The 55510-nt window shown below is 65.4% G+C and carries 55 protein-coding genes, 1 tRNA gene and 1 other annotated feature (2 of these 57 running past the window's edge); of the genes, 29 read left to right on the top strand and 27 right to left on the bottom strand.

All coding sequences use genetic code 11. The features are described from left to right. Positions 1 to 847: the 5' portion of a 4-hydroxybenzoate 3-monooxygenase gene (pobA, locus tag AX767_RS20595; protein WP_068633120.1), read on the bottom strand. The gene continues 335 nt to the left of window position 1, outside the view; only the first 847 of its 1182 coding nucleotides appear in the window; its start codon is at positions 845 to 847; its stop codon lies beyond the left edge, outside the window. Positions 848 to 973: 126 nt separating this feature from the next. Between pobA and AX767_RS20590 the strand changes: the two genes are divergently transcribed. The 4 genes from AX767_RS20590 to AX767_RS20575 all read left to right on the top strand — a co-directional run bounded on the left by AX767_RS20590 (position 974) and on the right by AX767_RS20575 (position 5324). After that, positions 974 to 1744, top strand: coding sequence for an IclR family transcriptional regulator domain-containing protein (locus AX767_RS20590; RefSeq protein ID WP_068633118.1), 771 nt, complete (start codon positions 974 to 976; stop codon positions 1742 to 1744). Positions 1745 to 1759: 15 nt separating this feature from the next. After that, on the top strand, positions 1760 to 2419 hold the full coding sequence (locus AX767_RS20585) for a response regulator (protein ID WP_068633116.1): 660 nt from the start codon (positions 1760 to 1762) through the stop codon (positions 2417 to 2419). Further along, positions 2416 to 3777 carry an ATP-binding protein gene (locus AX767_RS20580; protein ID WP_068633114.1) on the top strand — a complete coding sequence of 454 codons (1362 nt, stop codon included), beginning with the start codon at positions 2416 to 2418 and terminating at the stop codon, positions 3775 to 3777. The genes AX767_RS20585 and AX767_RS20580 overlap by 4 nt, the downstream gene beginning before the upstream one ends. 71 nt (positions 3778 to 3848) lie before the next feature. Further along, positions 3849 to 5324 (top strand): DegQ family serine endoprotease, encoded by a 1476-nt coding sequence (locus AX767_RS20575; protein WP_068633113.1) that lies wholly within the window; start codon positions 3849 to 3851, stop codon positions 5322 to 5324. 27 nt (positions 5325 to 5351) lie between these two features. On the opposite strand, the gene prpR is transcribed toward AX767_RS20575, so the two are convergent. Beyond that, positions 5352 to 7319 carry a propionate catabolism operon regulatory protein PrpR gene (prpR, locus tag AX767_RS20570; RefSeq protein ID WP_237288509.1) on the bottom strand — a complete coding sequence of 656 codons (1968 nt, stop codon included), beginning with the start codon at positions 7317 to 7319 and terminating at the stop codon, positions 5352 to 5354. 164 nt (positions 7320 to 7483) lie between these two features. On the opposite strand from prpR, the gene AX767_RS20565 reads away from it, so the two are divergent. The 5 genes from AX767_RS20565 to AX767_RS20545 are packed head-to-tail and all read left to right on the top strand — an operon-like array spanning position 7484 to position 12512. Next, positions 7484 to 8683 (top strand): CaiB/BaiF CoA transferase family protein, encoded by a 1200-nt coding sequence (locus AX767_RS20565; RefSeq protein WP_068633110.1) that lies wholly within the window; start codon positions 7484 to 7486, stop codon positions 8681 to 8683. Beyond that, positions 8680 to 9630, top strand: coding sequence for a hydroxymethylglutaryl-CoA lyase (locus AX767_RS20560; protein ID WP_068633108.1), 951 nt, complete (start codon positions 8680 to 8682; stop codon positions 9628 to 9630). The genes AX767_RS20565 and AX767_RS20560 overlap by 4 nt, the downstream gene beginning before the upstream one ends. After that, positions 9627 to 10616, top strand: a complete 990-nt coding sequence (locus AX767_RS20555) for a tripartite tricarboxylate transporter substrate binding protein (protein ID WP_068633106.1) — start codon at positions 9627 to 9629, stop codon at positions 10614 to 10616. Before AX767_RS20560 ends, AX767_RS20555 begins: the two co-directional genes overlap by 4 nt. Before the next feature lie 7 nt (positions 10617 to 10623). Then, positions 10624 to 11487 carry an isocitrate lyase/PEP mutase family protein gene (locus AX767_RS20550; RefSeq protein ID WP_068633104.1) on the top strand — a complete coding sequence of 288 codons (864 nt, stop codon included), beginning with the start codon at positions 10624 to 10626 and terminating at the stop codon, positions 11485 to 11487. A 32-nt stretch (positions 11488 to 11519) separates the two neighbouring features. Continuing rightward, positions 11520 to 12512 (top strand): Bug family tripartite tricarboxylate transporter substrate binding protein, encoded by a 993-nt coding sequence (locus AX767_RS20545; protein ID WP_068633102.1) that lies wholly within the window; start codon positions 11520 to 11522, stop codon positions 12510 to 12512. Here the strand turns inward: AX767_RS20545 and AX767_RS20540 are convergent. Next, positions 12509 to 13426, bottom strand: coding sequence for a LysR substrate-binding domain-containing protein (locus tag AX767_RS20540; RefSeq protein WP_068633100.1), 918 nt, complete (start codon positions 13424 to 13426; stop codon positions 12509 to 12511). The two genes, AX767_RS20545 and AX767_RS20540, sit on opposite strands and share 4 nt — an antisense overlap. A 121-nt stretch (positions 13427 to 13547) precedes the next feature. Here AX767_RS20540 and AX767_RS20535 point away from each other — a divergent pair, with 121 nt between their 5' ends. The 6 genes from AX767_RS20535 (at position 13548) to AX767_RS20510 (ending at position 21224) form a co-directional block, all read left to right on the top strand. Beyond that, positions 13548 to 14516, top strand: a complete 969-nt coding sequence (locus AX767_RS20535; RefSeq protein WP_068633099.1) for a Bug family tripartite tricarboxylate transporter substrate binding protein — start codon at positions 13548 to 13550, stop codon at positions 14514 to 14516. Positions 14517 to 14581: 65 nt separating this feature from the next. Further along, positions 14582 to 15421, top strand: coding sequence for an N-formylglutamate amidohydrolase (locus tag AX767_RS20530; protein ID WP_237288508.1), 840 nt, complete (start codon positions 14582 to 14584; stop codon positions 15419 to 15421). A gap of 465 nt (positions 15422 to 15886) precedes the next feature. Next, complete coding sequence (locus tag AX767_RS20525; protein ID WP_237288507.1) at positions 15887 to 17428, top strand: glutamate decarboxylase; 1542 nt, start codon at positions 15887 to 15889, stop codon at positions 17426 to 17428. After that, a complete protein-coding gene (locus AX767_RS20520) occupies positions 17421 to 19223 on the top strand; it encodes an aspartate:alanine exchanger family transporter (RefSeq protein WP_082755103.1) in 1803 nt (600 codons plus the stop codon). The genes AX767_RS20525 and AX767_RS20520 overlap by 8 nt, the downstream gene beginning before the upstream one ends. A 291-nt stretch (positions 19224 to 19514) precedes the next feature. Beyond that, positions 19515 to 20231: a Crp/Fnr family transcriptional regulator gene (locus tag AX767_RS20515; RefSeq protein ID WP_068633091.1), complete on the top strand. Its 717-nt coding sequence runs from the start codon at positions 19515 to 19517 to the stop codon at positions 20229 to 20231. A 351-nt stretch (positions 20232 to 20582) separates the two neighbouring features. Then, positions 20583 to 21224, top strand: coding sequence for a Crp/Fnr family transcriptional regulator (locus tag AX767_RS20510; RefSeq protein ID WP_335338837.1), 642 nt, complete (start codon positions 20583 to 20585; stop codon positions 21222 to 21224). Positions 21225 to 21350: 126 nt separating this feature from the next. Here the strand turns inward: AX767_RS20510 and AX767_RS20505 are convergent, their stop codons facing one another. Continuing rightward, complete coding sequence (locus AX767_RS20505; RefSeq protein WP_156481097.1) at positions 21351 to 21611, bottom strand: hypothetical protein; 261 nt, start codon at positions 21609 to 21611, stop codon at positions 21351 to 21353. Positions 21612 to 21715: 104 nt separating this feature from the next. Between AX767_RS20505 and AX767_RS20500 the strand changes: the two genes are divergently transcribed. Then, positions 21716 to 22282, top strand: a complete 567-nt coding sequence (locus AX767_RS20500) for a BON domain-containing protein (RefSeq protein WP_068633087.1) — start codon at positions 21716 to 21718, stop codon at positions 22280 to 22282. A gap of 422 nt (positions 22283 to 22704) precedes the next feature. Here AX767_RS20500 and AX767_RS21135 read toward each other — a convergent pair whose 3' ends face one another. After that, the gene (locus AX767_RS21135) at positions 22705 to 23706 is read right to left on the bottom strand and encodes a hypothetical protein (protein ID WP_082755100.1); all 1002 of its coding nucleotides are present in this window, start codon (positions 23704 to 23706) and stop codon (positions 22705 to 22707) included. Between the two features lie 350 nt (positions 23707 to 24056). On the opposite strand from AX767_RS21135, the gene AX767_RS20495 reads away from it, so the two are divergent. From AX767_RS20495 to AX767_RS20480, 5 genes are read left to right on the top strand one after another with little or no spacing between them, the layout of a single operon-like run. Next, positions 24057 to 24413 carry a hypothetical protein gene (locus AX767_RS20495; RefSeq protein WP_168164845.1) on the top strand — a complete coding sequence of 119 codons (357 nt, stop codon included), beginning with the start codon at positions 24057 to 24059 and terminating at the stop codon, positions 24411 to 24413. Continuing rightward, positions 24410 to 25480, top strand: a complete 1071-nt coding sequence (locus AX767_RS20490) for a hypothetical protein (RefSeq protein WP_210392523.1) — start codon at positions 24410 to 24412, stop codon at positions 25478 to 25480. The genes AX767_RS20495 and AX767_RS20490 overlap by 4 nt, the downstream gene beginning before the upstream one ends. Beyond that, on the top strand, positions 25474 to 25707 hold the full coding sequence (locus AX767_RS20485) for a hypothetical protein (protein ID WP_068633081.1): 234 nt from the start codon (positions 25474 to 25476) through the stop codon (positions 25705 to 25707). The genes AX767_RS20490 and AX767_RS20485 overlap by 7 nt, the downstream gene beginning before the upstream one ends. Then, positions 25704 to 25847: a hypothetical protein gene (locus AX767_RS21465; RefSeq protein WP_156481095.1), complete on the top strand. Its 144-nt coding sequence runs from the start codon at positions 25704 to 25706 to the stop codon at positions 25845 to 25847. Before AX767_RS20485 ends, AX767_RS21465 begins: the two co-directional genes overlap by 4 nt. Positions 25848 to 25853: 6 nt before the next feature. Further along, positions 25854 to 26090 carry a recombinase family protein gene (locus AX767_RS20480; RefSeq protein WP_068633079.1) on the top strand — a complete coding sequence of 79 codons (237 nt, stop codon included), beginning with the start codon at positions 25854 to 25856 and terminating at the stop codon, positions 26088 to 26090. Positions 26091 to 26126: 36 nt separating this feature from the next. Here AX767_RS20480 and AX767_RS21130 read toward each other — a convergent pair. Beyond that, positions 26127 to 27355 (bottom strand): IS3 family transposase gene (locus AX767_RS21130; protein ID WP_156480933.1). Its coding sequence is split into 2 segments (ribosomal slippage): positions 26127 to 27067 and positions 27067 to 27355, totalling 1230 coding nucleotides; the frame shifts between segments, so codons are not numbered across the junction. Next, positions 26961 to 27077, bottom strand: a sequence feature (AL1L pseudoknot). Its footprint overlaps the gene before it by 117 nt. Here AX767_RS21130 and AX767_RS22295 point away from each other — a divergent pair. Next, positions 27331 to 28794, top strand: a complete 1464-nt coding sequence (locus AX767_RS22295) for a recombinase family protein (RefSeq protein ID WP_443082788.1) — start codon at positions 27331 to 27333, stop codon at positions 28792 to 28794. The two genes, AX767_RS21130 and AX767_RS22295, sit on opposite strands and share 25 nt — an antisense overlap. Here the strand turns inward: AX767_RS22295 and AX767_RS20460 are convergent. The 15 genes from AX767_RS20460 to AX767_RS20390 all read right to left on the bottom strand — a co-directional run bounded on the left by AX767_RS20460 (position 28753) and on the right by AX767_RS20390 (position 42318). Next, positions 28753 to 28828 (bottom strand) — tRNA-Asn (locus AX767_RS20460). The two genes, AX767_RS22295 and AX767_RS20460, sit on opposite strands and share 42 nt — an antisense overlap. A gap of 64 nt (positions 28829 to 28892) precedes the next feature. Further along, a complete protein-coding gene (locus AX767_RS20455; RefSeq protein WP_068633076.1) occupies positions 28893 to 31067 on the bottom strand; it encodes a TonB-dependent siderophore receptor in 2175 nt (724 codons plus the stop codon). 206 nt (positions 31068 to 31273) lie between these two features. Next, complete coding sequence (locus tag AX767_RS20450) at positions 31274 to 32299, bottom strand: NAD(P)/FAD-dependent oxidoreductase (RefSeq protein WP_068633075.1); 1026 nt, start codon at positions 32297 to 32299, stop codon at positions 31274 to 31276. Between the two features lie 106 nt (positions 32300 to 32405). Beyond that, complete coding sequence (gene fdxA, locus AX767_RS20445) at positions 32406 to 32735, bottom strand: ferredoxin FdxA (RefSeq protein ID WP_068633072.1); 330 nt, start codon at positions 32733 to 32735, stop codon at positions 32406 to 32408. 43 nt (positions 32736 to 32778) lie between these two features. Next, positions 32779 to 34113, bottom strand: a complete 1335-nt coding sequence (locus AX767_RS20440; RefSeq protein ID WP_068633070.1) for a sulfate adenylyltransferase subunit 1 — start codon at positions 34111 to 34113, stop codon at positions 32779 to 32781. Beyond that, entirely contained in the window at positions 34113 to 35066 is a 954-nt protein-coding gene (cysD, locus tag AX767_RS20435; RefSeq protein WP_068633068.1) for a sulfate adenylyltransferase subunit CysD, read from the bottom strand. The genes AX767_RS20440 and cysD overlap by 1 nt, the downstream gene beginning before the upstream one ends. 29 nt (positions 35067 to 35095) lie before the next feature. Beyond that, positions 35096 to 35716 carry a phosphoadenosine phosphosulfate reductase domain-containing protein gene (locus AX767_RS20430; protein WP_068633066.1) on the bottom strand — a complete coding sequence of 207 codons (621 nt, stop codon included), beginning with the start codon at positions 35714 to 35716 and terminating at the stop codon, positions 35096 to 35098. Next, on the bottom strand, positions 35713 to 36102 hold the full coding sequence (locus tag AX767_RS20425) for a DUF934 domain-containing protein (RefSeq protein ID WP_068633064.1): 390 nt from the start codon (positions 36100 to 36102) through the stop codon (positions 35713 to 35715). The genes AX767_RS20430 and AX767_RS20425 overlap by 4 nt, the downstream gene beginning before the upstream one ends. Next, on the bottom strand, positions 36099 to 37880 hold the full coding sequence (locus AX767_RS20420) for a nitrite/sulfite reductase (RefSeq protein ID WP_068633062.1): 1782 nt from the start codon (positions 37878 to 37880) through the stop codon (positions 36099 to 36101). The genes AX767_RS20425 and AX767_RS20420 overlap by 4 nt, the downstream gene beginning before the upstream one ends. Positions 37881 to 38112: 232 nt before the next feature. After that, entirely contained in the window at positions 38113 to 38376 is a 264-nt protein-coding gene (locus tag AX767_RS20415) for a hypothetical protein (protein ID WP_068633060.1), read from the bottom strand. Positions 38377 to 38492: 116 nt separating this feature from the next. Then, the gene (msrA, locus tag AX767_RS20410) at positions 38493 to 39197 is read right to left on the bottom strand and encodes a peptide-methionine (S)-S-oxide reductase MsrA (RefSeq protein ID WP_068633058.1); all 705 of its coding nucleotides are present in this window, start codon (positions 39195 to 39197) and stop codon (positions 38493 to 38495) included. After that, a complete protein-coding gene (locus AX767_RS20405) occupies positions 39194 to 40462 on the bottom strand; it encodes a cytochrome c biogenesis protein DipZ (RefSeq protein ID WP_068633056.1) in 1269 nt (422 codons plus the stop codon). The genes msrA and AX767_RS20405 overlap by 4 nt, the downstream gene beginning before the upstream one ends. Before the next feature lie 48 nt (positions 40463 to 40510). After that, positions 40511 to 40792, bottom strand: a complete 282-nt coding sequence (locus AX767_RS20400; protein WP_068633054.1) for a pentapeptide MXKDX repeat protein — start codon at positions 40790 to 40792, stop codon at positions 40511 to 40513. A gap of 87 nt (positions 40793 to 40879) precedes the next feature. After that, entirely contained in the window at positions 40880 to 41671 is a 792-nt protein-coding gene (locus AX767_RS20395) for a molybdopterin-dependent oxidoreductase (protein ID WP_068633052.1), read from the bottom strand. Further along, positions 41668 to 42318, bottom strand: coding sequence for a cytochrome b/b6 domain-containing protein (locus tag AX767_RS20390; protein ID WP_068633050.1), 651 nt, complete (start codon positions 42316 to 42318; stop codon positions 41668 to 41670). Before AX767_RS20390 ends, AX767_RS20395 begins: the two co-directional genes overlap by 4 nt. Positions 42319 to 42414: 96 nt before the next feature. Between AX767_RS20390 and AX767_RS20385 the strand changes: the two genes are divergently transcribed. Further along, positions 42415 to 43140 carry a response regulator transcription factor gene (locus tag AX767_RS20385; RefSeq protein ID WP_068633048.1) on the top strand — a complete coding sequence of 242 codons (726 nt, stop codon included), beginning with the start codon at positions 42415 to 42417 and terminating at the stop codon, positions 43138 to 43140. Continuing rightward, on the top strand, positions 43137 to 44615 hold the full coding sequence (locus AX767_RS20380) for a sensor histidine kinase (RefSeq protein WP_068633041.1): 1479 nt from the start codon (positions 43137 to 43139) through the stop codon (positions 44613 to 44615). Before AX767_RS20385 ends, AX767_RS20380 begins: the two co-directional genes overlap by 4 nt. A 13-nt stretch (positions 44616 to 44628) precedes the next feature. On the opposite strand, the gene AX767_RS20375 is transcribed toward AX767_RS20380, so the two are convergent. Beyond that, entirely contained in the window at positions 44629 to 45369 is a 741-nt protein-coding gene (locus tag AX767_RS20375; protein ID WP_068633039.1) for an extensin-like domain-containing protein, read from the bottom strand. Between the two features lie 87 nt (positions 45370 to 45456). Between AX767_RS20375 and AX767_RS20370 the strand changes: the two genes are divergently transcribed. Beyond that, positions 45457 to 45882 (top strand): DUF4174 domain-containing protein, encoded by a 426-nt coding sequence (locus AX767_RS20370; protein ID WP_068633958.1) that lies wholly within the window; start codon positions 45457 to 45459, stop codon positions 45880 to 45882. 9 nt (positions 45883 to 45891) lie between these two features. Here AX767_RS20370 and AX767_RS20365 read toward each other — a convergent pair whose 3' ends face one another. From AX767_RS20365 to AX767_RS20350, 4 genes are all read right to left on the bottom strand, one after another. Then, positions 45892 to 47445, bottom strand: a complete 1554-nt coding sequence (locus AX767_RS20365) for an alpha/beta hydrolase (protein WP_068633037.1) — start codon at positions 47443 to 47445, stop codon at positions 45892 to 45894. A gap of 127 nt (positions 47446 to 47572) precedes the next feature. Beyond that, on the bottom strand, positions 47573 to 48475 hold the full coding sequence (locus AX767_RS20360) for a transglutaminase family protein (protein WP_068633035.1): 903 nt from the start codon (positions 48473 to 48475) through the stop codon (positions 47573 to 47575). Positions 48476 to 48495: 20 nt separating this feature from the next. Further along, positions 48496 to 50304, bottom strand: a complete 1809-nt coding sequence (mnmD, locus tag AX767_RS20355) for a tRNA (5-methylaminomethyl-2-thiouridine)(34)-methyltransferase MnmD (protein ID WP_068633034.1) — start codon at positions 50302 to 50304, stop codon at positions 48496 to 48498. A gap of 106 nt (positions 50305 to 50410) precedes the next feature. Further along, positions 50411 to 50680, bottom strand: a complete 270-nt coding sequence (locus AX767_RS20350) for an oxidative damage protection protein (RefSeq protein ID WP_068633032.1) — start codon at positions 50678 to 50680, stop codon at positions 50411 to 50413. Positions 50681 to 50816: 136 nt separating this feature from the next. Here AX767_RS20350 and AX767_RS20345 point away from each other — a divergent pair, with 136 nt between their 5' ends. Then, a complete protein-coding gene (locus AX767_RS20345; protein WP_068633957.1) occupies positions 50817 to 51863 on the top strand; it encodes a sulfate ABC transporter substrate-binding protein in 1047 nt (348 codons plus the stop codon). A gap of 224 nt (positions 51864 to 52087) precedes the next feature. Here the strand turns inward: AX767_RS20345 and AX767_RS20340 are convergent, their stop codons facing one another. Next, the gene (locus AX767_RS20340) at positions 52088 to 52756 is read right to left on the bottom strand and encodes a glutathione S-transferase family protein (RefSeq protein ID WP_068633030.1); all 669 of its coding nucleotides are present in this window, start codon (positions 52754 to 52756) and stop codon (positions 52088 to 52090) included. Between the two features lie 119 nt (positions 52757 to 52875). Here AX767_RS20340 and AX767_RS20335 point away from each other — a divergent pair, with 119 nt between their 5' ends. The 3 genes from AX767_RS20335 to AX767_RS20325 all read left to right on the top strand — a co-directional run. Then, a complete protein-coding gene (locus tag AX767_RS20335) occupies positions 52876 to 54075 on the top strand; it encodes a cation:proton antiporter (RefSeq protein WP_068633028.1) in 1200 nt (399 codons plus the stop codon). Between the two features lie 73 nt (positions 54076 to 54148). Next, positions 54149 to 55054: a serine O-acetyltransferase EpsC gene (gene epsC, locus AX767_RS20330; protein ID WP_068633026.1), complete on the top strand. Its 906-nt coding sequence runs from the start codon at positions 54149 to 54151 to the stop codon at positions 55052 to 55054. Positions 55055 to 55082: 28 nt separating this feature from the next. Continuing rightward, a protein-coding gene (locus AX767_RS20325; RefSeq protein WP_068633956.1) for a DsbA family protein crosses the window boundary here: on the top strand, positions 55083 to 55510 show its 5' portion. 124 nt of this gene lie beyond the right edge of the window; only the first 428 of its 552 coding nucleotides appear in the window; the start codon lies at positions 55083 to 55085; the stop codon falls past the right edge of the window.

Raw genomic sequence — 55510 nt, 5'->3', positions numbered from 1 at the left:
GCAACAGCGCGCCGAAGCGCATCGGCTCGGCCACGAAGCTGCGCAGCGGCGCGATGCTCTTTTCGATCGACGGGCCGGTCACGAGGCGCTCGCGGGCTTCGGGGTCGAGGCGCGAGCGCAGCTCGTTCCAGAACGCGTCGTCGCTCCAGTTTTCGACCTTTTCTTCGGTCGGCACCTGCACGTAGTAGCGGCTGCGCGTCGCGCTGCGCATGCTGCACAGCGCAAAGCCGCGCGCGGTGTTGGCGTAGATGAGTTCGTGCGATACCGGCGGCACGTCGGCCAGCACGCCCAGCCAGCCGAAGGGATAGACCTTTTCGTAGGTGTGCAGAGCATCGGCCGGCACGCTGGCGCGGCTGACGCCGTGGTAGCCGTCACAGCCGGCGATGAAGTCGCATTCGATCTCGTGCGTGCGACCGTCTTTCTCGTAGAGCACGCGCGGCTGTGGTGTGTCGAAGTCGTGCAGGCTGACCGGGGAGGCGTTGTAAATCGTTGCAAGGCCCGCGGCCTCGCGGGCTTCCATCAGGTCGCGCGTCACTTCGGTCTGGCCGTACACGGTTACCTGCTTGCCGCCGGTCAGGCCGTGCAGGTCGATGCGGTGGCGCGCGCCCTTGAAGAGCAGCTCGATGCCGTCGTGCGGCAAGCCCTCGCTGCGCGCGCGCGCGTCGACGCCGGCCCGCGCGAGCAGGTCCATCGTCACCTGTTCGAGCACGCCGGCGCGGATGCGCCCGAGCACATAGTCGCCGCTCTGGCGCTCGACGATCACGTTGTCGATGCCGGCCTTGTGCAGCAGCTGCCCGAGCAGCAGGCCCGCGGGGCCGCCACCGATGATCGCGACTTGAGTGCGCATGGAAGTCTCCGTTGTGGTGACTTCGAGGTTAGGGTGGGCAGCCGCGCCGAGGAATGCTTGGCCGCAGGCTCTGTGCGATCATGCGAACCGCTGCGCGATCATCGCGCAACAACTCTTTTTCCTCCAATGACCATCGCCAAAGCCGACTTCATCGAAGGCATCGCCAAGGGCATGGCGGTGCTCGAGAGTTTCGACACCGAGCGCCAGCGGCTCAATGCCACGCTGGCCGCCGAGCGCGCGGGCCTCACCCGCGCTGCGGCACGGCGGCACCTGCTCACCCTCACGCACCTGGGCTACCTCGAGACCGACGGCAGCTACTTCTGGATGGCGCCCAAGGTGCTGCGCTTTTCGGGCAGCTACCTCGCGTCGTCGCGGCTGCCGCGCGCGCTGCAGCCCACACTGAACCGGCTCGCGGCGCAGACGGGCGAATCGTTTTCGGCCGTGGTGCTCGACGGCGAAGAGGTGGTCATCGTCGCGCGCAGCGGCAGCTACGGCGCCCCGAGCCGCGTGCTGGCTTATGGACTGCATCTCGGCGCGCGGCTGCCCGCGCACGCCACGTCGACCGGCCATGTGCTGCTGGCCGGACTGAACGCGGCGCAGCTCACGCAGTGGCTCAAGGGCCGCAGCCTGCCGCGGCTGACGCCGCACACCGTCACCCAGGCGCGCGCCCTGCGTTCCGTGCTGGCCCGCGTGCGCAAGGACGACTGTGGCTACGCCAGCGAGGAACACGAGCTCGGCGTGCAGGCGCTGGCGGTGCCGCTGCGCGACATGCAAGGCCACACGGTGGCCGCGCTCAATGTCGTGCTGTCGGGCGGCTCGCACACCCAGGTGACGCTGAGGCGCGACATGCTTCCCATCCTGTTCGAAGCGGCGCGCGAAGTGCGCTCGCTCCTTTGACCCAAGAAGAACACCATGCGATTGCTGTTGCTCGAAGACGACGTGATGATCGGCGAGGCCGTCCTCGACCTGCTGCGGGCCGAGCAGTACGCGGTCGACTGGGTGAAGGACGGCGATGCCGCCGAATTCGCACTCGGCGCCCAGCAGTACGACCTCGTGCTGCTCGACCTGGGCGTGCCCAGGCGCGACGGGCTCGAGGTGCTGCGCAACCTGCGCGCGCGCAAGCAACGCATGCCCGTGCTGATCGCCACAGCGCGCGATTCGGTGCAGCAGCGCATCGAAGGGCTCGACGCCGGCGCCGACGACTACGTGCTCAAGCCCTACGACCTCGACGAACTGCTGGCCCGCATCCGCGCCTTGCTGCGCCGCGCCTCGGGCCGCGCCGAGCCGGTGTACGAGCACCTGGGCGTCTCGATCAATCCGGCGACGCGCGAGGTCATGGTGGCCGGGCAGCCGGTCGTGCTCTCGGCGCGCGAATGGGCGGTGCTCGAGCCGCTGCTCGCGCGGCCCGGCATGGTGCTGTCGCGCGCGCAGCTCGAAGAAAAGCTGTACAGCTGGAAGGACGAGATCAGCAGCAATGCGGTCGAGGTGTACGTGCACGGCCTTCGCAAGAAACTCGGCGCGGAATTCATCCGTAACGTGCGCGGCGTCGGCTACATGGTCCCGAAGCTATGACGCGCGCTGGTTGGTCTTTCACGGGCTCGCTGCGGGCACGGCTTCTCTGGTTCTTGCTGGCTGCCATCGTGCTGGCGGCGGGCGTGCAGGCGCTGGTCGCCTACCGCACCGTGCTGAAAGAAGCCGACGAGATCTTCGATTACCACATGCAGCAGATGGCGCTGTCGTTGCGTGCCGGCCTGCCGCCGAGTGCGGCGGTCGGCGGCTTGGGAAGTCTTCGCGGTGGCGAGCAGAACTTCGATTTCGTCGTGCAGGTGTGGACCGCCGAAGGCGTGCGCATCTTCGAGTCAGCGGAAGACGCTGCGCTGCCGCAACTCGCAGTGCTCGGCTTCGCCGACGTGCGGGCGCGCGGCACGACGTACCGCGTGTTTTCGGTGCAGACGCGCGGCCTTGTGATCCAGGTCGCGCAAGACCTCGCGGTGCGCCAGCGAATGGCCGGCGCGCTCGCGCTGCGCACCGTCGGGCCGGTCGCGCTCATGGCGCCATTGCTGATGCTGATCGTCTGGTGGGTCGTGAGCCGCTCGCTCGCACCCGTGGCCCGCGTGCGCCAGCAGGTGGCGGCGCGCGAGGCCGACGAGCTCTCGCCGGTGAGCGAAGACGGCCTGCCCGACGAGGTGCGCCCGCTGGTGCAGGAACTCAACCTGCTGTTCGACCGAGTGCGCCACGCCTTCGATGCGCAGAAGCATTTCGTGGCCGATGCCGCGCACGAGCTGCGTTCGCCGCTCACCGCGCTCAAGCTGCAGGTGCAGGCGCTGCAACGTGCACCCGACGAAGCGGCACGCGAGCTCGCCACCGGTCGCCTCGCCGCCGGCATCGATCGCGCGACCCGGCTGGTCGAGCAAATGCTCGCGCTCGCGCGGCACGAGGCGAGCGTCGCGGGCGGCGCGAAGCCGGTGTTGGTGGAGCTCGGCGAAGTGGCGCGGCTCGCGGTGTCAGACGCCATCGCGCACGCGCAGGCGCGCCGCATCGACATCGGCATTGCGCGTGCCGACGACGGTGCCGTGGTCAGCGGGCAACCGGAGGCGCTGCGCATGCTGTTGCGCAACCTGCTCGACAACGCGGTGAAGTACACGCCCGAAGGCGGACGCGTCGACATCGGCATCTGCCATCGCAGCGATGGTGCGTGCGAACTGAGCGTCGATGACAACGGGCCCGGCCTGCCCGAAGCCGAGCGCACGCGCGTGCTCGATCGCTTCTATCGCCCCGACGATTCGCAGGCGAGCGACGTGGCCGGCAGCGGGCTCGGTCTCGCGATCGTGAAATCGATCGCTGATCTGCACGGCGCCACGGTGTCGCTGGCCGCTTCGCCGAGCCTCGGCGGCCTGCGCGTGCAAGTGGTCTTTCCGGCGCCCGTTTAAGCCGCGCCTAAGCTGGCGCAGCGACAGTCCTTTCATCGCGTTGTCGTCAACGTTTTTGAAAGGCCCCTGAAATGAACGCTTCCCGTCTCAGCTCGCCGCGCGCCCTCGTGCTCGCACTCGTCGCCGCCGGCGCCCTCGGCGCTGCCGCCGCCGGCGCCTACACCAGCGCCAACGCGGTCGGCGCGCCGGCACCGGCGGTCAGCACGGCCGCGGCGCCGCTGATCGCCGCCCCCGATTTTTCGACCATCACCCAGCGCGACGGCCCGGCCGTGGTGAACATCAGCGTCGTCGGCAGCAGCAAGGCCGCCGAAGGCGCGACCGCGATGGACCCGGACGATCCGATGTTCGAGTTCTTCAAGCGCTTCGGCGGCGGCCAGATGGGCCCGCGCGGCCGCCAGCAGCAGCCTGAACGCGAAACGCCGACCCGTGGCCAGGGCTCGGGCTTCATCGTCGATTCGAGCGGCATCATCATGACCAATGCGCACGTCGTGAAGGACGCGACGGAGGTCACCGTCAAGCTGACCGATCGCCGCGAATTCCGCGCCAAGGTGCTGGGCGCCGACCCCAAGACCGACGTCGCCGTGCTCAAGATCGACGCGAAAAACCTCCCCACGCTGCAGATGGGAAACATCAAGGACCTGAAGGTCGGCGAATGGGTGCTGGCCATCGGTTCGCCCTTCGGCTTCGAGAACACCGTGACGGCCGGCGTGGTGAGCGCCAAGGGCCGTTCGTTGCCTGACGACAGCTACGTGCCGTTCATCCAGACCGACGTCGCCATCAACCCCGGCAACTCCGGTGGCCCGCTCTTGAACGGGCGCGGCGAAGTGGTCGGCATCAACTCGCAGATCTACACGCGCAGCGGCGGCTACCAAGGCGTGTCGTTCGCGATCCCGATCGACGTGGCGTTGCAGGTGAAAGACCAGATCGTCGCGACCGGCAAGGCGAGCCACGCCAAGCTGGGCATCGCGGTGCAGGAAGTGAACCAGGCATTCGCCGATTCGTTCAAGCTCGACAAGCCCGAAGGCGCGCTGGTCTCGAACATCGAGAAGGGCGGCCCGGGCGACCAGGCCGGCCTGAAGGCGGGTGACGTGATCCGCAAGGTCGACGGCGTGGCGATCGTGTCGTCGGGCGATCTGCCCGCCGTGATCGGTCAGCAGATGCCGGGCAAGAACGTCACGCTCGAAGTGTGGCGCCAGGGCGAGCGCACCGAACTGAGCGCGAAGCTCGGCGATGCGAGCGACAAGGCGGCCAAGGTGGCCAAGAGCGACGAAGCCGTGGGAAAGGGCAAGCTCGGCCTCGCGCTGCGGCCGCTGGAGCCGGCGGAGAAACGCCAGGCTTCGGTCGAGAACGGTCTGCTGATCGAAGACGCGGCCGGCCCGGCAGCGAGCGCGGGCGTGCAGGCAGGCGATGTGCTGCTGGCGATCAACGGCACGCCGGTGAGGAGCATCGAGCAGGTGCGCGAAGTGGCGGCGAAGGCCGGCAAGTCGGTGGCGTTGCTGATCCAGCGCGGCGGCGACAAGATCTTCGTGCCGGTGAACGTGGGCTGAACGCTCGCCCGTGAGCCGAACGCGGCGTCAGGTGCCTGAAGCACCGGCGCCGCGTTCGCGCATCCAGCGCCACAGCGTCGAGCGGCTGATGCCGAGTTGCTTCGCGGCAGCCTGCCGGTTGCCCTTGCTGGCTTGCAGTGCGGCGGCGACGCGCGATTCGGTCAATGCGCCGTCGTGGTCCTCGGCCGCATCGCTCGCGGCATCGGCGAACAGTTCGGGCAGGTCGTGCCGCAGTTCGTCGTAGCGGATGTCTTCGAGCCGATCGAACTGCAGCAGGAACACGGCGATGCGCTCGCCCAGGTTCTCCAGCTCGCGCACGTTGCCGGGCCAGTCGTAGGCGACGAGTCGCGGCAGCAGCGGCGCCAGTGCGCGCACCGGGTCCAGCGCGGCGCCGAGCCGCTGCAGGCAGCGGCCGACCTGCATCTCGGCCAGCGGCGCGATGTCTTCGGGCCGTTCGCGCAACGGCGGCAGCGGCAGGCGCAGCGTGTTGAGGCGGTAGAAAAGGTCTTGCCGAAAACGCCGCTGCGCGATCATTTCGTCGAGCGGCTGGTGCGTGGCGGCGATCACGCGCACATCGACCGGAATGGCCGCGGTGGCGCCGAGTCGCGTGATCTCCCGCTCCTGCAGCACGCGCAAGAGGCGCGTCTGCAACTGCAGCGGCATGTCGCCGATCTCATCGAGGAAGAGCGTGCCCGTGTGCGCCGTCTCGAAGAGGCCGCGCTTGCCGCCGCGGCGCGACCCGGTGAAGGCGCCTTCCTCGTAGCCGAACAGCTCGCTTTCGAGCAACGACTCCGGGAACGCCGCGCAGTTGACCGCGACGAACGGCCGGCCCGCGCGCACGCTTTCGTTGTGGATCGATTGCGCAAAAAGCTCCTTGCCGACGCCGCTTTCGCCGGCGATCAGCACCGTGAGGTCGGTGCGCGCGAAGCGCCGCGCGGTCTGCACCGCGCGCAGGAACGCGGGGCTGTTGCCGATGAGGCTGGCGAAGCGATGGCGCGCCGCGCTCTGCCGGCGACCCTGCTGGATGCGCAGGCTGGTGTCGGCCTCCTGGATCGCGCGTGCGTCGTACAGCGTGAGCGCGGCGCCGACGATTTCGCCGTGCTCGCGGATCGGCGTTCGGTTCACCACCCAGTCGCGCTGCGCGAAGCGCTGCACCACGGCGCGTTCGACCTGGCCGCTGTCGAGCGTCGGCTGCAACGAGAGTTCGGGCTCGATTGCCTCCAGCGACTGCCCGAGGAGCCGCGCGTGCGGCGAGCCGAGCAGTTGCTGCATGGGCGGGTTGACGGCGATCACGCGGTTGTCTCGATTCACGGCCAGCACGGCTTCCTGCAGGTTGTGCAGCACGCCGTTGAGTTGCTCGTAGCGACCGGCTTCGAGGCGCGCCACGCGGGCCAGTTCGATCGCGTCTTCGAAGCCTTTGCGCACGCTCGCCAGCGAATACGCGAGCAGCCCTTGCAGACCCGCCTGCTCGGCCAGTTCCACCACCAGGCTGGAGCCGACGATGACCTCGAAGCCGTCGCGTCGCAGCAGTTCGAAACGCTGACGCGCGTCGTCGGGCGTCTGGTAGGCGTACTGCGTCACCTCGATGTTGAGCAGGTCCTTCACTTCGTCCAGTTCGGGAATGGTCTGGCCGTACATCACGACGCCGACGCGGCTGGACAGACGCCGCGCCTTGATGAGTGCCTGCAGCAGATCGAAGCCGCTCAGCAGGATGGTCGCGACCGGCGCCTGCAGGCCCGCGCGCAGGATGCTCGCGTTGGAGCCCGCGCTGACGAACGCGTCGACCTGGCCGCGCTCGATGCGATCGCGCGCGATGGCGAGCGCACCGCCGAAGGTGCCGTCGACCACCTCGATGTCAGCGCGGCCGGTGTATTCGGCGATCACCGGCATCGCGAACTCGCGGATCTGCCGGTAGCTCATGAAGCAGAGGCGTGGCAGGTCGCTGCGGCGGGCTGAAGACGGGAAGAGGACTGGCGCGGCGTGGTCGTTGGGCATGTCGCATTGAAACATGGCGATGTTTCACGAGTGTCGCACCGCGACGCGCTGTACCGTCCGACGCGCAGTCAATTCTTTAGAAATCAAGCACTTAGCGGAGCCAGTTGCCTTGGCACGCGCCCTGCAATAGCAGCCGCACCGCCAACATTTCGGAGACATAGAACGTGGCACTTGAACACATCACCGTGCTGGACCTGACGCACATGCTGTCGGGTCCCTACGGCACCATGCTGCTGGCCGACCTTGGCGCGCGCACCATCAAGGTCGAGCCGCCCGGCAGCGGCGAGGGCACCCGGCGCTTGCTGGAGAACGACCCGCATTACTCGCGCGACGGCATGGGCGCCTACTACCTCACGCTCAACCGCAACAAGGAAAGCGTGTGCGTCGACCTCAAGACGGCGACCGGCAAGGCCGTGTTTCTCGATCTCGTGCGCAAGGCCGACGTCGTGTTCGACAACTTCAGCGTCGGCGTGACCGAGCGACTGGGCATCGACCACGCATCGCTCGCCAAAGTGAACCCGCGCATCGTCACCTGCTCGGTCACCGGCTTCGGCCAGACCGGCCCGCATACGCAACGCCCGGCCTTCGACCAGGTGGTGCAGGCGATGGGTGGTGGCATGTCGATCACCGGCACGCCAGAGACCGGGCCGACGCGCAGCGGCATCCCGATCGGCGACCTGGGCGGCGGCATGTTCGGCGCGATGGGCGTGCTCGCCGCACTGGTCGAGCGCGACCGGACCGGCGTCGGCCAGCATGTCGACATCTCGATGCTCGACGCGCAGATCTCGCTGCTCAACTACATGGCGACGATGCATTTGCTGTCGGGCCACGTGCCCGAGGGCATCGGCAACGGGCACTTCGTGCACGTGCCCTACAACAGCTACCCGACCGCCGACGGCCACGTGATCATCGCGTGCATCGGCGACCCGTTCTTCGACCGCTTCGTCGAATTCATCGACCTGCCGGCGCTGCGCAAACCCGAGTACCGGCAGCAGCCGGTGCGCTTCGCGGCCAAGGCCGAGATCGATGCGCTGGTCGGCGAGGAAATGCAAAAGCAACCCACCGCCTACTGGCTCGAACGGCTGCGCGAGGCGCGCATCCCGTGCGGCCCGGTCAACAACTTCGAGCAGGCGCTGAACGACGCGCAGGTGCTGTCGCGCGACATGGTGGTCGAAGTGCCGCTCAAGACCGGCGAGCGCGTGCGCATGCCGGGCAACCCGATCAAGCTGTCGGCGGCCGACAAGGGCAGGGCGTTCACCTGCCCGCCGGCGCTCGGCGAAAACACGCGTGCCGTGCTCGGCGACCTGGTCGGGTACTCGCCTGAAAAACTCGAAGCGCTGCGCGCCGAAGGAGCCATCGCATGAGCGCGAAGGAAGCGATCCACATCACCGACGTCGCGCCGCGAGACGGTCTGCAGAACCAGGCAGTTCACGTCGGCACCGCGGGCAAGCTGCGGCTGATCGAGTTGCTGGTCGAGGCCGGCCTGAAGAGCATCGAGGCGACGAGTTTCGTCTCGCCGAAAGCCGTGCCGCAGATGGCCGACGCGGCCGACCTCGTGCCGCAGGTGCAGGTGCGCTTTCCTGCGCTGCGCACGTCGGTGCTGGTGCCCAACCTCAAGGGCCTGGAGCGCGCGCACACCGCCGGCGCCAAGGAGGTCGCGGTGGTGCTCTCGGCCACCGAAACCATGAACCGCCGCAACATCAACATGGGCTTGGCGCAGGCGACCGAGGTGAGCGAGCAGACCCTCGCGGCGGCCCGCGCGCTCGGCCTGCGCACGCGGGCCTACATCGCGGTGGCATTCGATTGTCCTTTCGAAGGCGAGACGCCGCTCGACGACGTGCTGCGCCTTGCGGCGCGCATGCACGCCGCGGCGGCCGACGAAATCGTCATCGCCGACACCATCGGCTCGGCTTCGCCGGCCCAGGTGAAAGAGCGCTTCGCGGCGCTGTGCGGCGTGGTGCCGATCGAGCGCGTCGCGGTGCACCTGCACGACACGCGCGGCATGGCCGTGGCCAACGCCTGGGCTGCGTTGGAAGCCGGCGTGCGCCGGTTCGATTCGAGCGTCGGCGGCATCGGCGGCTGCCCGTTCGCGCCCGGCGCCGCCGGCAATGTCGCCACCGAAGACCTCGTGCTCATGGCCGAGCGCAGCGGTTTCAGCACCGGCATTTCGCTCGACGGCTTGCTCGCAGCGGTGGATTTCGCACAGGAAGAACTGCAGCGGTCGCTCGGCGGCCGCGCCATCACCTGGCTGCGCCGCCAGCGCGACAAAAACACACAAGACAAACAAGACAACAACCGGAGACTTGCATGACCACGAACTTCCCCATTCATCCCAACCGGCGCCAGATGCTCGCCGGCCTCGCCTCGCTGGCGGCCGTCGGCGCCACGAGCCAAGCCACGGCCCAGGGTGGCAAATACCCGAGCAAGGCCGTCACGATCGTGGTGCCTTACTCGGCCGGCGGGGGCACCGACATCGTCGGGCGGCTGATGGCGCAGCGCCTGTCGGAACTGTGGGGCCAGTCGGTGGTGGTGGACAACCGCACCGGCGCCAACGGCGTGATCGGCTCGTCCTTCGTCGCGCGGGCGCAGCCCGATGGCCACACGCTGTTGCTGGTGGTCGGCTCGCACGCGGTGAACCCGGTGCTCATGAAGTCGATGCCCTACGACACCGACAAGGCCTTCACGCCGATCACCAACATCGCCACCTCGCCCTCGGTGCTCGTGGTGCAAGCCAACGGTCCGTACAAGTCGCTGGCCGACCTGCTGGGCGCCGCGCGCAAGGAAGAACTGGGCTGTGGCTACTCGGAAGGTCAGACACGCCTGACGGCCGAACTGATTCGCCAGGTCGGCAACCTCAAGCTCACCGGCGTGCCTTACAAGGGCGGCGCGCCCATCATGGTCGACATCATCGGCGGCCATCTGCCGATGGGCGTGACCAGCGTGCTGACCGCGCTGCCGCATGTGCGCTCGGGCGCACTGCGCGTGGTCGGCGTGGCCGACGCGAAACGCATGGCGTTGTTCCCCGATGCGATGACATTCAAGGAGGCGGGGTTGAACGGTGTCGAGTCGCTGAGCTGGTACGGCCTCTTCGGCCCGGCCGGACTGCCGGAGCCTCTCGTCGCGCAAATCAACCAGGACCTGAAGAAGGTCACGACCGAGCCGGCCGTGCAAAAGCAGATGCACGACCAGGGCGCGGACGTGACGCTCACGCCGCCGGCCGAGTTCCGGCGCTTTCTCGCGAGTGAAACCAAGAAGTGGTCGCTCGTCGCGCAGCGCGGCGGCATCGCGGCGGAGTAAAAAACACATGGCAAATCCCATCCTCCGGCAAAAGCTCGACCGCGGCGAATTCATCGTCGTGCCCGGCCTGCACGACATGATCGCGGCCACGGTGGCGAACAAGATCGGCTTCGACATCGTTTACGGCACGGGCTTTTGGCTCACTGCCTCGAACCTCGGCCTGCCCGACGCGGGCATCGCCACCTACACGCAGATGCTCGACCGCATGGCGACGCTGGTGCGCACGAGCCATGGCGCCGTCATCGCCGATGCCGACACCGGCTACGGCGGTCTGCTCAATGTGCACCACACGGTGCGCGGCTACGAGGCGGCGGGCGTCACGGCCATTCAGCTGGAAGACCAGGAGTTCCCGAAGAAGTGCGGCCACACGCCCAACAAGCGCTGCGTGCCGATGCAGGACATGGTCGAGAAGATCAAGGTGGCGGTCGAGGCGCGCGAGGACAAGGACAACTTCCTCATCATCGCGCGCACCGATGCACGCGCTTCGCTCGGCGTCGACGAAGCGATGCGCCGGCTGGAGGCCTATGCCGAAGCCGGCGCCGACATCCTGTTCTTCGAGGCGCCGCAGTCCGAAGAAGAGATGCGCCGCGCCTGCGCCGCGTTCGACAAGCCGATGCTGGCCAACATGGCCGATGGCGGCAAGACGCCGATCCTGCCCGCCACGGTGCTCGAAGAAATCGGCTTCGCGCTGGCCATCTACCCCTCGCTCACCAGCCTTGCGGCCGCCGCCGCGATGGAGAGCGCATTGAGCAACCTGAAGGCCACCGGGATCAGCCAGACGCCCGAGGTGCCGCTGTTCGATTTCAACGCGTTCTGCGGCCTCATCGGCTTTCAGGAAGTGTGGGATTTCGACAAGCGCTGGTCGCGCTGATCGCTTTCAATCAACAAAAACGGAGACAAGACATGACGAACACGACCCCATTTCCGCGACGCCGCCTGCTCGCGCTTGCATTCGCTGCCGCGAGCGCGGTCGCCTTTGGCCCGGCGCATGCGCAACAGGACTACCCCAACAAGCCGATCCGCCTGGTCGTGCCTTTCACGCCCGGCGGCGTGACCGACACCGGCGCACGCGTGGTGGCCGAGCGCCTCGGTGCGCGGCTCGGCCAGCAGGTGGTGGTGGACAACCGGCCCGGCGCCTCCGGCAACATCGGCACCCAGATGGTCGCGACCGCCGCGCCCGATGGCTACACGCTGGTGCTCGGCTTCGACGGCACGATGGTCATCAACCCGCACGTGTTCTCGAAGGTGCCGTTCGACACGGTGAAAGATTTCGTGCCCGTCAGCAAGATCGGCGACGCGGTCCTCATCATCGTCACGCACCCGTCGGTGCCCGCGAAGACCTTGGCCGAACTCGTTGCGTATTCGAAGAGCAATCCGGGCGGCCTCTCGTACGGCAGTTCGGGCACGGGAGGCACACCGCATGTGGCCGCCGAAATGCTGAAGGTGAAGACTGGCGCGAACTTCGTTCACATTCCCTACAAGGGCGGCGGCCAGGCCATGACCGACGTGGTCGGTGGCCAGTTGCCCATGCTCTACACCGCAGTGGCCGGCGCGCTGCCTTTCGTCGAGAAAGGGCAGGTGAAGGCGATCGCGATTTCCAGCGCGCAGCGCCTGCCGTCGCTGCCCAACGTGCCGACCGTCGCCGAGACCGTGCCGGGCTTCGAAGCCAGTTCGTGGATTGGCATCCTCGCACCGGCCAAGACGCCGAAGGCCATCGTCGACCGCGTGCAGAAGGAACTGCATGCCGTGGTGAACGAGCCGGACATCAAGGAGCGACTGGCCAAGCTCGGCATCACGTCGGTGGGCAACACGTCGGAAGAGTTCGGCAAGCAGATTCAGGCGGACCTGAAGAAGTACGCGGATGTGGTGAAGGCGGCGGGCATCAAGATCGACTAGTCGGCAGGGTCGGCGCCGAGGTCCTCTGTCTGCGGAAGCAGCCAGTCGCGGAAACGCACCAGCGGCGCGAGCCGCGCCCGGCCTTCCGGGTAGCAGAACCAGTAGCCCAGCTCGCTGCGGTAGCCACCATCGGCCAGCGGTTCGTGCACCGTACCGGCCACGATCTCGTCCTGCACCAGGCAGCGCGGCACCAGCGCCACGCCCATGCCGACCGTGACGGCGCGGATCATGGTCTGGAACTGGTCGAACTGCGGGCCGGCCAGCGGGTCGAGCTGGCTCACGCCGTGCTGCTCGCACCAGCGCAACCAAGCGTCCGGCACGGTGACGTGGCGCAGCAGGGTGCAATGCGCCAGGTCATCGACCGACCGGATGGCGACGTCCGAGGTGCCCGGCCGCGGCGCGATCAGTGCCACGTCACGGCCTGCGAGGTAGTGCGAGCGCGCGCCCGGCCAATGGCCGTCGCCGAACAGGATCGAGCAGTCCAGCTCGGGCCGCTGGAAGTCGTAGCCATGCACGAACGGAACGAAGTGCAATGTCACCTGCGGCTCGACCCGCTGGAACGCCGGCAGTCGCGGGATGAGCCATTTGGCGGCGAAGGTGGGCAGGGCCGACAGGTGCAGCGCGCCGCCTTCTCCGCCACTGGTGATGAGTTCCAGCGTGGCCGCTTCGAGTTGCGCCAGCAGAGCGCGCACCGCCTTTTCATAGCGCTCGCCGGCGGGCGTGAGCGCCAGTCGCTTGCGGCTTCGTTCGAACAGCACCACACCGATCCAGCGCTCGAGTTCCTGCACCTGCTTGCTGACCGCGCTTTGTGTCAGGTGCAGCGACTCGGCCGCCCGCGAAACACCGCCGAAACGGACCACGGTGGAGAAGGCGCGCAACAATTGCAGCGGCGGATTCAGTCGACGAAGCGTGATGGCGATCCCCTTCTGCAGCGGATGAGTTGATTCCGGATTGGAATGTTATCAGGACCAGGATTTGCTAGATGAAGTGGATCCCACCGGGTAATCTTTGTCCCAACACCTCTGAAAGCTACAAATGCACCGTCGTGACCTCGTTTCCGCACTGATTCTGGCCTCTGTCCTTCCTGGAATGTCCTGGGCGCAAGAGGGCAAGCCCATCCGCCTCATCGTTCCTTTCCCGCCGGGGGGTGCCACCGACATCTCCGGTCGCGTGCTGCAGGAGCCGCTGCAGCGCATCCTCAAGCAGCCGGTGGTCATCGACAACCGCGCCGGCGCCGGCGGCTCCATCGGCATGGCAGAGCTGGCACGCAGCGCGCCCGACGGCCTGACCCTGGCCGTGGCCACGCTCTCGACGCACGGGGTGAATCCAGCCGTGTTCGCCAAGCTGCCCTACGACCCGATCAAGGACACGGTCGGCGTGACGGAACTGGTCAAGGCGCCCGGCGTGGTGGTGATCAACCCCGAGCAGCTCCCCGGCGTCAACACCTTCGCCGAACTGGTGAAGTACCTCAAGGCGAATCCCGGCAAGGTGTCCTATGCCACGCCGGGCAACGGCACGATCGGCCACATGTGGGGCGAGCTGTTCAAGAGCGTGACCGGCACGTCGATGGTGCACATCCCCTACCGTGGCGCCGGCCCGGCCCTCAACGACGTGCTGGCCGGCCAGGTCGCGGTGTACTTCGACCAGGTCGCGTCGTCGCTTCCTTACGTGAAGAACGGCAAGCTCAAGGCGCTGGCCGTGTCGTGGAGCAGTCGCCTCGAATCGCTGCCGCAGGTGCCGACCTACGCCGAGCTCGGCTACGCCTCGATCAACGACCCGTCGTGGTTCGGTCTGGTGGCGCCCGCCGGCACGCCCGCACCCGTCGTGCTGCGCATCCAGCAGGCGGTGGCCCAGGCGCTCGCCGAGCCGGCCGTCGCGCAACGCCTGGCGGGCCAGGGGCTGTACCCGTCGGGAACCAGTCCGGATGCTTTCTCTGCGCAGATCGTTTCGGAGATCGCCAAGATGAAGAAGGTTGCCGCCTTCGCAAAGATCCAGCTGGACTGAGTGCCCCTCTTTCGCACCCCCTTCGCATGCATTCCGCTCCGCAACCGATTCATCACGACGCTGCCATGGTCGTCAGTCATCCAGGCACGACCGGGCTGGTGCTCGACTCGCCGCACAGCGGCACCGTCTACCCCGACGATTTCCGCTCGTGCTGCGAGCGGGCCACGCTGCGCCGCGCGGAAGACACGCACGTCGAGAAGCTCTATGCCTTCGCGCCGGCGCTGGGCGCGGCCTGGACCGAGGCGCTGTTTCCACGCAGCTATCTCGATGCCAACCGCGACCTGACCGAAGTCGACAGCACGCTGCTCGATGCCCCTTGGCCGCACCCGGTCGCCACCGATCCGGCGGTGCTGTCGAAGGTGCGTCTGGGCAAGGGCCTGGTCTGGAAATACACGGACGAAGGCTTGCCGATTTACGACCGGCTGCTGTCCGTGGCCGAGGTCGAGAGCCGCATCGAACGATGCTGGACGCCGTACCACGCAGCGGTCGGCGCGGCGATCGACGCGGCCCACGCCCGCCATGGGCGCAGCGTGCATCTGAACTGCCACTCGATGCCCGCCGTCGCCGCCAGCCACGCGACCGATTTCCCGGGGCTGGTGCATGCGGACTTCGTCATCGGTGACCGCGACGGCACCGCCGCCGATCCGGCCCTGTCACACCAACTCTGTGCGTTCCTGAGTGGCCGCGGCTACAGCGTGTCATACAACCATCCGTACAAGGGCGTGGAACTGGTGAGACGGCATGGCCGGCCGGCGGAAGGTCGGCACAGCATTCAGGTCGAGATCAACCGGCGGCTTTACATGGACGAGACTAGCCTCGCACTTGTGCAGCCTGGATTCGACCGTTTGCAGGCGGACCTGAAAGCGATGGTCCGGATGCTGCTGGCGCCGGCCCCGGCGGACTGACCCGCCTGGCAGGCGCGATGCCGTCAGGGCAGCGCGACTGTCGTACTGCCGGCCGCAATGCGCCGGATCGGGTCGCTGCCGTCCCACGTGTCGGCCGCGCGCGGTCTTATCCCTGTCGCGGCGGAGCGTTGCCTGAATGCGGCTTCTCCAACTACGGCTGGCAGGGCTACAACGAGGCCATCGTGCTGTGCGTCCTGGGGTTGGACTGGGAGACGCACAGGCTCATGGCGGCCGGCTTCGAGGTGGACCGAGACCTGCCCGTGGGCGAACCTTTACGACGTTGACTTCCTGTGCGCCGGCCCGCTGTTCGTGCACCAGTTCTCGCAGGCGTGGATCGACTTGCGCCGCATCCGCGAAAGCAAAGAGGCCTGCGATCGGCGACTGCCTTTGCCTTGGACATACCGTCCAACACGCCAAAGCCAGCAGTGCTTGAAACCAACGTGCGTTACCGCACAGACGCACAGGTTGCCCAAGCCCAAAGTTGCAGCACGTCGCGCGGCCTCGCTGCTGATGCTGAGACCGCCCCCGTCGTGCATTCCCAAGGCCACTGTGCATCCTCGCGATAGAGCGCGATGCATTTCCGGATCTCGGCCCGCTCAGTCAGCGTTTAACAAAGAAAAGACCATGCCAATTCATCACGTCGACCTCGACGACCAATCCAGCCTGCGCGATATCTATGCGACCAAGGCTTCGCAGGACAGCCTTCCCAAATACCGACTGCCCCAAGGGCGCACCGAGCCTCGCGCCGCCTACGCCTTGGTGCGTGACGAGTTGCTGCTCGACGGCAATGCCCGTCAGAACCTCGCGACCTTTTGCACGACCTGGATAGAGGACGAGGTCAAGCACCTGATGGCGGATGCGATCGACAAGAACATGATCGACAAGGACGAGTATCCGCAGACGGCCGAGCTCGAAAGCCGATGTGTCCACATCCTTGCCGACCTCTGGCATGCCCAGCAATCGCGAGAGACAGTGGGCTGCTCGACGACCGGTTCCAGCGAAGCGGCCATGCTCGGCGGCCTCGCATTCAAATGGAAGTGGCGCAAGCGTCGGGAAGCGGAAGGCAAGGATTTCAGCAAGCCCAACATCGTGACCGGCCCGGTGCAGATCTGTTGGCACAAGTTCGCCCGGTATTTCGATGTCGAGATCCGCGAGGTACCGCTCGAGGGTGATGCGCTCGGTCTCAGGCCCGAAGACCTGCGCGGCCACTGCGACGAAAACACCATCGGCGTCGTCGCGACGCTGGGCGTCACCTTCACAGGCGTTTACGAGCCCGTCGAGGCCTTGGCGCGCGAACTCGATGCCATGCAGCGCGACCTCGGGCTCGACATCCCGATCCATGTGGATGCCGCCTCTGGCGGATTCATCGCGCCGTTCATCCAGCGCGACCTCGTCTGGGACTTTCAGATCGACCGGGTCCGGTCGATCAACGCCTCTGGGCACAAGTACGGCCTTGCGCCGCTCGGCGTGGGCTGGGTCATCTGGGCATCGAAGAAAGACCTGGCCGAAGAGCTGATCTTCAACGTCGATTACCTGGGCGGCAACATGCCGACCTTTGCGCTGAACTTCTCGCGCCCGGGTGGCCAGATCATCGCGCAGTACTACAACTTTCTGCGCCTCGGGTGGGACGGCTACACGGCCGTTCAGCAAGCCTGTTCCGATACGGCGCAGTGGTTGAGCGCCGAACTGGCCAAGCTCGAGCCGTTCGAGATGGTCTACGACGGCCACGGCGGACTGCCCGCGGTTGCCTATCGGCTGACCGATGCCGACCACGGCTTCACCCTTTACGACTTGTCCGAGAGGGTGCGGATGCGGGGCTGGCAGATCGCGTCGTATCCGCTTCCTGCGAACCGCAAGGACACCGTGGTCCAACGCATCCTGATCCGCCACGGCGTCAGCCGCGATCTCGCGCAGCTTCTTCTCGACGACATCAAGCGCGCGCTTCGTGACCTGACGAAGAATCCAGTCCCGAACTCCACTGCGAAACCTGGATTCCACCATGGGTGACCTTGCGACGCACGGCGTGATCGGGCAGGTGTTCGACACCGTGCGGCCCGTCACGGAGGCCGGGCTTCACGGCTTCTTCCAACTTCTGGGAAACCAGCCCATCGCGTTCGTGCTGATCGCGCTGGCGCTCGGCACGCTGATCGGAAAGTTCAGCTTCAAGACCATCTCGCTTGGATCCACGGCGGGCACGCTGCTGGTCGGCGTGGTGCTCTCGATGATCGCCCAGGCCGCCTATGGCATCACTTACGCGATACCCGGCATCCTGTCGTCGTTCATGCTGCTGCTCTTCATGTATGCCCTCGGGCTGAAGGTGGGGCCGCAATTCTTTTCGGGCTTGCGAAAGGGCGGGCTGGCCTTTGTCGTGATCGGCCTCATCGTCTGGAGCCTCAATTGGGTCATCTGCTACTTTGGAGCGGCCTTGGCAGGTCTCGCGCCGGGCTATGCGACCGGCCTGATCTCGGGCAGCTACACGATCACGGCCGTCCTTGGCGTGGGCCAGAGTGCACTGGCCAGTGGGGCCTACAAGCCGCCCGCAGGCATGACCGTCGAGGAGGTCGGCGCGAACATGGCTGCCGCCTACGCCATCAGCTATGTCCTCTCAACGGTCGGCATCATCCTGCTGATCCGCTACCTCCCGCGCATTTTCGGCCACGATGCCAAGGCCGATGCCAAACTGGCCGAGGCGGCCTTCAGTGGCGGAGCGAACGACCCCGTTCCCGGCGCGCCGGGTGCGTTGGCGATGGGCCTCTCCCCGTACGTCATGCGTGCTTTCACCGTCGCCCATGAAGGCTTCATCGGGCGGACCGTGTCTCGCCTGGGCACGGACTATCCCGAAGCGCCGATCCTCCAGGTGGTCCGCGACGGTGCCGTGCTGGACCTGGCCGACGACCCGACTTTGAAAAAAGCCGACATCGTCACGGTGCGCGGGAATGTTCACGACGCGATCCTGAAAGACGGGGATCTGATCGGTCCGGAATCCGATGATCCGCTGGCTCGCAATGTCGTCCTGGAAGTCGCCGACGTGCATGTTTCGGCGCACCGTCACGCGGGAAAGAACCTTGCAGAGCTCGGAAAGATCATGTCGGGCGGCGTGACGGTGCAGGCCCTGTTCCGTGGCGGCACCGAACTGCCTCTGGGCCCGAAAAGCGATGTCCGCTTCGGCGACGTCTTGCGCCTGACCGGGCCGGACGCAGCGCTCAGAACAACGGCGAAAGGGCTGGGCGGCCACGTCATCCTGCCGACGATGAAGTCCGAGGTTCCCTACCTCGCGCTCGCGATGTTGGTGGGCTATCTGGTGGGTATCTTCACGGTCACGGTATCCGGCATACCCTTTGCGCTTGGAACGTCGGCCGGCGTCATCATGGCGGGCGTATGCGTCAGCTATTTCCGCAGCCGCAATCCGGAGTTCGGCGGTCCAGTGCACGAAGGTGCCCGCAGCTTCCTGCAGGATTTCGGTTTGAACGCCTTCGTGGCGGTGCTGTCCGCCAATGTCGGCCCCAAGGTCATCTCCGCACTCAGCGGAGACACCATTCTGTGGCTCGCGCTCATCGGCCTCGCGGGCGCACTCGTGCCGCCGCTGGTCGCCTTCTGGGTCGGGATCAAGCTCTTCGGCCTCAATTCGATCATCTCCGCCGGTGCCACCACGGGCGCGCGCAACAGCACGCCAGGTCTGAACGCCATCATGGAGGAATCCGATAGTTCCGTTGCCGCCGTCCCTTATCCGGTGAGCTACGCGCTCACCACCGTTCTGGCGCTGATCGGCGGCTATTTCTCGATGATCTTGTCGTGGCGATAGCCAGTCGGGGTGCGACCTGTCCGAGCGCGGCGTGGGGCGGTCGGTGACGTCGAAGCCGAACCCGGACGTGCCCAAGCTGCTGAGCTTCATCGACTGATTGGTGCATTCGGTCTGTGCGATAGCGCACATAGCGATGCGATTCATTTGCACGCCTCCCCAGCGACTGCGTCAAATTGGACACAACGCCACCCTTCGCTGGACTCCATTTCGCAACCACTCTATAAGTGCGAAAGCGAACAGAGCCCCGCGACCGCAGTCGGTCGAGCGAGCCATGCCAAGGAATCTCTCTCCATGCCGAATTCGATCGATCCGATGCGGAACCATCTGCTCTCCTCGCTGCCCGCGGCGGAGTGGTCGCGCTGGCGCGACCAGCTCGAGATGGTTTCGTTGCCGCTCGGCAAGGTCCTGCACGAGTCGGGGAGTGTGCAAAGCCACGTGTACTTTCCCACCACGTCGATCGTCTCCCTGCTCTACGTGATGGAGAACGGCGCATCGGCGGAGATTGCGGTGGTCGGCAACGAGGGCGTGGTCGGCATCTCGCTCTTCATGGGGGGTGAGTCGACCACCAGTCGTGCCGTGGTGCAGAGCGCTGGCCGTGCATTCCGCCTCGCCGCAGAGGTGATGAAGGAGGAGTTCAAACGCGCCCCGGTCCTTCATCTGCTGCTGCGCTACACGCAAGCCCTGATCACGCAGATGGCGCAGACGGCTGTGTGCAATCGCCACCACTCGCTCGACCAGCAGCTGTGCCGCTGGCTGCTGCTCAGCCTGGACCGGCTGCAGGGCAACGAACTGGTCATGACCCAGGAACTGATCGCCAACATGCTCGGTGTGCGGCGCGAGGGGGTGACCGAGAGTGCGCTCAAGCTGCAGAAAGCCGGCTTGATCCAGTACGCCCGGGGGCACATCACGGTGCTCGATCGTCCCGGCATCGAGGAGCGCAGCTGCGAGTGCTACGCGGTGGTCAAAACGGAGTACGAACGCTTGCTGCCCGACGAGATGGCGGTTTGAGCACGGGGACGCGAGCGCAGGGGATGAGCCGGTTGTTGAACGCGTTGGAGGTCAGGTCGCTGTGGGTCGTCAAGCAGAGCACCTGGTATTCGCGCTCGGTCAGCTGATCTTGCGCGGGGCAAGCGTGGAGACGGTCCATCTGGTTGGCTAGAAGTTCCCCCACAGCCGATGAAAACTATCAGCGCCCGAGCGCCAAGGTGCGAATGGCGTCGACGATGTCGCGCGATTCGCACTATGTGCGCTGGCAGACAGTCGGCGGTGCGAAATGGCCCCAAGGTAGGTTTCCCCAAGGAGACCCGCTTGCCCAATGACCAGAACCATTTGATCCACATGCTCCCACGCCAGGAGCGCGTGAGACTGCTTTCCATCTGCAAGCCGATCGAGCTCGTGCTCGGCGACGTGCTCTGCCGGCCAGGCGAAACACTTCGACATGTGCATTTCCCGGTGGACAGCTTCATTTCGCTCGTGACCAACACCGACGACCACCCGGGCCTGGAGGTCGGCATGATCGGGCGAGAAGGCATGCTGGGCGCACACCTGGCGCTCGGCGTGGCGCGCGCGCCGCTGCAGGCGCTGGTGCAGGGGGCCGGCACTGCGTGGCGGGCCGATGTGGCGGCCTTTCGGCGCGTGTGGCCGCAAAGCCCCTCACTCCAGCGCGTGATGGGGCGGTATGTCTATGTCCTGATGACACAGCTCGCCTCGTCGGCCGCGTGCCTGCGCTACCACCTCATCGCGCCGCGTCTCGCGCGCTGGCTTCTCATGAGCCAGGATCGCGCGCACGCCGACGAATTCCGTGTGACCCAGGAATTCCTCGCGTACATGCTGGGCGTGCGCCGCGTGGGCGTCACTGCCGCGGCCGGCGCCTTGCAGAACGCCGGCCTGATCGGTTACACGCGCGGTCACATGGCGATCCTCGACCGCAGTGGGCTGGAGAAGGCCGCCTGCAGTTGCTATGGCGCCGACGCGGCGGTCTACGCCCAGCAATTGGGCTGAAAAATCATGCGCTGGAAAAATACAAGTCTTTCTCGCTCGGGCTCTCGGTCCGGGTCCGAGTAGCCGTTCGGCTCGCCGTGCGATGGGCCGCCGGTCCGCCGCCGACGATCTGCCTGCCGGTAGGCTTCAGTCGAGCAGGACCAGGTCGCCCCGCGCCTCGGCGTTCTCCACGTCATCGATCGGGAGCGTGGTGCAGTTCTGGCCTTTGGCACCCCAGATCACCTCAACCACAGGGCCGTCCATCTTTTCGATCAGGCAGGGGCCCCTGGGGATGGTGTGGCGCTGGCCGTCCGCTGCCACATAGCGAACGGGCGTCGTGACGCGCGCACTGTGCACGGTCAGCGGCCGGGCTTGCAACAGCGGTGGTGAGGGAGATGCAGCGGGCATTGCAGCATGTTGGTCGCATTGTGGAATTTCGACTGTTCGCCAGCGCACAGACCCGGCGTGTCGTGCGCGCGATGCTCAGGTTTTGCAACAAGAGGCGCAATGCAATGAAGAAAACAGATGCCCGACTCCGGCGCGACGTGCTGGCCGAACTCGCCTCGGAGCCCTCCGTCGACGCGTCGTTCATCGGAATCGAAGTTGATTCCGGAGTGGTCTTGCTGAGTGGTTGCGTCGGCACTTATACGGAGAAGTGGAGGGCGCAGCATGCGATCGAACGGGTAGGAGGCGTGAAGGCGGTGGTGGACGAGGTCGATGTCGAATTGGCGCAATCAAGCATTCGAACAGATGCCGACATCGCACGCTCCGCACAGAACGTGATCGAGTGGATTACCTATCTGCCGGTCGGCTCTGTGTACGTGGATGCCCACGACGGGTGGGTCACGCTGGCAGGCCAACTTGATTGGCCATTCCAGAAGCAGGGCGCCGAGCAATGCATCGCATCGCTGACAGGGGTCATCGGAATAACCAACGAAATTCGGCTCGCCGCGGCAATGAGCATGACCACGGTGGGGGTCGACGTAGACGCTGCACCGGAGCTTCGCGCACGGCGTGAGCCAGGTCGGCTGCGCGGCCCACGCACGGCGCAAGTTCCTCGAGCTGCATGCAGACACTAAGAATGCGGCGCCGAACGGGCGCTGAAGTTCTTCGGCGACTTGTACGAGACCGAGCGCGCGTGATTTCTGTAGGCCGGAGCGTTCGCGATGGCTGCTGCGGCTGCTCGGCCAGCCGTCGTTGCTGGGGAGTATTCGTTTGAGCACCGAGCGCGGCTTGTGCCCTGTGCTGTCGCTCGTTGGGACCAATGGGTTCTGACACACATCGTTCCAAACGGGGGTGTCCTCACCGCTGCCAAATTCACACGCGGGCGCCATCAATGGGTGGTGACATGAATCGTGATACGACTCGACTTTGCCGTCCAAAAGGAAAAAAGCCCGCTATCGATTAAATAGCGGGCTTTCCAGTGGCCATGCGGCTTGTGTATGGCTCCCCAGCGCAAGCGATGCTGAGAACTGGGTGGTGCAGTTTAACGCCTAGTCTTTTAAGTAAGCACTCGTGATACGGGTGCTATCAGAGTGTCCACAAGCGCTTCTTCTTCTCTTTTCGATTCGGCAGGTTTTTCTTTCGGCGATGTTTCCAAAAGCTCGGGCTGTGCAAGAGGTTGTAGCGCTTCGATCACATCAACTAACGGAAAGTTTCTACGCTCCTCTAATAATCGAGCGACCATTCGTTGGGGAGCTGTCGGGAGCGAAGCTTCTTTTGGAAGTTTTGCGTCGGCAGCGATGAATTGCTGAACGATTATCCAAGCCGAATAGAATAATTCCATGAAGGCGGCGTCATATGGCAGTGGGCAAACAATTAAATTCTTTGCGCCATCTAATATAATTTTATCGCTGCCACCTTGACGAGAAGGAACTATGCCGACTCTTAGACCCGTAGCACCTTCTAGCTGCGCTGGATTAATTTTGACTGTCGTTCCAACCCACCTGTCAGAGTCGGTCATGCCAAGAAAAAGGTCTGCCTTCCAAGCGCCACTAATGCTCGCGGGCAAATAGAGTCGGGTGGTGGGTCGTCGAAAGGCTGCTGCAAGTTGGTTGATGTAGCGCTTTAGTTTCGGTGGTTGCGCTTGGGCGCCGGTCAGCAATCTTGATTCATCGGTCAATAAGTCGTGCGCAGTGTCTATAAGTCTAAGAGAACCACTTTTCTCGGCTCCAAAAAGGATTGATGCCAATTTTTTTCCAGGAACCTTACAGTGCTTCTGCATGGCATCTTGAATCTTTTCAACCACCTTTGCATCTTTTCGTTTTACGGCGTCGTGAACTGCATATTCAAAGCATATTCCGATGTCACCGTCTCCTGGCCGGTATAAGCGGGGAAGCATTAGCACTTTGACTTTCTCAAAACCTCCCACTTCTGCAACAACTTCATGCTTAAGAGCATACAAAAGCCCTTGAAGAATTGGCCTGACAACGGCAATCAATGCGGAAACTTCGTCGCCTACGGCATTCAGTTGATTTTCTATTCTGATGTTGATTTGAGCCATTTACTGTGCCTTAGGTGAAAACGGTCCCGTTTATGTAACACGGGGGTCTACGGGTACAAAACGGGCATCCTACTTGTTTCTATGTGTTTCGTAACTCCGCACTTGTAGGGTTGTCCACGGCGGCGGGTGGGTGGGCGGCGCTTGCGACTCCCGCACGCGCGCCCGACGCGGTGGGCAACCCGTACCCGGCCGAAGCCAAATTATGATTGACATTCAAAAAAATGTTGTGAAACACTTGTCGCAACATCCGGAAGGTTTTCATGAAGTCAAAGCAGCTCCACTCGGTCTGGTCCGCGCCAGACAACACGCGACTCACTTCCAAGCAGTCGTCCTTTCGCCTCCCCGTCCACGTGGCCGCCAAGCTTGCGGCCATCGCCGAGATGTACCCAACCAAGACGCGGACGCAGATCGTTGGCGATCTGCTGTCCACTGCGCTCGAGGACTTGGCATCTGCGCTTCCATCCATCGCGGGCCGACAAATCGACCGCATCGGCACGCCGGATGGGCCGACGGTAAAGGTGTTCGAGGAGGTCGGGCCCATCGGCCGCTTTCAAGTTCTCACGAACAAGCATTACCTTGAGCTGGAGAAGGATCTGGGCAACGATCAACCCGAGAAGTTCTTTAAAACCGAGCTGGTCGTCATTGAGGAAATGACGGCGGATGAGATGGACGCTGAGCAGGCGAGAGAGTGGGAGAGTCGGCGGTGAGACTTCTCCTGTCCGGCCTCGACACCGTCGAAGCTGCCTACTACTTTCGGCCCTCGCTCGGTTGCCTGCTGGACTTCGAGACGATCGGCGCCAAGCGTGAGGCGATGAAGGCTTCAAAACGGCGTGATCCCGTGCTGCTGGAGCTCGGTGGCAAGGAGTTCATGCTCGCCGGTCATGGGACCGGCTCAGGCTATCCCTTCCTGATGGAGAACGGCGAAGCCGCGATCCAGTTCGGCGAGTTCAACAATCCCGGTTTCTACGTGACGTATCGCAGTCACGCGCTATGGCACAAGGGTGCACAGGCCCTGCATCGCGAGATGCGGGACTGGGCAACCGCAGTGCGCATGTCCCATGGCCCTGAGGAATCACTGTCGCGTGTGGATTTCACCTTTGACGTGGAGTTGCCAGTGGTCGATTTCGACGAAGACTCATTCGTGACACTGGCCGCGAAGGACGCACAGCACCGCAAGGATCGACGCTTGCAGACACTGCGATTTGGCGAAGGCGATACCGTCCTGCGTATTTACGACAAGTCGGCGGAGATTCAGGAGGCAAGCCAGAAGACTTGGTTTCACGAGCTGTGGGGAGGCGTTAACGCCAACGTGTGGCGCATCGAGTTTCAAGTCCGCAAGGACGTTTTGCGGCGGTTTTCCATACGCAGCTTTCAGGACTTGTTCGACGGCGCAGGCGATGTGCTGCGCTATCTCGTCCACGATCACACAACACTGCGGGTCCCGCAGAACGATTCGAATCGCTCGCGGTGGCCGCTGCATCCACTATGGCTGCTGCTGCAGGACCATGTCGACGACTTGCCAGCTCAGGGCGTCATCCGTGAGGTCGATCAAGCTGCGCTGCTCAAAGAACGCTTGATTCGTTTGGCTTCCAGTGTGGATGGCTATTTGAAACGCACGGCTGCCATCGACGCTGTGCGGCGAGGGCTGCCGTGGGTTTCTCATGCAGAAGCACTTGATGAACTCGATGCTCTGCTTCGCCTTGTGCATAACCCGTTGACCTGGCGCACGGACGTGGAGAAGCGGGCAACGCAGATGAGGTTGGGGCAATGGTGAGCCTTGCTGCCATCCTCGCCCTGTTGAACCATCGCAAGAACCGGGTGCTGCGCATTGCCGAGGCGGCACTGCCTGAATCGCAGTTCCGGGCTTTTCGAGGCTTGCTGCTCGACGAGTTCGGTCGCGAAGGACTGGAGACGGATTTGGAGCGGTTGATGGTTGAGAGGGATGGAGGTGTGGACAGGGCAGGCCGATACGTGCAAAGGAAGGAGGTGCCCAATGAGTGAAAGAACCCACGCACCACCTTGAGGTCGTTGTAGATCTCGAAGACGATGCTCCGGTGACAGCGCGCGAGATGAAGCTGCTCGCGGATCTGCTGCCCGAGTTGCTCAGAGACTTGATTGCGTTGCAGGACAACGCGGAGTGAAGAAAAATGGCCGTTGCGCTCTATGCACGCGTATCCACTACCAAGCAGGCGGACAAGGATCTCTCGATTCCTGACCAGCTGCGACAGATGCGCGACTGGTGCCAGCGCAACGGCCAGCCCATCGGCAAGGAGTACATCGAGGCGGGAGCATCTGCCACCGATGACCGGCGACCCGAGTTCCAGCAGATGATCGCGGACGCGACACTTAAGCCGTCCCCCTATACGGCGATCATCGTGCACTGAACCGCACCGGGTTTCGTAGAGGCCAGTTGGTTTAAGTCAGGCCGGTATGACGGCCTGCTCGGCGAGATGCCGGTAGTAGTTTGCCTCAGCCTCGGCGGGCGGGATGTAGCCAATGGGCTCCAGCAGTCGATGGTGATTGAACCAAGACACCCATTCGAGCGTCGCGAGTTCCAAGGACTCCTTCGTCTTCCAAGGCGCCCGGCGATGGATCAATTCGGCCTTGTAGAGACCGTTGACCGTCTCGGCCAGAGCGTTGTCGTAGCTGTCGCCTTTGCTGCCAACCGACGGCTCCACGCCGGCCTCTGCTAACCGCTCGCTGTAGCGGACAGAGACGTATTGCGAGCCCCTGTCGGAGTGCGCCACAAGGCTTCGATCGCGTTCCGGCTGCCTTGCGTACAGTGCCTGCTCCAGGGCATCAAGGACGAAGTCTGTCGTCATCGAACTGCTGACTCGCCAGCCTACGATGCGTCTGGCGTAGACGTCGATGACGAAGGCCACGTATTGCCAGCCTTGCCAGGTAGAGACGTACGTGAAGTCCGAGACCCAAAGCTGATTCGGCCTGTCGGCCTTGAACTGCCTGTTGACTTTGTCCAGCGGGCACGGCGCCCTGCGGTCGCTGATCGTCGTTCGTACGACTTTGCCCCGCATGACGCCGCGAAGTCCGAGGCGTTTCATCAGCCGTTCAACCGTGCATCGGGCCGCCGCTGTGCCTTCGCGAGCCAACTGCCGCCAGACCTTCTCGGCGCCGTAGACCTGCATGTTGGCTTGCCAGACGCGCTTGATCTCTGTTGCAAGAATGTCATCGCTCTGCGCTCGTGCGCAGCGCCGTTCCGGCTCGCGACGAAGCGCCGCATGCCGTCGATACCCGGACGGGGAGATCTGCAAAACCTTGCAGATCGGCTCGACCCCGAACGTATCGCGATGCTCGTCGATGAGCTCTCTCAGGACTTGAATCGGCGGTCGAGCTCCGCCTGGGCGAAAAACGCACTCGCCACCTTCAGGATCTCGTTGGCCCGGCGCAATTCCTTGACCTCGCGTTCGAGCTCTTTGACGCGCTGCGCCTCCGACGTCGTTACGCCATCGCGCGCGCCGGAATCTATCTCGTGACGCTTGACCCATGTCAGCAGCGTCTGCGGCACGCAGCCGATCTTCGGGGCAATCGATTCGACCGCCAGCCACAGCGAGGGGTACTCCCCGCGGTGTTCCAACACCAGGCGCACCGCGCGCTCGCGGACCTCAGGTGAGAACTTGTTCGACTTGTTCATGGCTCCATCTTCTCAAAGGGTGGAGCCTCCACAAATCCCGGTGCGGTTCACACAGCCTGTCGCGCTTCTTCCGCGACTTCATCGAGTTTGCGCTGTATGAACGCAAGCTGAACAAGGCGGGCGTCAAGCTGCTGTCGATCACCCAGCAGACCAGCGACGATCCATCGGGGGAGATGGCGCGCCGCATCTTCTCTATGTTCGATGAGTACCAGAGCAAAGAAAACGGGAAGCACACCTTACGGGCGATGAACGAGAACGCCCGTCAAGGCAACTTCAACGGGTCTAAGCCGCCCTTTGGCTACAAAACGGAGGAGCTCGATCTTCCAGCGGCCAAGGGTCGGAAGAAACGGCTGGTCATCGATGAGGCCGAGGCGCCGACAGTGCGCCGGATGTTTGAGCTGTATTCGCAGGGGTTACAAGGGCGTGACATGGGCTGCAAGCAGATCGCGGCCTACTTCAACGAGCGCGGAGTGTTGTTGCGTGGCGCTAAGTGGACCCGGACACGCGTTCACCAACTGATCTGCGATACGGCATACGTCGGTGACCGAATCTTCAACAAGAAGAACATGCGCACCAACGAGCTCAAGCCACAGGACGAGTGGGTAGTGGTGAGCATTCCCTCCCTCATTGCTAAGCCGGTATTCATGGAAGTCGCGCGTAAGCGCCATGAGCGCTCGCCTGCAGTGACACCGGCTCGCGTCGTCAGCAGCCCGACCTTGCTGACCGGGTTGCTACGCTGCGCCAACTGCGGCGCAGGAATGACCACCGCCACCGGAAAAGGCGGGCGGTATCGCTACTACAAGTGCAACACGCGGATCGGCCAAAGCTCGGGCGCTTGCTGCACCCCAGCTGTGCCGATGGAAAAAATGGACCGCCTCGTGCTCGATGCGTTTGCGGACAAGGTGCTCACGCCAGAGCGCCTGAAAGAAATGCTGCGTGAAATGAAAGGGCACCTCAAGAGCGCTCATTCCCGCCAGGACGAAACAATCGGGATGCTCCAGCGGGAGCTCAACGAGTTGGAGACGGCAACGAACCGCCTTTACGACGCGGTGGAGAAGGACCTGCTGCCTATGGACGACATGCTGCGCAGCCGGGCTCAGAAGCTGAAGTCACGGCGCGATGCGGTCTTGCTGGAAATGGCTGGAGCTCGACGAAGCAAGGAAATGCCGGTCGCTGCACTGTCCTCGAAGAAGCTCGAAGCGTTTGGCGCTGCGCTACGTGCGCGCCTGACAGACCGGGAGGGCGGCTTCTCGAAACGCTACCTGCATGAGTTCGTCGGCGAGATTCGCTTCGACGGAAAGATGGTGACGATGCAGGGGAAAAAAGCGACGCTGCTAGCTGCAGCTGCTGGGAGTAGCGAGCTGGGCACTACAAGAGTGCCCAGCTCCGTACATCATTGGCTCCTCGACCTGGGCTCGAACCAGGGACCTACGGATTAACAGTCCGGCGCTCTACCAACTGAGCTATCGAGGAACAGCAGCCTCAAATTATAGCGTGGTTTTTTGAGGCTTCAAAAGCTGCGCGACGTGGCAATGCATCAAAGCGACGCAGTGAAGGCGAGGCGCAGCGTGCGGGGTGCGCCGGGGAACAGGTAGACGTGGCCGAACTGGTAGGGCGACTCTTTCCAGTAGCGCTTGTCGGCCACGTTTTCCACGGCGATGGTCCAGCTGGTGTTCACGTTGTTGAGCCGGGTGTCGTAGCGCAGCGCGGCGTCGAAGCGGGTCCAGCCGGGCAGGCGGATCGAGCCATCGGGCAGCACGTTGCGGCGACCTTCGTGCGAGAGCTGACCTTGCACTTCGAGGCCGGGCACGGCAGCGATGCGGTAGCCGACCTGTGCGCGCACGACCTGGCTCGGCACGTTGGTCGGATGCTCGCCGTTCAGGCTCGGGGAGAGCGTGCTGTCGCGACGCTTGGCGTCGATGAAGGTCACGCCGCCGGCGAGGCGCCAGGGGCCGGTGTTCCATTGCGCGTTGGCTTCGAGGCCGCGGTGCACCGCGCGGCCGTCGTACTGGCCGGTGCAGTCGGCGCCGCTGTTGTTGCAGGTGTCGATGTTGGTCATCGGGCGCGAAATGTTGAAGTACGCGACTTGCCAGTTCAGTGCGTTGTCACCGCCCTTGAAGCCGAATTCCCACTGCTTCGATGCGAGCGCGGGCAGCGCTTCGCCGGCATTGGCGTACTGCGAAATCTTGTTCGGCACGACCTGCGATTCGATCCCCTTGCCCCAGCTTGCATAGGCCAGCAGGCCAGGCTGGACCGCGTAGCTCGCCGCGACCCACGGCGTGGTCACGCTCTGGTCGTACTGCGTCGGGCGCGAGCCGTCGGTGCGCACGCTGCCGCGGTCGAGGCGCGTGTGACGCACGCCGAGCCAGGTGGTGAACTGGTCGTTCCAGCGGATGGCGTCCTGAAGCGTGAGCTCGGTCGATTTTTCGTCGCGGTTGGTACTCGCGTCGGTGAGCGTGGGGTCGGCGGGCACGATGGCGGTGCCCAGGACGTTGCCGGTGCCGACGTAGTTGTAGGCCTGGTCCTGGAAGCGGTTGCGCACCCGGCTTTGAAGGATGCCGAAGCCGAGCTCGTGCTTCACTCCGCCGGTCATGACGTTGCCGTTTACCTTGATCTGCCCGGCGGTTTGCGTACGGCGCTCGTTCTCGCTGCGGAAGTCGTAGAAGTCGAAAGTGCCGTCGCTGCAGTAGCGGTCGTAGTTGCCTTCGGCGCTGCAGCCGAAGGCGTAGGCGAGGCGGTCGTCGGTCTTCAGGCGCTGCTGCCCGAGCTGCGCGCTCCAGCGCCAGTCGGCATTGAGGGACTGCGTGAAGCGCAACGTGCCGGTGAGCGCGCCGAATTCCGAAGGCTGCGACCAGGGCTGGTTGTTGAGGTTGATGCGCGGGTCGACCGGTTGCGGCAGCACGTTGCCGAGCAGGCTGTAGCCGTTCTGGCTGGGTTGCGTCTTCCGGCTGTATTCGATCTCGGCTTCGAGGATGGAGTCGCGGGTGATGCGCCAGTCGGCCGCGAGCGACAAGAGCTTGCGGTTGCCGTCGAGGTTGTGCACCAGCGGCTTCAGGTTTTCAGCGGCCACGTTCAGGCGATAGCCGAACTGCTGCTCGCTGCCGAAGCGGCCACCGAGGTCGATGGCGCCGAGCAGGCTGCCGCGGCTGGTCGTTTCCACGCGCACTTCGCGCAGGTCTTGTGCGGTCGGTCGCTTGACGACGTAGTTGACGAGCCCGCCGGGCGCGCTGGTGCCGGCCTGGATGCCGCTGGTGCCGCGCAGGATCTCGACGCGCTCCTTGTTGTCGAGCGGGATCGACGTTTCGGCGCTGATCGGCAGGCCCTCCCGCCGGTAGTTGAAGCGGTTGTCCAGCACGAAGCCGCGCACCGTGAGGTAGTCCCAATAGCCGGCGGAGTTGTAGGCATCGGTGACCGACGAATCGAACTGCGCAAGGTCGGCCAGGCGGCGCGCGCCGCTGGCCTGGATCTGCTGGTTGTCGATGACCGTGGCCGAGAGCGGCAGCTCGCGCAGCGGCACGTCGCCGAAGCCGCTGATGTCGATCTGCTTCGGCGTGCTCTGGTCGGTGACGGTGATGGCGGGCAGCGTCGCGTCTTGCGCGTAGCTGCTGCTGCCGGCGGCGATCAGCACCATGGCGGCGAGTGCGCGCGGGACAGGTGCGGCGGGCCATTTCGGCTTGCCGGATTTCTTCGGGATGACGTGGTGGTTTGCCATGACGTTCTTTCAGGACGTGATGGCAGGTCGGCCTGCGAAAGCTTGGTGCGGCACCGAGAGGTGCGCCGCGGCTTGTTCGACATGCTTCCCTGCGCGAGGATTACCTCAATCAGGTTCAAAGGGACTTTCTCAGTCTCGGCGCAGAGCAGAACTCCGTGCGTCAACACCCCTAGCGGCCTTGCGCTTGTGCGCAAGGTGGTCGAATTCTAGCGAGCCAGGTGGTCCACGCCGAGCAATGTATGCAGGCGCGTGCTGGTCGTCGTGTACTGCAGCGGGATCGATCGGCCCGGGAACACGATGTCGGTGGCGCCCCAGGCCGCCAGCGTGGCTTCATGAAAGCCGCACACGATGAGCTTCTTCTTGCCCGGATAGGTGTTGATGTCGCCCACCGCGAACACGCCGGGCTCACACGTCTGGAACGTCGCGGTGTTGACCGGTACCTGCTTGCGTTCCAGCGCGAGGCCCCAATCGGCGATCGGCCCAAGCTTCGGCGAAATTCCGAGGCAGGCGATCAGCGCATCGAGCGGCAGATCGAGCGTGCTCGCGTCGGGCTTCGTGATCTGCAGCGTCTCGCCATCGAACGCTGACGGTTGTCCGACCGCAAACCCCAGCTTGCCATCGGCGACCAGCGCCCGCATCGCATCGACCCGTGCCGGGTCGGCCTGGAAACCATCGCGCCGATGCACCAGCGTGACCTGCTTCGCCAGGCCGGTCAGCGCGATCGCGGTGTCGAGTGCAGCGTCGTCGCCACCGTTGACCACCACCACCTGGTCGGCGAAGCGGTCGAGCGATTCGGGGTGATAGAAAAGGCGCTGGCCCTCGAATCGCGCGATGTCGTCGATCGCAATGCGCCGGGGCACGAAAGCGCCGACGCCGGCTGCGAGAAACACGGTCTTCGCCACGAACGACGAACCGCCGCTGGTACCAAGAAGCCAGCGCGCATCAGCCTGCTTCGCCAGCGTCGCGACCTGCTCACCGAAATGAAATTGCGGCTTGAACGGCGCCACCTGCTGCAGCAACGACTGCGCCAATGCACGGCCCGTGGTGACGGGCGTGCCCGGAATGTCGTAGATGGGCTTGTCGCCGTACAGTGCCACGCACTGGCCGCCCGCTGCGGGCAGCGCGTCGACGATGTGGCTGGAAATTTCGAGCAGCCCGAGCTGGAACGCCTGGAACAGCCCGACCGGGCCGGCGCCGATGATCAGCGCATCAGTTTCGATTGGGGCATGCATTTCTGTTCCAGGAACACCGCTGAACCGGCTTCGTCGGGCCGCTGGTGTTGCCCCCGGCGAGGGGGTTGGCGAAGCGACACGAAGTGCGCGAAGACTGGGGGTGTGCTTACTTGACCAGTTCGCCGATCTTGTCGGTCTTGTCTTTCCAGTCGTCGGCGTCGGGCAGCGCCGGCTTGCGCTTCGTGATGCTTTTCCAGCCATCGGCCAGCGCCAGTTCGGCGTTGAGTTTGATGAAGGCAAGCTGGTCGGCCGGCAAATCTTCTTCGGCGTAGATCGCGTTGACCGGGCATTCGGGAATACAGACGGCGCAGTCGATGCACTCGTCCGGATCGATCACCAGCATGTTCGGACCTTCGCGGAAGCAGTCCACAGGACACACGTCGACGCAATCGGTGTATTTGCAACGGATGCAGGATTCGGAGACGACGTGAGTCATGGTTCTGGTGAGCGGAGCGGGGAAAACCCTAGATTTTAACGATTCAGGCGGACGCCTGTACGAGCACGGCTGCAGAGGTCTTGTGCGAGGCGGTGTCGACCAGCACGAGCGAACCGAGCGCGCGCGATTGGGCGAACGGCAACACGGCCAGCGGCTGCTGCAACGAGAGCACCACATCGCCGATCGCGTTCGCTTCGAGTTGCGCGGTTGGCTCGGATTCGAGCGTCGTGATGTTCACGCGATCGACGATGCGCGCGACCTTGGCCTTGACCCAGCGATGGCCCTGCAGCGCCCAGTAGACGCGGCCCGCGACGAGCGGCTCGTCGTCGAGCCAGGCGATGGTCGCGGTGATCTCGCGGGTCGGCTCGAACGCGTCGGGCGCCAGCAGCCAGTCGCCGCGCGACACGTCGAGTTCGCGGTCCAGCACGATGCCCGCGCTGTGGCCTGCGTGCACCGACTTCGGCGCGCGCGTATGGCTCAGCACCTGTGCCACGGTGGCGGTCTGGTTGCTCGGCAGCACGGTGATGCGCTGGCCGGGTTCGACATGGCCGCTGGCCACGCGGCCCCAGAAAATGCGGCGGCCTTGCGAGGTGTCGGCCGAAGACGAAAACTTTTCGACCCACTGCACCGGGAACGCGAAGGGCACGGCCTCGTCCTGCACCGTGACGGGCAGGGCTTCGAGCAGGTCGAGCAGCGTCGGACCGGTGTAGCCGCACCAGTCGGCTTGTTGGGCGCAGGGTGTAGCGACGTTCCAGCCCTTGAGCGCCGAGATCGGCACGATGGCAGCGACCTTGACGCCGGCCGCTTTGGCGAAGCCGGTAAGCGCCGCCGAGATGCGTTCAAACGCCAGATCGGCATCGGCGATGGCATCGAGCTTGTTGACCGCGAACACGATCGACTGCACGCGCAGCAGGTTGCACAGCAGCGTGTGGCGGCGGGTTTGCGGCAGCAGTTCGCGCTTGACGACCTCGCCGTCTTCGACCTCGGCGGCCCAGGCCAGCTTGGTCGCGTCGACCAGCACCACCGCGGCATCGGCGGCCGAGGCGGCCGTCACCATGTTGCGCGTGTACTGCTCATGGCCCGGCGCGTCGCCGATGATGAACTTGCGTTTGGCGGTGGAGAAGTAGCGATAGGCCACGTCGATCGTGATGCCCTGTTCGCGTTCGGCCGAAAGGCCGTCGGTCAAGAGGGCCAAGTCGGTTTCGCCGCCACGCTGCACGCCGGCGAGCTGGTCTTGCAGCACGGTCTTGCTGTCGACCAGCAGGCGCCCGATCAGGGTGCTCTTGCCGTCGTCGACGCTGCCGCAGGTGATGAAGCGCAGGGCGGTGCCGGTGTCGGCGGCGACCGCCGCGGGGGAAAGTTCAAGAACATCGCTCATCAGAAATACCCGTCTTTCTTGCGCTTCTCCATCGAAGCCTCGGAGGTCATGTCGTCCATGCGCGTCGCGCCGCGCTCGCTCACGTCGACCGTGAGTGTCTCGATCACCACGTCGCCAGCATCGGCCGCGAGGCTCTGGACCGGGCAGGTGGTGGTGATGTCGCCCACGGTGCGAAAGCGCACGTCGCGCGTCTGCACGGTTTCGCCGGCGCGTGGCGGCGTCAGTTCGGTCACCGGCACCAGCAGGCCGCGGCGTTCGACCACTTCGCGCTTGTGCGTGTAGTAGATCGACGGCAGCTCGACGTTCTCGCGCTCGATGTATTGCCAGACGTCGAGCTCGGTCCAGTTCGAGATCGGAAACACGCGGAAATGTTCGCCCGGTGCGAGGCGCGTGTTGAACAGCGTCCACAGTTCGGGGCGCTGGTCCTTGGGTTGCCACTGGCCGAACGAATCGCGGTGCGAAAAGATGCGCTCCTTGGCGCGCGCCTTTTCCTCGTCGCGCCGGGCACCGCCGATGAGCGCGTCGAAGCGGAACTCTTCGATGGCTTCGAGCAACGTGACCGACTGGTGTGCGTTGCGCGATTCGCCGGGATGCGCCAGGCGCACGGTGCCGCGCGCCATCGAATCCTCGACGCTGCGCACGATGAGTTCGGCGCCGAGTTCCTTCGCGCGGTGATCGCGAAAGGCCGTGACTTCGGGGAAATTGTGGCCGGTGTCGATCATCAGCAGCGGATACGGAATGCGACCGGAACCGAAAGCCTTCTCGGCGCACTTCAGCAGCACCAGCGAATCCTTGCCGCCCGAGAACAGCAGGGTGGGGCGCTCGAAGGCACCGGCGACTTCGCGCAGGATGAAGATCGCTTCTTCCTCGAGCGCGTCGAGTTGGGTGTTGGACAGTTGCGCGGGAGAGTGCATCGGGGGCAGCAGCAGGTCGGGTTCGGTACGGGCGTTCATCGGATGGCTTTGTTGTGAATACGGGCGCGTCAGTGCGCGATGTGCAGGCCGCACTCGCGGTTGTCTTCGCCCTTGGTCGGGTCCACGTAGTCGAAGTTGTTCGGCAGGCCGTGTTCCACGCAGTAGTCGTGCAGGTCCTTGGACGACCAGTGCAGGAGCGGCGCGACCTTGATGAGGCCGTCGGGGTTGAGGCTGACCGGGTCCATCTGTGCGCGCACGGCGGTGTCGGTGGCGCGCAGGGCCGTGAACCACACCTTGGGCGCCGTCTCGCGCAGCGCGCGCGCAAACGGCTCCAGCTTGACCTCTTCGGTGAACGCAGCGTGGCGCGGATCGTCCAGCGCCGGCGTCGGGCCTTCGACGGCCTCGCGGTGCGCGCGCGACCGGCGCGGCAGGTAGATGTGCAGGTTCAGGCCCAGCAGCCGGGTGACTTCGTCGGCGAAGCGGTAAGTGGCCTCGGTGTTGTAGCCGTTGTCCATCCACACCACCGGCACGTCGGGTTTCGCGCGCGACACCATGCGCAGGATCACTGCCTCGAAAGGGCGAAAGTTGGTGGTGACGATCGGCGTCTGACCCAGGCCGATGGCCCAGTCGACGAGGCCCTGTGCGTTGCGGCCGAGGTCGGCGTTGATGTGTGCGAGGTCGAGGCTCATGCTGCGAAATGCGGCGCCGTCTGCACCGCATCGCCCTGATAGAAGCGGGGAAAACGGTCGAACTGGCGTTGTGCATCGGCGGCGTCGACGCCTTCCTTCAGCACCGCGCTCGAAAAGCCGGTGCGTTCCATCTGCACCAGTTGGTCGATCAGCACATCGCCGGTGGCGCGGATGTCGCCCTGGAAGCCGAGGCGGCGGCGCAGCAGGAATGCCTGGCTGTAGGCGCGGCCGTCGGTGAACTTCGGGAAGTGCAGGTCGATGCGTTCCACGTCCTGCAGGCAGTTCTCGATGGCGAGCGGATCGGCGTCGTTGCCCAGTTGCAGCACTTTCGGGTCGCCGTTGTCGATGTGGTCTTCGGCAGCGACGAGTTGGAGCGTCTTGTTCATGCTGCCGTGGCCTCCACCTTGATGCGCGCCCCGTTGGCCGAAGCCTTGAACGGGTCGTGGCCGACGCGGCGCAGCGTGTCGATGAAGGTCTCGCCGGCGTTGCGGGTGTCGCGGTAGGTGCCGAGCACGGCTTCGATCACCTCGGGCACTTCGGCCGCAGAGAACGAAGGGCCGACCGCCTTGCCGGCTTGCGGCGTGCCGCTGAGCAGCGAACCGTCGGAGCCGCCAAGCGTGACCTGGTACCACTCCTTGCCGTCCTTGTCGACGCCCAGGATGCCGATGTGGCCGCTGTGGTGGTGGCCGCAGCTGTTGATGCAGCCGCTGATGTGCAGGTCGATCTCGCCGAGGTCGTCGAGCTCGTCGAGGTCCTGGTAGCGCTCGGTGATGGCTTCCGCGATGGGGATCGAGCGCGCATTGGCCAGCGCGCAGAAGTCACCGCCGGGGCAGGCGATCATGTCAGTGAGCAAGTGCACGTTGGCACTCGCGAAACCGGCTTCGCGCGCGGCGAGCCACAGCGCGTGCAGGTCTTCGGCATGCACCCACGGCAAGACGACGTTCTGGTCGTGCGTCACGCGCGCTTCGCTGGCGGAGAAGCGATCGGCCAGGCGGGCGATGGTGTCGAGCTGGTCGGCGTCCGCGTCGCCCGGCGCCTGGTGCAGGCGCTTGAACGACAGCGTGACGGCGCGCAGCGCGGGGTTCTTGTGCGGTGCGACGTTGCGTGCGAGCCAGCGTGCGAATTGCACGTCGTCGGCCGCAAAGGCGCGCAGGGCCGCGTCGGTTTGTTCGGCGCGTTGCAGCACCCGGGTGGCGAGCGTCGGCGGCACGAAGGAGGCGGCCACGCGGTCGTACTCGGCTTGCGTGATGGTGTGCGGTGCGCCGTCGTGCGTGAGGATCTGCTGGTACTCGGCCTCGACGTCGTCGATGTAGCGCTGGCCTTCGGCCTTCACCAGGATCTTGATGCGCGCCTTGTAGATGTTGTCGCGGCGGCCGTAGCGGTTGTAGACCCGCACCACGGCTTCCAGGTAATTCATGATCTGGTTCCAGGGCAGGAACTCGCGCAGCACGCTGCCGATGATCGGCGTGCGGCCCATGCCGCCACCCACCTGCACGCGAAAGCCGAGTTCGCCCGCGTCGTTCTTCACGAGATGCAGGCCCACGTCGTGCCAGCCGGTGGCGGCGCGGTCTTCGGTCGCGCCGGTGATGGCGATCTTGAACTTGCGCGGCAGGAAGGCGAACTCGGGGTGCAGCGTGCTCCACTGCCGCATGATTTCGGCAAAAGGGCGCGGGTCGGCGATCTCGTCGATCGCGATACCGGCGCGCTCGTCGCTCGTGATGTTGCGGATGCAGTTGCCGCTGGTCTGGATGCCGTGCATGTCGACCGAGGCGAGCAGGTCCATCACGTCGGCCGATTTGGCCAGCGGAATCCAGTTGTATTGCACGTTCTGGCGCGTCGAGAAGTGCGCGTAGTGCGTCGGCAATTTTTGCGTGCCCAACTTGCCCTGCGTCTGCAGCGCGGTCTTGTAGACGGCGGCTTCGGGCTCGTCGTAGTCGCGGGCAATTGTCGCGAGCACGCGAATCTGCCGGCTCGACAGCTCGCCGTACGGCACCGCCACGCGCAGCATCGGCGCATAGCGCTGCACATACCAGCCGTTCTGCAGGCGCAGCGGCTTGAACTCGTCTTCGGTCAACCGACCGGATTGCCAGCGTTCGAGCTGGTCACGAAATTGCGCCGCGCGCTGATGCACGAAGTGGCGATCGAAGTCTGTGTATTGGTACATCGTGGTGGACAGGTTCTTCTGGAGAACTGTAAAAGCGCGCCATATGGAAACAAACGATTTTCTGGTTCGCGCCTTATGCGGATAAGCATATTCACCAGCGCCCACGCGGGTTGCGGGGCGATCGGGAGCCGATTCTGGAGAAGGAGCGGCCGGTCGGCGCAAACGGCCGAACGGGGATTCTAGAAACAGGGCCCGGACCGTTGCAGTCCGGGGCGCTGGCGCAGCAGGCCGCTTATTGCAGCGTGGTCGGCGCGAAGTCGATGTGCGGCTGCTCGTAATCCTGCACCGGCGGGAGTGCGCGTCGGTCGAGCACCTGGGCTTGCATGCGGTGTTGCATCGCCGTGGTGCCAGCCATCAGGGCCAGCCCATGGCTGGGCAGAGGCCCCTCGGCGGCGGCCACGGCGCGGCACTGCACGCCGTCTTCCCGTTGGAGGATCCAGTAGTAGTGGCCGGGGATGGGTTCGTCAACGATCAGGGCAACACGGTCGAGGTTCACGGCGGGGTCCTTTCGGGATCCAATCAGGAACCTCCGTTGTAACCATCTGTTTCGCTCGCCACAAGCGCACTAATTCACAGTGCGTTGACTATTGTTCGAATCCGACACTCGCCGGCTCAGGAGCTGCCGCGCCCCGCATTGACCAGCGCGGGCTGGGCCCGGTAGTTCTCCGGAAACAGTTTTTTCAAGTCCTCGATCTTGGGCAGATCGTTGACCACGATGTAGCCATGGTTCGGGTGCAGCGTGAGGAAGTCCTGGTGGTAGGCCTCGGCCGGGAAGAACGTCTTTTGTGGCTCAACCGTGGTCGCGAGCGATTTGCCGAAGGTCTTCGCCTGGTCGAGCTGGCCGATGTAGGCCTTGGCGATCCGGGCCTGCTCGGCGTTTTCCGGGAACACGGTCGAGCGGTATTGCGTGCCGGTGTCCGGCCCCTGGCGATTAAGTTCGGTCGGGTCGTGCGCGACCGAGAAATAGATCTGCAGGAGCTTGCCGTAGCTGATCTGCTTGGGGTCGTAGCTGATGCGAACCGCCTCTGCGTGGCCGGTGCGGCCCGAGCCGACCTCGTCGTAGCGCGCGGTGGAGGCTGCGCCGCCTGCGTAGCCCGAGACCGCATTGCTCACGCCCTTGACGTGCTGGAACACGCCCTGAACGCCCCAGAAGCAACCGCCGGCGAAGACGGCGGTTTCGGTCTTGTTGCTGGTCGCGGCGGGCAGGTCGACCGCCGCTGCGGGAACGCGTCGCGCCGGCTCAGCGGAAGAAGGGGCGGCGTGCCACACCAGGGTGGCAGCGGCCACGGTTGCGGCGGCCAATGTCCGTGCTTTCATGTCTTTTCCTTTCGCGCTTCGTCCAGCAGTTGCCGGATCACTTGCTCTGATTTTTGATACTCGCCTTCACCGAAATGGTGAAAACGGATGCGACCCTTTGCATCGATGAAATAGTGGGCCGGCCAGTACTGATTGGAGAAGGCCCGCCAGATGGTGAAGTTGTTGTCCACCGCGACAGGAAACGCCACATCCAGCTCGCCCAGCGCACGCTTGACGTTGTCGATGTTCTTCTCGAACGCAAATTCCGGTGAATGCACGCCGATCACCACCAAGCCATCATCCTTGTATTTGCGAGCCCACTCGCGCACATGGGGCAATGCGTTCTTGCAATTGATGCATGAGTACGTCCAGAAGTCGATCAGCACGACCTTGCCGCGCAACGCTTCCTTCGTCAATGGCGGGGAATTGAGCCACTGCACCGCACCGTCGATCGAAGGCATGTTGCCTTCGACCGGCAAGTCCAGGAGCGGACGTGCTGGGGCCTGCACGGTCATCATGCCGCCTGCGTTGGCTTCGCTGCCGGCGGCGGCCATCGGGCGCTGAAAGCGTTGCAGCATGCGCTGCTCGAGCGACGCCGTGCCTGCGGAGCCGCCTTGCGCCAGCCAGCCCGTGTCCAGGCCGAGCGCGACGGCGGCAACGCCGGCCAGCACCGCGACGCCCAAACCCTTGCGCACCCATTCACCGACGCCGAGCGACTTCTTCATCGCTGCGAAAAATCGGCCGCCAGCCCAAAGGGCGAGTGCGAGGGAGGTGGCTGCGCCGGCGGCGTAAGCCAGCAACAGGAGGGAGGTGCGCACGTTGGCGCCCTCGATGGCGGCACCGGTCAGCACCAGCCCCAGCACGGGACCGGCGCAGGGCGCCCACAGCAACCCGGTTGCGACACCGAGCGCGAAAGACGGCAGCACCGATCCCGAGGCGCCGCGCTGCCGGACCTGTGCGGTTTCGGCGAGGCGTGCGCCCAGGGCCGCGACCGGCTGCAGCAGCCGCGCGCTCACGGCCGGCAGCAGCAGGGTGATGCCGAGCACCGCCAGCACCAGCAGGGCGGCGATCCGCCCGTATTCGTTGGCTTGCATTGCCCACGCCCCGCCGACGGCGGCCAGGCTCGCCACCCCGGCGAACGTCACCGCCATGCCCGCAAGCATGGGCAGGCCGTTGCGCAGGAAAGGCTGATCGACCCGTGCGAAGACGAACGGGACCACCGGCAGGATGCAGGGCGCGAAGAGGGTGAGCGCGCCGCTCAGGTACGACAGGATGAAGAGGGTCATCTCAAGGCTCCGGTTGAATCGTGCGAGCGGGGCGTCAGGCGATGCGCCTTACTTCTTCATCGCGTCCTTGCCCATGGTGTCCTTGGACATGCTGTCTTTCTTCATGCCGTCCTTGGCCATCGAGTCTTTGGACATGTTGTCCTTGGCCATCGAATCTTTCTTCATGCCGTCCTTGGCCATCGAGTCTTTGGACATGTTGTCCTTGGCCATCGAATCTTTCTTCATGCCGTCCTTGGCCATGGCGTCCTTCGCCATGTCGTCCGCGGCGAAGGCCGACGCGGTGCCGAGTGCCATGCAGGTGGCCAGGAGGGTTGCGGTGAGCTTGTTCATGTGAAGTCCTTCAGTTGGGTTTTCAAATCGGCTCGGTTCGGATGAACACGGCCTCGCGCTTTTCGTCGGCAGTCGGGCCTTGTCGGCTCAACTGCCTCCGAACCAGTTGTAGCCCTGGTCTTCCCAGTAGCCGCCTGTGTAGGTGTTGGTGACGAAGATCGCCTGGATGTGCTTGGGGTTCTTGTAGCCAAGCTTGGTCGGCATGCGCAGCTTCATCGGGAAGCCGTATTTCGGCGGCAGCGGCTGGCCGTCGTACGTCAGCGCGAGCAGCGTCTGCGCATGCAGCGCGGTCGGCATGTCGATGCTGGTGAAGTAGTCGTCGGCGCACTTGAAGCCGACGTACTTCGCGGTCGTGTCGGCGCCGATGCGCTGGAGAAAATCGGCGAAGCGCACGCCGCCCCACTTGCCGATGGCGCTCCAGCCTTCCACGCAGATATGGCGTGTCACCTGGTCTTCCTGCGGCATGGCGCGCAGCTCGGGCAGGGTCCATCTCTTCTTGTCGGCGACCATGCCAGTCACCTCCAGCCGGTAGCTGGCCTCGTCGACTTCGCGGATCTCGTCCTCGCCGTAATAGGCATTGAACGGGAACGGGCGCGTGATCATCGAATCCGGGTACGTCGGCGCCATGCGGTTCGGGTCGAACAGCCAACCCTGCACCTCGTCGTTGAGGCGCGAGATGCGTGTCAGCGCGGCATCGACTTGCGGCCGGTCGGTGATGCTGCAGCCGGTGAGCAAGGACAGGCCGCCGAGCGTGAGCGTGCGTTGCATGAAGGCGCGCCGCGCGGGCTGGTCGAGCTGCCTCGCGATGAGCGAGCGGGCTTCGCGCACGACCGCGTCGCCGTCGATGCCCGTCACGGTGGGTGCTTTGAAAATTTTCATGAGGCTTCCGATGCATCGGTGGCGCGGCCGCCGCGGACCATGGTCAGCAGCGTGCGGGGGACCAGCGCCACCATCACGAGGTGGACGGCCACGAAACCGACGATGCCGACCATCGCGAAGAAATGAACGCGGCGCGCAGACTCATAGCCACCCATCAGTTCGCGCAGCAACGGAAACTGCACCGATTTGAAGAGCACCAGGCCCGACAGCACCAGCAGCGTCAGGTCGAGCATCACGAACAGGTAGGCAAGCTTCTGCACACTGTTGTAGCGGCGCGGGTCGGCGTGCGACAGCGTGCCCCTAAGCGCGGCGAGCGCGTCGTGCCACACGGCCCCTGGCGACACCGGAAAGAACTTGCGTGCGAGACGCCCGCTCGTCACGTTGAGCACCAGGTAGACGATGCCGTTGAAGCCGAGCAGCCACATCGCCGCGAAGTGCCACTGCAGCGCGCCGCCGAGCCAGCCGCCCAGCGTGATCGCGCCGGGAATCGCAAGCGGAAAGAAGGGCGCCGCGTTGTAGATGCGCCATCCGCTGGTGACCAGCACCAGCACCGCCAGCGCATTGAGCCAATGGGTGGTGCGCATCCATGCCGGATGAATCGGCGTGCTGCGCAGGGGCGTCGTGGCGGAGGGTGCGGCGCTGTTCATGGAGCGGATTCTTCTGCCGGCCCGCTCCCGGATTCATCACGCAAAGTTCAAAGAATCGTGATAACTCCAGCGCCTGTATCGCGGGACAATCGCGGCATGGACACCCCCAAGCGCGTACTGATCGTCGAGGACGACGCCCACATCGCCGAACTGCTGCGCATGCATTTGCGCGACGAAGGCTATGCCGTCGAGCACGCCGCTGACGGCCATGCCGGCATGCGTGCGCTGGAGCGCGGCAGCTGGGACGCGCTGATCCTCGACCTCATGCTGCCGGGCATCGACGGACTGGAAATCTGCCGCCGCGCCCGTGCCATGACGCGCTACACGCCGATCATCATCACCAGCGCGCGGTCGAGCGAGGTTCACCGCATCCTGGGCCTCGAGCTCGGTGCCGACGATTACCTCGCCAAACCCTTTTCGGTGCTAGAGCTGGTCGCGCGCGTCAAGGCACTGCTGCGCCGCACCGATGCGATGGTACGCAACGCGCGGCTCGACGCGGGCAGCCTCGATCTCGCCGGCCTGCAGATCGACCCGATGGCGCGTGAAGTGCGCGTCGGTGGCAAGGCCATCGAACTGACGCCGCGCGAGTTCGATCTGCTGTATTTCTTCGCGCGCCATCCGGGCAAGGTGTTCTCGCGGCTCGATCTGCTCAACCAGGTCTGGGGCTACCAGCACGACGGCTACGAGCACACGGTCAACACGCACATCAACCGTTTGCGCACCAAGGTCGAGACCGATCCGGCCGACCCGCGACGCATCCTCACCGTGTGGGGCCGCGGCTACAAGCTGGCCGCGCCGGCGACGGCGGAGGGCCACGCATGACGGCCGGCGCCACGCTGTCGCGCAAGTTGTCGATCGTGTTCGCCTTGCTGCTGCTCGCTTGCTGCGGCGCGTCGGCGTGGCTGCAGATGCGATCGAGCGGGCAGTACGAGCAGGAGGTGGTCCAGCGCTTGTCGGGCGGGCTCGCGGCGCGCATCGCTGGCAGCGCCGAGCTCATGGCGCGCGGCGGCCTCAACCAGGACGCGGTGCGCGCGCTGTTCGGCAAGCTGATGGACGTGAACCCGAGCGTCGAGGTCTACCTGCTGGCACCCGACGGCCGCGTGGTGGCGCAGGACGCGCCGCCCGGTCGCCTCAAGCGCGAACGGGTCGACACCGCGCCGATCCGGCGCCTGCTGGCCGGCGAGCGCTTGCCCATCGTGGGCGACGATCCGCGCGGCACCGGCACGCGCAAGGTGTTCGATGCGGCGCCGCTGCAGGTCGATGGCCAGGACGCCGGCTACGTCTACGTCGTGCTGCAAGGCGAAGCGCACGACGCGCTGGCCGCGAACGTGTCGGCCGACAACGTGCTGCGCACCACGCTGTGGTCGATGGCGCTGGTGGCCTTGCTCGGCTTGCTGGCAGGCTTGTCGGCGTTTTGGCTCATCACCCGGCCGTTGCGCGAACTGACGGCGGCGGTCCGGCGATTCGAGACCGACGGCATCGAGGCGCTCGCGCGCGAAGCGCCGACCTTCGAGCGCCTGGCGCGCAGCGGCGGCGAGATCGCGCTGCTCGGGGACGCCTTCGCGCGAATGACGCAGCGCATCACCGAGCAGTGGCGCGAACTCACGCTGCAGGACCAGCAGCGCCGCGAACTCTTCGCCAATATCTCGCACGACCTGCGCACGCCGCTCACCTCGCTGCACGGGTATCTCGAAACGCTGCTCATCAAGTCCGGCACGCTCGACGAGGCCGAGCGCCGGCGCTACCTGGACATCGCGCTCGGCCAGAGCCGCAAGGTCGGCCGTCTCGCGCAGGAGCTGTTCGAGCTGGCGCGGCTCGAATACGGGGTGGTCAGGCCCGAGAAGGAAAGCTTCGCGCTGGCCGACCTGGTGCAGGACGTGTTCCAGAAATTCGAGCTGGCCGCCGAGGCGCGCCAGCAGCGACTCACGCCCGACATCGCGCCCGGCCTGCCCGTCGTGAGCGCCGATCTCGGCATGATCGAACGCGTGCTGACCAACCTGCTCGACAACGCGATCCGCCACACGCCGTCGGGCGGCCGCATCGAAGTGCAGTTGCGTGCGGCCGAGGCCGGCGTGCAGGTGCAGATCAGCGACACCGGGCCGGGCATCCCGAACGAGCTGCGCAAGGGTTTGTTCACGCGGCCCGCGTTCATGAGCGGTGGCCGGGGCGACGGTTCGGGCGGCGGACTCGGGTTGGTCATCGTGCAGCGCATCCTGCAGCTGCACGGCAGCGACATTCGCTTGGTGCAACAGGCCGAGAAGGGCGCGGTGTTCCGGTTCCAGCTGGCGAGCGCCTGAAGGCCGACGCTGGCTAGCGGCACATCGAGAAGCCGCCCGTCTCGAGATGGAAATGGTCGCGGTGCACCGCGTTGTAGTCGGGGCCGAGCACGCCGTCGAAATAGCGACAGGCTCCGCGATGCGCATCGCGCAGCAGCGCCGCGCCCTCATCGGGCGCGGCGCTGTTTTCGTTGGCGGCAGCCCAGTTCTTCTGCACCGAGAAGCGCCGGCCATCGCGCAGCGTCAGGCCGGAGACATCGAGTGCATTGGCCGTGGCGTGGCGGCTGCGCGAGGCGCCGGGCGTTGCGCCTTCGCCGCGGTTGATGTTGCGGCACGCGTAGCTGCCGAGGTGCTCAATGGCGGCCACCGGCTGCCCGAAGCGCTCGGCAGCAGCCCGTTGCAAGGCGTGTCGCTCCCACATGGCGAAGGAGAGCGCCATCGGGCAGCTCAGGGTCAGCGGCGCCCCGAATCGCACGCCGGCCTGGCGCAGCCGAACTGCGTTGTCGAAGCCGCATCCGGGGCCGGTCGTTCGGTCCGGCACCGCGTCGTATTGCATGCCGGTTTGCGCAAGGGCTGCCTTGCAACGGGCCGGGTCTGTTTGGGCGCGAGACAGCTTGAAGCCGGTGAGCGCATCGGGCGGCGCGGTCACGTCGAGCGGCGCCCACGGGTCGTAGCGCGCGGGCACCACGATGGCGCCGCTGTAGAGCCCGAAGGCGAGTGCAGCGGCGGCAAGGGCCAGGCTCCACCCGATGCCGCGTGCGAGAGTGAATTTCATGAGAAGCGAGCTTTGACGCGTGTGTCCGGCGATGTCGTCGGCATTCGACCGACGCGGGGGTCGGAGGTTCGGACGATCATCGACCGCATGAACCACGCACTCCTGATCGCGGCAGCCCTGGGCCTGGCTGCGCTGCCGGCGGCAGCCGATGTCAATCCGCTGGTGGCCGAGCGCTGGAAGACGCGGCCGATCGTGGTGGTCGTGCCGGCGCAGGACGATCCGCTGCTGCGCAGGATCGACGCCGCCCTGAAGCAAACCGCCACGCGCGAGGCGTTCATCGACCGCGAGATGGTGCTCTACACGGTGGCCGCGGGCGATGGTCGCCGCAACGCGGTGCCACTGCGGCCTGCGCAAACGCGCGCGTTGCTGGCGGCCCTCAAGCTCGACGGCGCCGGCCCGCCGACCTTTCTGCTGGTCGGCAAGGACGGCGGCGTCAAGATGACTGAAGGGCCGTCGGTCGATCTCGCGGCGGTGTTCGCGGAAATCGATCGGATGCCGATGCGGCAGCGCTGAGGCTGAGGGTCACGGAGTTGGGCAGGGAGCTGTGGTTTGCTCGATCAAATAACGCAATTTGGCGACGGTGCCGTCCGGAAGCGGTTGGTCATCCGGGCCGATCGTGTTCCGGGTGTAGGTGCAGCCGTAACTGGCAGCGGCCACGGTGGCTGGCGTCACCACGTCATCGCCGCCGGGCTTGGCCCCGCCTTGTTCCCATTTCAGCATCGCATCCAGGGTCTCCGACTGCTCCGCGGCCGTGAAGTCGCAATGCGACGCACCGCGCACGGCGCGTTGCACCAGCCAGTCGGTGTTGCCCTTGGCCGCAACACGCTTCTGGTAGATCTGTTCCATGCTGAACGGCACGTAGTAATCGCCCAGCGTGTGGAGCGTGACCACCGGGATCTTGAACTCGCCGTTGGTCTTCGGAATCCAGCGCAATCCATCGGTGCGCAGGCGGTTCGCATCGGCCGCCGCCGTGATTTTGAGCGACGTCGTATTCAGCGTCGTCGTGGTGCTGGCGTCGCCATCAACCAGATAACTGAAGCGGTTGGTGTCGACCACGCTCTTGTTCAGGATGCCGTTCACGGTGCCGTCGCTTCCGAACACGCTGAACACGACCGGGATGGTGCCGCCGTACAGGTAGCCCTGCCCGGCGATGGGGCGTTCCCCGCCGGTCAGGTTCTTCACGACGCTCTGGAACTTGACGCCCGTCGGCGTGGTGGGCACCAGCGGATTCGAAGGGTAGCCCGTGAAGAGCGCACTGGTCACCAGCCCCGAGATGTCGCCGAAGTTGGCGAACGGGTATTTCGGCACCGAGGCCAGCACCTGCGCCGTGACCTGCGCGCCGGCGAAATAGTCGAACAGCTCCGTGTCGCCGAGCACGCCGCACATCGGCGCGGCGCCGTTGTACTTGATCTTGTTTTTCGCAGTGGCAAACGCTTCGTCTTCGATGGCGGCGGCCGTGATGTGCCCGCCCATCGACACGCCCGTGATGTACACCTTGCTCGGCGCGGCCAGGGTGCGGCCGTTGGCGGCGGCGATCGTGTTGAACTCGAGCGCCAGCGCGTTGGTGTCTTCGACGCCGGCGCGCACGTCGTAGAAATTCTTGCTGTAGCTGGAAGCCGCCCACGCGTAGCCGTTCTGGATGAGGTAGCGGCGCATGCCCGGGGCATCGTCGACGGTCAGCACGCTGCCTTCGCCGCGGTAGCCGTGCGCATACATCACGAGCTTGCCGTTCCAGTCGGCCGGCACCTCGACGTGATAGAGCGCGCCGCCGAGCACGCCGGACCAGCGGCTGGTGGTGGTGTTGTCGACCGTGTCGCTGGCGTCGGTCTTCAGCGCGGCGAAGGTGGTCGCCGAGGCGTCGGCCGCCGACGGTGTAAACGTCCGGGTGTCCTGGATGCGGGTTTCTTCAGGCGCGGGTGCAGGTGCCGGGGCGGGTGGTGGTGCGGGCGCTGGCGTCGGTGCGGGAGCGGGTGCCGCGGCGATCGGAAAGAACGCGCCGTTGTTGTTGCCGCCTCCGCCGCAAGCGGCCAGGGAAAGCGTCGCGGCCACCAGAAGAGGCAGGTGTCTTTTGTCCATGTCTTGTCTCCGTTATTTTTAGGATTGCCTCGCGGCGGACAGAGACTAGGGGGACGTGAATACCTTTGTTTCGGTGCTTTCCCTGATGGAGCAATGGAAGGCGCGCCGTCCTACGCGCTGCCGCTTCTCAGGATGAAACGCGCCGAACCTGCACGGTGGCGGTCATGCCTTCGTAGGCGTCGGCGTCACCGAACCAGCTGCCGGAGATCGGGGCGGCGAGTGCCGGGTCGCGCGCCACGCCGACGCGGATGAGCTGGCTGCTGCTCATCAGGTTGTTGGTTGGGTCATAGGCGACCCAGCCGGCACCCGGCAGGTAGGCGTGCATCCAGGCGTGCGTCGAGCCGGCGCCGGTGACGCCGCTGTCGACCGGGGCGCCGCTGGCGGGCGCGTCGAGCGCCGCGTCGTACAGGTAGCCCGACACGAAGCGCGTCGCCACGCCGAGGCGACGCGCGGCTTCCATCATGAGCAGCGCGTAGTCGCGGCAACTGCCGCTGCCGAGTTGCAGCGTTTCCAGCGGCGTCTGGGTGCCTTCTTCGTCGCGCGCGGTGTAGGTCAGGCTCTTGCCGATGTGCGCGTTCATGCGGGCCAGCACATCGCGCGTGCTGTTCGGCGAATCGGTCTGCAAAAACTGGTGCGCCCAGCGGATCAGCTCGCCCTGCGGATCGTCGTGGTGCGGACGCAGGTAGTGCTCGAGGTCGAGCCGGTCGGGCACCGAATAGGCGAAGGGGAGAAATTCCGCGGCGGGATGCAGCGCGAGCTCGTCCAGGCGCGACGGCACCTGTTCGATGGTGAAGGAGCAGACGAATTTCAACTCCGTCGCCTCGCCCATCGGCTGCACCAGCGCGACCGAATTGGAGTGCGGATCCTGGATCAGGCGGATGTTCGCGTTGGGGCTGACCTTGAGATCGGTGGCCAGCACCCGCAGGTCGTGGCTGTCGCGCGGCCGGAACATCACGCGGTGCAAGCCGAACGTGACGGGCGCGTTGTACCGATAAATCGTGGTGTGTTTGATGTCGTAGCGGATGGCCATCCGGCATTCTCCCCGCGTTGTCAAAGCCGGCGTGTGTCCAAAGATCGCGAAAGTGTGGTTGGCAACGGCAGTGGTTCGCCGTGCCAGTGCGCCGCGAGCAGTTCTGCACACAGGGCGGCGAAGGTGAGCCCGCGGGAGCCCATCGCGGTGCTGACCCAGACGCCGGGCAGTGCGGTTTCGTCGAGTGGGCCGACCAGCGGCCGGCGATCTGCGGAGGCGCAGCGCACGCCGACCCAGGTGTGCGTGCGGCCACCTTCAAACGCAGTCGCCAGCGCTGCGGCGGCTTCGGGGTGCAGCCGGGCGAGGCGAACGCGGTTCACGCCGGTGTCTGCTTCGCGCGGCCCAAGATCGGTGCTGTCGCGGTCGAAGGTCGCGCCGGTCAGCCAGAGCGCGCTGCCGTTCGTATCGGGCACGCGCGCGATCAGGTGGCCATCGCCGTTTGTTGGCGTGGCCGGGAGCGCGGCGAGCCCGGACGCCGCGTGACCCCATTCCACTTGACCCCGCACCGGCTGCAGGGGAAGGGCGGTCGCAAGGGTCGCGCTGCCGATCCCGCCCGCGATGACCACGCGATCGGCGTCGAGCAGCATTGCGCCTGCCGCGTCGACCAGCCGCCAGCCGGCGCCCGCACGTTCGAGGCGCGACACCTGTGCGCCATGGCGCACATCGATGCCCGGCTCGCGCAGCCAGGCGCCGACCAGCGCGCGGGGCCGCACCCACGCCGCGCGCGCGTGCCGGAGCGAGGTCGCGTCCGCCGGGAACGATTCGTTGGGGCCGTCGGCCTGCCAGCCCGCGGGCACCCGCACATCGCCATCGGAACGGCGCTCCAGCACGCCGGTGGCAGCCCAGTCGGTGCCGTGTTCGAGCAACCGCGCCAGTTCGGTCCAGGTGGCGCGCACGCCTGCCCGCGTGAGGCGCGAGAGCAGCGCGTCGTCCGGCGACACGTGGGGCGCGAGCATGCCGACCGGCAAGGCGGAAGCGCCCGCCGCCGCGTGGTCGGCGGCGTCAAGCACCGTCACGCGCCAGCCGCGGCGCGACAGGCTCGCGGCCACCGCAGCACCGGCCAGCCCCGCGCCGATCACCGCGCAGTGGCCCGGCATGTCGATACGTTCCGGCAGCGCACCGCGCCGCCGAACCGTCCATTCGGGCGCGAACACGCCGCGAAGGCAATCGCGCTTGGGCGGCAGGCCCTGGCGTTTTTCGACCTTGAAACCGTTCTGCGCCAAGGCATCGCGCACCGCGCGCGCGATGGTCCAGGTCGCGATGCCGGTGCCGACCCGGGCGAAGCGCGAAACCGCCTTGAGCGTTTCGGGCGACCACATGTCGGGGTTGCACTGCGGGCTGAAGCCGTCGAGAAAAATGCTGTCGGCCTCGAAGCGCTGGGCGCGCAGCATGGGCTGCACATCGCCGACGCACAGCGTGAGCAGCACGCGCCCTTCGTCGAAGGCGAGGCGGTGAAAGCCCGGCAGCAGTCCGTGCCACTGCGCGGCCAGCGCTTCGGCCAGCCCCACGAGTTCGGGGTAAGCCGCCGCGCCGCGCATGAGGTCGTCGGCCCCGACCGGATGGGCTTCGATGGAGACGAAATGCAGCAGCCGTGGGCGCTCCGGGTCATCGCGCCAGGCTTGCCAGGTTGTCAGGAAACTGAGGCCGAGACCGAATCCGGTTTCGAGAATCAGCCATTGCGGCCGATTCGCCCACGCCTCGGGCAGGTCGCAGCCGCCGAGAAACACATGCCGCGACTGCGCGAGCGCGCCGGTTTCGGTGTGATAGATGTCGTCGAAGCGCGCGCTCTGCGGAACGCCGTCTGCACGCCAGGAAACGGGTTCGGTCATGACTTTTCCAGGAACACCGCAGAACCGGCTTTGCCGGGCTGCTGGTGTTGCCCCCGGCGAGGGGGTTGGCGAAGCGACACGAAGTGCGCGAAGACTGGGGGTGAGCTCAGGTCGGCGGGACGTAGCCCTGCACCGCGTCGGCGCCGTCGCCGAAGAAGTGCTTTTCCATCTGGCGCTTCAGGTACTCCCGCGCGCGCAGATCCGCCAGGTTCAGCCGGTTTTCGTTCACCAGCATGGTCTGTTGCTTGAGCCATTCGGCCCAGGCTTCCTTGCTGACGCTTTCCCACAGGCGCTTGCCGAGATCGCCGGGATAGGGCGGGAAGTCGAGGCCTTCGGCTTCCTTGCCGAGCTTGACGCACTGAACCATACGAGCCATTGGATGCCTGCCTTTGATGTCGAGGGGGTGTCTTAGTTGATTTCGCTATTTAGAACTGACAACTCGGTTGTTCCAGTTTCAATATGCCGAATTCAGAATCGGCGGCTTCATTGATATGCATTTTGAGCAGAACACCATGAGCCTTCGCCGCGACTTTATCAAGCTTTCCCTCGCTGCCAGCATCGCCAGCGCCATGGCCCTGACGACCATGGCGTCGTTCCCGGCCTTCGCGCAGGGCGCGGCGCCGGTCACGCTGCTCAACGTGTCGTACGACCCGACGCGCGAGCTCTACGTCGACTACAACAAGGCGTTTGCTGCCTACTGGAAGGGCAAGACCGGCCAGGACGTCACCGTGAAGCAGTCGCATGGCGGTTCGGGCAAGCAGGCCCGCTCGATCATCGACGGCATCGATTCCGACGTGGCCACGCTGGCCCTCGGCGGCGACATCGATGCGCTGGTGACGCACGGCGGCCTCGTCAAGGCCGACTGGCAAAAGCGCCTGCCGCACAACTCGGCGCCCTACACGTCGACCATCGTCTTCCTCGTGAAGAAGGGCAATCCCAAGGGCCTGAAGGACTGGGACGATCTGGTGAAGCCGGGCGTGCAGGTCATCACCCCCAACCCGAAGACCTCGGGCGGTGCACGCTGGAACTACCTCGCGGCGTGGGAATTCGCCAAGCGCAAGTACGGCAGCGATGCCAAGGCGCAGGAATTCGTCGGCAATCTCTTCAAGAACGTGCCGGTGCTCGACACCGGCGCGCGCGGCAGCACGATCACCTTCGTGCAACGCGGCGTGGGCGACGTGCTGCTGGCCTGGGAAAACGAGGCCTCCCTCGCGCTGAAAGAATTCGGCCCCGAGAAGTTCGAAATCGTCGCGCCGTCGATCAGCATCCTGGCCGAGCCCAGCGTGGCCGTGGTCGACAAGGTGGTCGACAAGAAGGGCACCCGCGCCGTGGCCGAGGAATACCTCAAGTACCTCTATTCGGACGAAGGCCAGGACATCGCCGGGCGCAACTTCTACCGCCCGACCGGCGACAAGGCGAAGGCCAAGTACGACAAGCAGTTCCCCAAACTGACGCTGGTCACCATCGACCAGGCGTTCGGCGGCTGGGCGAAGGCCGACAAGGCGCATTTCGCCGATGGCGGCACCTTCGACCAGATCTACACCAACAAGCAGAAGTGATCCGCTTGCACCAAAAAATCGGGTGAACTGCCCCGCGTGTTCGCGACCGTGATGTGCACGGGGCGGGCGGGGTAGGTCTGCGCGTTCACCGCTGGGACGGCTGCGGCGCAGACGAGCGCCAGCGCCAGTTGGAGGAGGGGAGCGACGCGCATTCGGAGCCTTCGAAGAACGAGACAAAGGGCGTGATTTTCTGTGGCGCCTGGTCCCCGCCTACGCCGAAGACGCTAAGCCGTCAAAGTCGGCGAGGGGGTCGTCGCAACGTTCTGCAGCAGCGCGGCCTGTTCCTGCGCGTTCAGTGCGCGGCGAAAGCCCTCGCGCTCCCTGAGTCGCCCCCAGTACGCCGCGACCGCAGGCGTGAATCGAGGCGCCATCCCCAGGTAGTCGGCCAGCATCAGGGCGTACCCGACGGACACGTCGGCTGCGGTGAAGCGGTCGGCACAAAGGTAGGCGTGTTGTGAGAGGTGGGGCTCCAGCGTTCGTAACCTGGCCAGAAACCATTTGGCGTAGTCGTTGGCAACGGCCGGCTGCTTCAAATGCTCGGGCTCGAAGTGCGCGTACCGGAGCACAAGGGTCTGGGGAAACGTGAGCGTTGCCTCGCCGAAATGCAGGTGATTGAGGTAGGCGCCGAAGTGCTCCTCGCCGGCTTCGATCTGGAACGACGTGGGCGTCTTCAACGCGCAGAGGTACTGGCAGATGGCTGCGGATTCGGTCATGCGCGTCGACCCGTCGATGAGCAGGGGAATGGTCCCCAGGGGATTGATCGCAAGGTAAGACCGATCCAGAACCCGTGGCGGAAATGGAAGCATCCTGAGCTCGTACGGGGTGTCGAGCTCTTCCAGCATCCATAGCGGACGGAACGAGCGGGCACTGACGCAGTGGTAGAGAACGATCATGGGCAGCAACTCGCTTCAGGTCGGATGAGGGCAGGCGATGGAGAGGTTAGCCGCTTGCCGGTCGAGCGTCTCGGCTCGCTGAAAATACGGCGATTCCAATTTCAGATCTTTCACCGCCCATGAGCACCTCCGAGATATTCCTGATCGCGATGCTGATCATCTTCACCGCGCCGTACCTCATCTGGCGGCTCGGTCGCACGGAGTACTTCGCGCCCTTGGTGGTGGTGCAGATCATCACGGGCATCCTGCTCGGGCCGGGCGTGCTCGGCGCGCTGTTTCCCGACTACTACAAGTTCGTGTTCAACGCGCCGGTGATCCAGTCGCTCAACGCGATCGCACAGTGGGCCGTGATGTTGTTCGTGTGGATCGCCGGCATCGAGCTCGATCTGAAAAAGGCCTGGGAACATCGCTACGAAAGTGGCGTGACGGCCGGCCTGGCGCTCGGTGTGCCGCTGCTCTTCGGCAGTGTCGCGGCGGTCGGCATGCTGATGTATCCGGGCTGGATCGGCCCCAAGGCGCTGACCTGGCAGTTCGTGCTGGGCATCGGCATGGCGTGCGCGGTCACGGCCTTGCCGATCCTGATCCTGCTGATGGAGAAGATCCAGATCCTGCGGCAGCCGATCGGCCAGCGCATCCTGCGTTATGCGAGCGTGGACGACATCGCGATCTGGGGTGTGCTCACACTGATCCTGATGGACTGGGAGCGCGTGGGCAAGCAGGCCGGGTTCCTGGTCGTCTTCGCGCTCGCGAGCGCCGCGTTTCGCTGGCTCATGGTGCGTATCCCCGAAAAAGACCGCTGGTACGCCGGGCTGATCTGGCTCGCCGCGTGCGGGCTCGGTGCCGACTGGTGCGGCCTGCACTACATGGTCGGTGCCTTCATCGCGGGCGCGGTCATGGATTCGGACTGGTTCGACCAGAAGCAGATGGACTGGCTGCGCCACAACGTGCTGCTGGTGATGATGCCGGTGTTCTTCTTGAGCACCGGCCTGCGCACCAACTGGCAGGTGGGCGGCGGCGCGGTGTTCGTGGTGGCGGCCGTGCTGCTGGTGGCTTCGGTCAGCGGCAAGCTGATCGGTACGCACATCGCGGGCAAGATCCTTCGCTGGCAGCCCGGCGAGGGCTCTCTCATCGGCTGGCTGTTGCAGACCAAGGCCCTCATCATGATCATCTTTTCCAACGTGCTGCTCGACAAGGCGATCATCACGAACGAGGCCTTCACCGCCTTGTTGCTGATGGCCGTGGCGAGCACGATGCTGACGGTGCCGGTCGTTTCGCCCAAGCTCGCGCGCATGAAGGAAATCGTCTTCCGCTCGAAGTAGCGGCACTGCCGACGCTGCAGCCGCTGCGCGTTCGGCCCGAAGCCGCAACAATAGGCGGCTGGAGGACTTTTCAATGTCTCAATTCGAAGTCAGCGACATCGTGCAGCAGTTGCACCAGGTGCGCGATGAATGGCGTGATTCGCAGCGGCGCGCGCGCGATCCGGGCGGTCGTGAATTTCCCTCGCGCGACGCCATGACCCAGGTGGTGGAGTCGCTCAAGGGCGCGCTCTTTCCGATGCGGCTCGGCCCGCCGGACCTGCGGCACGAGAGCGAGGATTTCTATGTCGGGCACACGCTCGACTCGGCGCTGCAGTCGCTGCGCGTGCAGGCAACGCTGGAACTGCACTACGTCGCCCGGCACCAGCCGCGCGACGAGGCGGCGGTCGATCTTCAGGCCACGGCGGCGGTTCGCGAATTCGGCCTCGCGCTCCCTGGCATCCGCCGGCTGCTCGATGGCGACGTGCTCGCGGCCTACCAGGGCGATCCGGCGGCGCGCAGCGTGGACGAAGTGCTGCTCTGCTATCCCGGCGTGCTCGCCATGATTCACCACCGGTTGGCGCATTGCCTCTATCGGCTCGGCTTGCCGCTGCTGGCGCGCATCGTGGCCGAGGCGGCGCACAGCCAGACCGGCATCGATATCCACCCCGGGGCGCAGATCGACGCGGGCTTCTTCATCGACCATGGGACAGGTGTCGTCATCGGCGAAACCGCCGTCATCGGCAAGCGGGTGCGGGTGTACCAGGCCGTCACGCTGGGCGCCAAGCGCTTTCCGACGGACGCCGAAGGCAACCTGCAAAAGGGCATGCCGCGCCATCCGGTGGTGGAGGACGACGTCGTGATCTACGCCGGCGCCACCATCCTCGGGCGCGTCACCATCGGCAAGGCGGCGACCATCGGCGGCAACGTCTGGGTCACCGACCACGTGCCGGCGGGCGCCAGCGTGACGCAGGCCAGCCTGCAGCCGCAATCGCCTTGTTGAGAAGCCGCAAAAGTCCACAATGGCAACCATGACCTCCTCATCGATTCCTCCCCATCTGCTGCTCGCGCCCGACAGCGCGACCGATCACATCCACGGCACCGCGAAGGCGAAGGTGACGCTCGTCGAATACGGCGACTTCGAGTGCCCGTCCTGCGGGCAGGCGCATGCCGCGCTGAAGATCGTGCTGGCGCATTTCGGGCCGCAGGTGCGCTTCGTGTTCCGCCACTTTCCGCTGCGCGAAGTGCATCCGCGCGCCGAGCTGGCGGCCGAAGCGTCTGAGGCCGCGGGCGCACAAGGCAAGTTCTGGCCGTACCACGACAAGCTGTTCGACAACCAGCAGCACCTGGACGAGAAGCACCTGAAGCAGTACGCGCAAGACCTCGGTCTGGACATGGCGCGCTACGAGAACGAGATGCGCGATCACGTCTACCTGCAACGCGTGCAGGAACAGATGCA

It is taken from the genome of Variovorax sp. PAMC 28711, assembly GCF_001577265.1.
Taxonomy (GTDB): Bacteria; Pseudomonadota; Gammaproteobacteria; order Burkholderiales; family Burkholderiaceae_C; genus Variovorax.
The sequence above is the reverse complement of the archived record's forward strand: the minus strand, read 5'-3'. Positions and strand labels throughout refer to the sequence as shown.

What these genes read in the sequence shown, in the direction of transcription:
- AX767_RS20585 (WP_068633116.1), top strand. Translation starts at nt 1,760, where the DNA reads ATGCGATTGCTGTTGCTCGAAGACGACGTGATGATCGGCGAGGCCGTC.
- AX767_RS20420 (WP_068633062.1), bottom strand. Translation starts at nt 37,880, where the DNA reads ATGTACCAATACACAGACTTCGATCGCCACTTCGTGCATCAGCGCGCG.
- AX767_RS20505 (WP_156481097.1), bottom strand. Translation starts at nt 21,611, where the DNA reads ATGCCCGCTGCATCTCCCTCACCACCGCTGTTGCAAGCCCGGCCGCTG.
- AX767_RS20375 (WP_068633039.1), bottom strand. Translation starts at nt 45,369, where the DNA reads ATGAAATTCACTCTCGCACGCGGCATCGGGTGGAGCCTGGCCCTTGCC.
- epsC (WP_068633026.1), top strand. Translation starts at nt 54,149, where the DNA reads ATGTCTCAATTCGAAGTCAGCGACATCGTGCAGCAGTTGCACCAGGTG.
- AX767_RS20580 (WP_068633114.1), top strand. Translation starts at nt 2,416, where the DNA reads ATGACGCGCGCTGGTTGGTCTTTCACGGGCTCGCTGCGGGCACGGCTT.
- AX767_RS20530 (WP_237288508.1), top strand. Translation starts at nt 14,582, where the DNA reads ATGGTCGTCAGTCATCCAGGCACGACCGGGCTGGTGCTCGACTCGCCG.
- AX767_RS20390 (WP_068633050.1), bottom strand. Translation starts at nt 42,318, where the DNA reads ATGAACAGCGCCGCACCCTCCGCCACGACGCCCCTGCGCAGCACGCCG.
- AX767_RS20380 (WP_068633041.1), top strand. Translation starts at nt 43,137, where the DNA reads ATGACGGCCGGCGCCACGCTGTCGCGCAAGTTGTCGATCGTGTTCGCC.
- AX767_RS20345 (WP_068633957.1), top strand. Translation starts at nt 50,817, where the DNA reads ATGAGCCTTCGCCGCGACTTTATCAAGCTTTCCCTCGCTGCCAGCATC.
- prpR (WP_237288509.1), bottom strand. Translation starts at nt 7,319, where the DNA reads ATGCCCAACGACCACGCCGCGCCAGTCCTCTTCCCGTCTTCAGCCCGC.
- AX767_RS20485 (WP_068633081.1), top strand. Translation starts at nt 25,474, where the DNA reads ATGGTGAGCCTTGCTGCCATCCTCGCCCTGTTGAACCATCGCAAGAAC.
- AX767_RS20535 (WP_068633099.1), top strand. Translation starts at nt 13,548, where the DNA reads ATGCACCGTCGTGACCTCGTTTCCGCACTGATTCTGGCCTCTGTCCTT.
- AX767_RS20515 (WP_068633091.1), top strand. Translation starts at nt 19,515, where the DNA reads ATGCCGAATTCGATCGATCCGATGCGGAACCATCTGCTCTCCTCGCTG.
- AX767_RS20480 (WP_068633079.1), top strand. Translation starts at nt 25,854, where the DNA reads ATGGCCGTTGCGCTCTATGCACGCGTATCCACTACCAAGCAGGCGGAC.
- AX767_RS20550 (WP_068633104.1), top strand. Translation starts at nt 10,624, where the DNA reads ATGGCAAATCCCATCCTCCGGCAAAAGCTCGACCGCGGCGAATTCATC.
- AX767_RS20440 (WP_068633070.1), bottom strand. Translation starts at nt 34,113, where the DNA reads ATGAGCGATGTTCTTGAACTTTCCCCCGCGGCGGTCGCCGCCGACACC.
- AX767_RS20590 (WP_068633118.1), top strand. Translation starts at nt 974, where the DNA reads ATGACCATCGCCAAAGCCGACTTCATCGAAGGCATCGCCAAGGGCATG.
- cysD (WP_068633068.1), bottom strand. Translation starts at nt 35,066, where the DNA reads ATGAACGCCCGTACCGAACCCGACCTGCTGCTGCCCCCGATGCACTCT.
- AX767_RS20545 (WP_068633102.1), top strand. Translation starts at nt 11,520, where the DNA reads ATGACGAACACGACCCCATTTCCGCGACGCCGCCTGCTCGCGCTTGCA.
- AX767_RS20370 (WP_068633958.1), top strand. Translation starts at nt 45,457, where the DNA reads ATGAACCACGCACTCCTGATCGCGGCAGCCCTGGGCCTGGCTGCGCTG.
- msrA (WP_068633058.1), bottom strand. Translation starts at nt 39,197, where the DNA reads ATGAAAGCACGGACATTGGCCGCCGCAACCGTGGCCGCTGCCACCCTG.
- AX767_RS20395 (WP_068633052.1), bottom strand. Translation starts at nt 41,671, where the DNA reads ATGAAAATTTTCAAAGCACCCACCGTGACGGGCATCGACGGCGACGCG.
- AX767_RS20520 (WP_082755103.1), top strand. Translation starts at nt 17,421, where the DNA reads ATGGGTGACCTTGCGACGCACGGCGTGATCGGGCAGGTGTTCGACACC.
- AX767_RS21135 (WP_082755100.1), bottom strand. Translation starts at nt 23,706, where the DNA reads ATGGCTCAAATCAACATCAGAATAGAAAATCAACTGAATGCCGTAGGC.
- AX767_RS20405 (WP_068633056.1), bottom strand. Translation starts at nt 40,462, where the DNA reads ATGACCCTCTTCATCCTGTCGTACCTGAGCGGCGCGCTCACCCTCTTC.
- AX767_RS20385 (WP_068633048.1), top strand. Translation starts at nt 42,415, where the DNA reads ATGGACACCCCCAAGCGCGTACTGATCGTCGAGGACGACGCCCACATC.
- AX767_RS20335 (WP_068633028.1), top strand. Translation starts at nt 52,876, where the DNA reads ATGAGCACCTCCGAGATATTCCTGATCGCGATGCTGATCATCTTCACC.
- AX767_RS20575 (WP_068633113.1), top strand. Translation starts at nt 3,849, where the DNA reads ATGAACGCTTCCCGTCTCAGCTCGCCGCGCGCCCTCGTGCTCGCACTC.
- AX767_RS20500 (WP_068633087.1), top strand. Translation starts at nt 21,716, where the DNA reads ATGAAGAAAACAGATGCCCGACTCCGGCGCGACGTGCTGGCCGAACTC.
- AX767_RS20365 (WP_068633037.1), bottom strand. Translation starts at nt 47,445, where the DNA reads ATGGACAAAAGACACCTGCCTCTTCTGGTGGCCGCGACGCTTTCCCTG.
- AX767_RS20340 (WP_068633030.1), bottom strand. Translation starts at nt 52,756, where the DNA reads ATGATCGTTCTCTACCACTGCGTCAGTGCCCGCTCGTTCCGTCCGCTA.
- AX767_RS20430 (WP_068633066.1), bottom strand. Translation starts at nt 35,716, where the DNA reads ATGAGCCTCGACCTCGCACACATCAACGCCGACCTCGGCCGCAACGCA.
- AX767_RS20555 (WP_068633106.1), top strand. Translation starts at nt 9,627, where the DNA reads ATGACCACGAACTTCCCCATTCATCCCAACCGGCGCCAGATGCTCGCC.
- AX767_RS20455 (WP_068633076.1), bottom strand. Translation starts at nt 31,067, where the DNA reads ATGGCAAACCACCACGTCATCCCGAAGAAATCCGGCAAGCCGAAATGG.
- fdxA (WP_068633072.1), bottom strand. Translation starts at nt 32,735, where the DNA reads ATGACTCACGTCGTCTCCGAATCCTGCATCCGTTGCAAATACACCGAT.
- AX767_RS20350 (WP_068633032.1), bottom strand. Translation starts at nt 50,680, where the DNA reads ATGGCTCGTATGGTTCAGTGCGTCAAGCTCGGCAAGGAAGCCGAAGGC.
- mnmD (WP_068633034.1), bottom strand. Translation starts at nt 50,304, where the DNA reads ATGACCGAACCCGTTTCCTGGCGTGCAGACGGCGTTCCGCAGAGCGCG.
- AX767_RS20360 (WP_068633035.1), bottom strand. Translation starts at nt 48,475, where the DNA reads ATGGCCATCCGCTACGACATCAAACACACCACGATTTATCGGTACAAC.
- AX767_RS20560 (WP_068633108.1), top strand. Translation starts at nt 8,680, where the DNA reads ATGAGCGCGAAGGAAGCGATCCACATCACCGACGTCGCGCCGCGAGAC.
- AX767_RS20425 (WP_068633064.1), bottom strand. Translation starts at nt 36,102, where the DNA reads ATGAACAAGACGCTCCAACTCGTCGCTGCCGAAGACCACATCGACAAC.
- AX767_RS20400 (WP_068633054.1), bottom strand. Translation starts at nt 40,792, where the DNA reads ATGAACAAGCTCACCGCAACCCTCCTGGCCACCTGCATGGCACTCGGC.
- AX767_RS20450 (WP_068633075.1), bottom strand. Translation starts at nt 32,299, where the DNA reads ATGCATGCCCCAATCGAAACTGATGCGCTGATCATCGGCGCCGGCCCG.